Below are 54,776 nucleotides of genomic sequence, written 5' to 3'. Positions count from 1 at the left end.
CAACGTCAACACGCCCGGATACACCGCAGAGCGCGTGTCGTTCGAGGATGCCCTCGCTCGGTCCGTCGCGCACGGGGACGGGCACGCCGCATCCACTGTCGCCCGCTCGCTCGAGCCGACCAGGACAGACGGCAACAACGTCAACCTCGACACAGAGACCCTGTCCAACGTGGACACCGTGCTGCGCTTCCAGTTCGCCTCGCAGGCGGCCGGCGGCCAGTTCTCGTCCATCCGAGCGGCACTGAGGACCAGCTGATGACATTCGACGCGATCGGCATCGCGGGCACGGGACTGACCCTGCACCGCAAGTGGCTCGACGCCATCTCCGACAACCTCGCCAACATCAACACGGCGAAACCGACCGACGGGGCCGCCTTCCAGGCGCGCTACGTGGTCGCCCAGGAGGGCGAAGGCACCACCGGTGTCTACGTCGCGGGCGCCGCATACGGCAGCGCCGAGGGGCGGATGGTCTACGAACCGGACAACCCCGTCGCCGACGAGAACGGCTACGTGCGATATCCGGACATCGACCTGTCGTCGCAGATGGGCGCCCTCATCATGGCGCAGCGCGGCTACCAGGCCAACGCGGCCGTCGTCGACCGCGCCAAAGAGTCGTACCAGGCAGCCCTCGAGATCGGACGCAACTGATGCCCATTCCCGCCATCGGCGCCGTCAGCGCCATCGACACCACCGGCGCCACCAGTGCGCTGTCCGCAGCATCCGGGGCCACCGGCACCGGGGGAGCGGCGTTCGGGAACTCGCTCACCGGCGCCATCGACAACCTGCAGCAGCTGCAGGGCACCAGCGACAACCTCGCCATCAAGGCCGTCACCGGCGACCTCACCGACATCCACGACGCGACCATCGCGTCGTCGCGCGCCCAGGTCACCCTCGAACTCGTCGCCGGCGTCCGCAACAAGGCCGTGGATGCGTTCAACGAGATCATGCGGATGCAGGCCTGATGCCCCAGCAGGTCACGAGCTTCTTCCGGCGGATCGGCGACACGATCCGCGGGTTCTCGATCGCGCAGCGCGTCATCGCCATCATCGGCGTGGCCGTGGTCGCGCTCGGCGTCACCGGGCTTGCGATGTGGGCGTCCCAGCCCGCGTACACCCCGCTGTTCTCCGGGCTGCAGGCGACGGATGCGTCCAGCATCGTCGACCAGCTCCGCACCGACGGCGTCCCGTACCAGCTCACCGACGGCGGAGGCACGATCCTCGTGCCGCAGCAGAAGGTGTACGACGAGCGACTCAAGGCCGCGTCCGCCGGGCTGCCGACGGCGACGACGGGCGGATACTCGCTGCTCGACAAGATGGGCGTCACCTCGTCCGAGTTCCAGCAGTCCGTCACGTACAAGCGTGCGATGGAAGGCGAGCTGGGCTCGACGATCAGCGCCATGAAGGGCGTCAAGACCGCATCCGTGCGCCTGGCGATCCCGGAGGACACCGTGTTCGTGTCCGAGAAGAAGGACCCGACGGCCTCGGTCTTCGTGGAGACCCAGAACGGCGTGACCCTGTCCGCCGACCAGGTGCAGGCGATCGTTCACCTCACCAGCGCGGCCATCACCGGGATGAAGCCGACCGATGTCGCCGTCATCGACGCATCCGGGACCGTGCTCAGTGCCGTCGGCACCGGCGCGGTCGGGGGAGCGGACAAGCAGGCCAGCGACTACGAGACCCGCGTGAAGACGGCCGTGCAGGCGATGCTGGACAAGGTCGTCGGCCCGGGCAACGCCACGGTCGCCGTCGCCGCGGACGTGAGTACGGAGTCCGCGCAGCGCACGGAGGAGACGTACACGACTCCGACGAACGCGCCCTCGCTCAGCGAGACCACGCAGTCCGAGACGTACACCGGCTCCGGGGGAGGAGCGGCGGGCGTGCTCGGCCCGGACAACATCGCCGTGCCCAACGGGGCCAACGGCAACGGCACGTTCAACTCGCAGTCGAGCACCAAGGACAACGCGGTCGACAAGGTCACCGAGCAGCGCACCATCCCGGCAGGAGCCGTGAACAAGCAGACCGTCTCCGTCGCCCTCAACAAGGATGCGGTCGGCGGCGACGTGAGCACGAACGAGATCCGCAACCTCGTCAACGCCGCAGCGGGGATCGACGTGGCCCGCGGCGACTCCGTGAGCGTGGAGATGGTCAACTTCAGCAAGGCGAGCGCCACCGAGGCCGCCAAGGCGATCCAGGAGGCGAAGGACGCAGCCGCAGCGGACCAGCTCACCGGCATCATCCGCTCGTCGATCATCGGCGCCGCCATCGTCGCAGCGATCATCATCGCGTTCGCGCTCTTCCGCCGCAGCCGCAAACGCGCGGAGGAGAACGCATCCGTCGAGGGCACCGACACCGTCGAACTGGACGCTGCCGCGTTCCCGATCGCCCTCGAACAGGCGCCGCCCACCGTGCCCATGCAGCTCGATCCGGTGCCGGACCCGACCGCTCCCGAGCTGGAGGCCGAGCGCCGCCGCGCCGAGATCGAAGCGCTCGCCGAACGCGACCCGCAGAAGACGGCCGAGTTCCTGCGCAGCCTGATGGATGAACGGCAGGGCGTATGAACGAGCTCAAGGCGCCGCTGAGTGGGGCGCAGAAGGCCGCCATCGTGCTGATGAACATGGATCAGCAGCGTGCGGCGCAGGTGATGAAGCAGTTCTCCGAGGAGGAGGCAGACGAGATCACCGCGGAGATCCTGCGCCTGCGCAGGGTCGACCCCGCCATCGCCGAGAAGGCGATCAGCGAGTTCCACGACCTCACCGTGCGCGGCGGGATGAGCACCCGCGGCGGCAGGGACATCGCGGTCGGGCTCCTCGAAGCGTCGTTCGGCGCCGAGAAGGCCACCGGCGTGCTCAACCGCGTCGCGTCGAGCATGGCCGGCAAGCAGTTCGAGTTCCTGGATGCCGTCGAGCCCGGCCAGGTGCAGATGCTGCTCACCGGCGAACTCCCGCAGACCAGCGCGCTGGTGCTGGCCCACCTGCGCCCCGACCACGCATCCCGCATCCTCGCCGGACTCGACGAGACTGCCCGCGCGGACGTCGCGCACGCCATCGCCACGATGGGCAGCGCCAGCCCGGATGCGGTCCGTGTCGTCGCAGACACGCTCAAGCAGCGCGCGGGGGCCGTCGTCGGCTCGCGCGACTCGTCCGACGTGGTCGGGGGAGTGCAGCCGCTCGTCGACATCATCAACCGTGCGGACGCGAGCACGGAGAAGGCGCTGCTCGAAGCCCTCGAACGCCGCAACCCCGAGCTGGCGGAAGAGGTCCGCTCCCGGATGCTCACCTTCGCCGACATCGTCAAGCTGGAGGACCGCGACGTGCAGCAGGTGCTGCGCGGCATCGATGCAGCCATGCTGGCCGTGGCGATGAAGGGCGCGACCGAGCAGGTCATCGAGACCATCACGACCAACCTGTCCGAGCGCAACAGGGAGATCCTCGCGGACGAGATCCGCGTGCTCGGCCCTGTGCGCCTCTCGCAGGTGGAGGACGCCCGCGCCGAGATCGTGCGGGCGATCCGCGACCTGGAGGCCACGGGCGCGATCACCGTGCAGCGAAACGACGAGGACGCGTATGTCGAATGACGCCGTGTTCGCCCCCGTCGCGATCCCTGTGATCGCGGAGACCGCCGAAGCCGTCGCACAGGCCGGCGTCGCTCGCTCGCGCGGGTATGCCGCCGGGTACGCGGACGGCCTGCGGGCGGCGGCGGAAGAACAGCGGGCGTGGCGCGCGGCGGCCGACGCCGAGCGTGCGGCGGACGATGCGGCGGCGGCGGAACGGCTCGCGGTGCTCGCCACCGCTCTGCGGAATGCGGCGATCGAGCTGCGCGAGGCGACGGTGCCGGTGCTCACTGAGGCAGAGGAATCCCTGGTCAACGCTGCTTTCCACCTGGCTGAGGCCGTGGTGGGGGATGCGTTGACCGACCGCACGGCCGCCGCGCGCGCCGCCGTGGCGCGCGTTCTCGGCGGAGACGTCGCTGGGGCGGTCGCCGTCGTGCGGCTGAACCCGGACGACCTCGCCGCCATCGGCGCAGGGGCCGCCGGAGACGCCGTGCGGCTCGTGGCCGATCCGACGCTCGCGCCGGGGGATGCGGTGGGCGAGCTGCCCGACGGCTGGCTGGATGCGCGCATCCACTCGGCGCTCGACCGTGCACGGGAGGCGCTGGGATGAGTGCAGCCCTGGACACCGCGACCCTTCCGCGCATCGCAGACGCCGTGCGCGCCGCGCGCGTCGAGAAGGTGGGCCGCGTCGTCGGCATCGTCGGCCTCGGCGCAGAGGTGGAAGGCGTTCCCGCCGCTATCGGCGACGTCGTCGTGGTGGGGGAGCGGCCCGGCGTTCACGCGGAGGTCGTCGCGACCTCGGCCGAACGCATCCGGGTGATGCCGTTCGGCAGGCTGACCGGCATCGGGGCTGGTGCTCCCGTCCGTGCGCTCGGCGCTCCGCTGCTCGTGCCGACCGGGCGCGGGATGCTCGGCCGCGTCATCGACTCCCTCGGCCGCCCTGTGGACGGCAAGGGCCCGATCGAGCCGGACGGGTTCGTCCCCATCGACAACCGTGCGCCGGAGGCCATGCGCAGGGCGCGCATCCAGAGCCCGCTCGGCCTAGGGGTGCGCGTGCTGGACACGCTCGTCACGGTCGGGCGCGGGCAGCGGCTCGGCCTGTTCGCCGGCTCCGGTGTGGGGAAGTCGTCGCTGCTGTCGATGATCGCGCGCGGCACGGAGGCGGAGATCTCGGTGATAGCGCTGGTGGGGGAGCGCGGCCGCGAGGTGCGCGAGTTCCTCGAAGACGACCTCGGGCCGGAGGGGCTCGCCCGCTCGATCGTCGTGGTCGCGACCTCCGACGAGCCCGCCGTCATGCGCCTCCGCGCGGCGTTCACCGCGACCCGCATCGCCGAGTCGTTCCGCGACGCAGGCGCACACGTGGTGCTGATGATGGACTCGCTGACCCGTGTCGCGATGGCGCAGCGCGAGATCGGCCTCTCGGTGGGCGAACCGCCCGCCACCCGCGGATACCCGCCGTCGACGTTCTCCCTGCTGGCCCAGCTCCTCGAACGCGCGGGCACCGGCGAGGTCGGCTCGATCACCGGGCTGTACACCGTGCTCGTCGACGGAGACGACCACAACGAACCCATCGCGGACGCCGCCCGCTCGATCCTCGACGGACACGTCGTGATGGACCGCCGCCTCGCCGTCGTCGGCCACTTCCCCTCCGTCGACGTGCTCGGCTCCATCTCTCGCCTCGCCTCCCGCGTCACGACGCCGGAGCAGCGCGCAGCCGCCGTCGCCCTGCGCAGCATCCTCGCCGCCAAGGTCGCGGCCCAGGACCTCCTCGACGTCGGCGCGTACAAGACGGGCACCAACCCCCGAGTGGATGCGGCCGTCGCGCACGAAGACGCCATCAACGCCTTCCTGCGCCAGAACCTCGGCGAGAGCGCCGACCCCGCCGAAGCCTGGCAGCGCCTCGGCATCCTGGTGAACCAGCTCGGAGGTGTCTGATGGCACGGGCGTTCCAACTGGCCGGACTGCTGCGGCTGCGGCAGATCGAGAAAGACCACGCGGCGAGCGACCTCGCAGCGGCCAACGCGTTCCGACGGGATGCGGGGGAGCGGCAGGCCCGAGCCATCGCCGCCCTTCACGCCGTGCCCGTCGAAGCGACGGATGCAAGCACGCTGTTCGCGATGGCGGCCGCCCGCGCATCCAGTCGAAGCATGCTCGCCGACCTCGCAGCGCTCGCCGACCAGGCCGACGCAGAGGTCGCGGAGGCGCAGACGGCGTTCGGCGAGGCGAAAGCACGCGCGGTCGGTCTGGAAAAGCTCGAAGCACGGCACAACGCGAGCGTGCTCGCCGGAGAACTCAGCGCAGAACAGGCAGCCATCGACGAGATCGCCACCGGCGCCTGGGTGCGCGAACGGGAAGGGAACGAGGCATGACAGTCACCGACGCACTCGCGAGGATCGCCCAGATCCAGGCGACCCTGGTGCAGATCGACCAGCCGACGGCGACCTCGACGGGCAAGGCGTCCGCAGCCTCCGCAGCATCGGCGACCGACTTCGCCAACGCGCTCGCCGGAGCGGTGGGCGAGACGTCCGCCGTGGGCGGGACGGCCGGCGGCGGGTCCGTGACAGGCGCCGACGTAGTGGCCGACGCCAAGAAATACCTCGGCGTCCCGTACGTCTTCGGCGGGACGACGTCGAGCGGCCTCGACTGCTCCGGCCTGGTGCAGCGCGTGTTCAAAGACCTCGGCATCGACGTCCCCCGCCTGGTCTCCGGCCAGTCGACGCTCGGCACGGAGGTGCCGTCGCTCGCCCAGGCCAAGCCGGGCGACCTGATCGTGACCAACGGCGGCGACCACATCGTCATCTACGCGGGAGACGGCAAAGTCATCCACGCACCGAGCGAAGGCCGCAACGTGAGCCTGGTCGACAACTGGATGGACGACTCCGACATCGTGACCATCCGCCGCGTGGTGCCCGAGGCGAGCACGGCGCTGGCGAGCGCGCCCGCGATGTTCAGCGCGAGCGGGATGGGCGGGGTCGCTGGTCTTTCTGGGCTTTCTGGTCTTTCCGGGTTGGCTGGTCTTTCCGGGTTGTCTGGACTTTCCGGGCTCTCCGCCCTTTCCGGCGTCTCGGGGCTGGCCGGCCAGTCCTCCTCCGTTCCGTCTGCCGCGGCGCAGGCGGCCCAGCTGCAGGCGCTCATCTCGTCGATGCTCGGCGGAGGCGCAGAATGAGCCCGACCATCGCTCCGGTGGCCGCGACGCCGTCCGCCCCGGCCGCCGCGCGCAAGCCCGGCACGGGTGGAGACGCGTTCCAGCAGTTCCTCGCCGGTGCTGCTCCCACGAACACCAACCCACGGGATGCGCGGGATGCACGGGATGCACGCCCGGCATCGCGCGACGAGCCGTCGTCGTCCGACGCGCGGCCCCGTAGGGCGGTGAAGCCCGCCGCCACGACCACCGGCCCTGACCAGGCCACGTCCGGCACGCAGGCCGACCCGGCGAATCCCGCAGCACGCGCGGATGCGGTGGTCTCTACGTCCGCCGGCCAGGCGAACAGCGCTTCCGCCTCCACCGCAGCTGCTGCAGGGGGCGCCGTTTCTCCGCAGCCCACTTCGACCGCGCCGGCGACCGCCGCAGGCGACGCCGTGGCCGATGCGCTCGCCGCCGCGGCCGACGCGGCCGTGCCGACTGCGACGGCCGCGACGCCCGCGACGGCCGGGACGCCGCAGGGAGCGCTTGCAGCCACCGCGGCGGCGTTGGGGAACACCGGGGCCACGGGCACGAACGCCACAGATCCCCGCGTTCCGGCATCGCCGGTCACCGGCGCTCCCGCTGACGCTGCCTCTCAGGCGTCGTCGGCCGTGGGTGCCGCCGCTGGCGCGACGTCCGCCGCGGCAGTACCGGGGTCTGGCGCTGCCACCGGCACGAGCACGGTTCCGACGACGGCGGGGACGACTCCAGCGTCGGCGTCGGCCGTCGCTGATTCGGGCGCAGCCTCGTCCGGTGCCGCTTCTGCCACCGTCACGGCTTCCACCGACGCTGTGGGGCCCGCCTCGGCCGTCCCCGGCGCTCCCGCCGCTCCCGCGGCGGCGACCGCCGACGCCGCCACCTCCGCGACGGGCAACTCCGCCGCCTCCGCAACCACGCCCTCCGCGACCACGCCGGTCACCGCGACCACCGCTACTTTCACCGCGGCCACCGCGACCCCCTCACCCCGCACCGCAGACGACGCACCGTCCGCGCCCGTGGCACCGACCGCATCCACCACCATCACCGCTCCCGCAGCAGTGGCACAGCCCGCTTCCACCACCGCCGCGGCCCCGACCTCCGCGTCGGCACCAGCCGCCGCCGCCCAACCCGCCCTCCCGCAGCAGCTCGCGCGTCCGATCTTCACCCTCGCGTCCGCGGGCAGGGGTGACCACGTGATGACCGTGCACGTCACGCCGGACACGCTCGGGCCCGTCACGGTTCGCGCCCACGTCGGTGCGGAGGGTGTGCGCGTCGAGTTGTTCGCCCCGACCGACGGCGGCCGTGACGCACTGCGCGCCATCCTGCCCGACCTGCGGCGCGACCTCAGCGGCGCGGGACTCTCCGGCAGCCTCGACCTGTCCAGCCAGAACCAGCCGCAGACCGACGACCAGCGCGGCGGAACGGCGGACCGGCAGGGGAACGCACCCACCGCATCCCGGGCGGAGCAAGCCGGCACCGCCGCAGACAGGACCCCCGAACAGCAGCGGACTGCACGCTACGGCGGCGCAGGTCACACCATCGACCTCGTCGTCTGACACCCACCGACCGACCGACCCAATCAGCCTCACAACAGAAGGGAGCCACCGTGGCCGTCGACCCCGTCACCGGAGCGAACGACACCGCCGCCACAGGCGGCATCTACTCCACGCTGCCCACCAGGCAGCCCAAGCAGTCTCTCGACAGTGAGGCGTTCATGCAGCTGCTGGTCACCCAGTTGCGCAACCAGGACCCGAGCTCGCCGATGGACACCAACCAGATGATCTCCCAGACCACGCAGCTCGCGACGATGGAGAAGCTCACCAACCTGGACACCACCAGCCAGGAGGGCTTCGCCCTGCAGATGCGCACAGCGGCGGCCGCCCTCGTCGGGCACACCGTCAGCTACCTCGACAAGGACGGCGCCACCAAGACCGGCGTCGCCTCGTCCGTCTCGTACGCGGGGTCCGTCCCTGTCGTCACGGTCGGCGACCAGAAGATCAACCTCGACGCGATCTCCGGTGTGGTCACCCCCACCCCTGACCCCGCGCCGACCGCCTGACATCACCGAACCTCACAGAAAGGCAGCATCGTGCTCCGTTCCCTCTACTCCGGAATCTCCGGCCTCCGTTCGCACCAGACCATGCTGGATGTGACCGGCAACAACATCGCAAACGTCAACACCACGGGCTTCAAGGCGTCCGCCGTGCAGTTCGAGGACACCCTCTCGCAGCTGGTGCGCGGCGCCGGCGGCGGCCAGGGCGCGGCCGGCGGCACCAACCCTGCCCAGATCGGCCTCGGCGTGCTCGTCGCCGGCATCTCCACCAACTTCACCCAGGGCGCAGCGCAGGCGACCGGCCGCGCCACCGACATGATGATCAACGGCGACGGCTTCTTCGTCACCAAGGTCGGCGGTGAGACCCTGTACACCCGCGCCGGCTCGTTCGACCCGGATGCGCAGGGTCGCCTGGTCGGCCCGGGCGGCGCGATCCTGCAGGGCTGGAACGCGGTCAACGGCGTCATCCAGCAGGGCGGGGCGCTCGGCGACGTGACCATCCCCCTGAAGGCCGTCGCCCCCGCTTCCGCCACCACGACGGGCACCGTCACCGGCAACCTGCCGTCCGGCGCAGCGCTCGGCGACCAGCTCGTGCGCGACGTGAAGGTCTACGACTCCACCGGCGTCGCCCGCACCCTGTCGCTCACCTTCACCAAGACCGGCGCAGGCTGGAACGTGGCGGGCACCGACGGCACGGCCACCGGCACCAGCACGCTCGCCTTCAACAACGGCGTGCTCACCGGCCCGGGCAGCATCACGGTCGGCGGCGTCGCGGTCGACCTCAGTGCCGTCACCGGATACGCCGACCTCACCACGGTGGCGTTCAAGGAGCAGAACGGCCGCCAGGCCGGCACGCTCGAATCGTTCAGCCTCTCCCAGGACGGCACCCTCATCGGCCTGTTCTCCAACGGCGACAAGCAGGCGGTCGGCCGCATCGCCCTCGCCACCTTCGTCAACCCGGGCGGCCTCGAGAAGGCGGGCGGCTCCGGCTACCGCGCCTCCGTCAACTCCGGCAACCCGCAGCTCGGCGGCCCCGGCGACGCGGGCCTCGGCTCCATCCAGGGCGGCTCCCTCGAGATGTCCAACGTCGACCTGTCGCAGGAGTTCACCAACCTGATCGTCGCCCAGCGCGGCTTCCAGGCGAACGCCCGCATCATCACCACCTCGGACGAGGTGCTCCAGGAGCTGACCAACCTGAAGCGGTAGTGCGTCGGGACGCGCGGCGTCTCACGGCAGAGGGGCCTCCGGCGCACGCCGGGGGCCCTTCTGGCTTGTCCGGGCAGTCGGCGTCACCATTCCGGCACGTCGACGCCCAGCCACCTCCCCAGGTCAGCGATCTCTGAGTGGACCGCGGCGTGCTCGTCCTCGTCGAATGGCTCGAACTCGTGAACGGCTGTGACTTTCAGTTCGTCGTGCTCGGGGTCGATTTCCGCGTCGAGCATTCCCACGAACCGGTCGCCCAACAGGATCGGGTGGGCGAAGTATCCGTACCTTCGCTGCGGCTTCGGCTTGAACTGTTCGAGCACGTAGTCGAACTCGAAAATCTCGCGCAGCCGGGGTCGATCGAAGAGCATGCCGTCGTATGGGCTGAGGAACGCGGCGCGGCCGCCTTCGTCATCCTCGAGCGCTGCGAGTGCCTCGGGGTCGACGCGCCATTTCTGGCGCATCCCGTCGATCGTGGCGGGCTCGCCTGCTTCCCCCACCGGGGTCCAGGGCGATCGCTGCTTGGCGATGCCGGCCGCCTGGAGCCTGCGCTCGTTCAGTAGCCGCTCGGCCTCGTCGTCGTCGAACTCCGGCAGATCGGACGGGTAGACGCGTTCGGCCAGATCCCAGCGTCGATGGCGTCCCTTCCGTTCAGCGACAGCGACCTCGCCCTGCTGCTGAAGGAAGTCGAGCATGTGCGCGACCTGGTTCGATCCCGACCAGCCATCGGGCGGGCGGGCGACATCGGCGGTGTCCGGGATCTCGCTGGCCAGCAGCGGACCTTCGGCCCGCAATCGCGCGAGAACGTCGGTGCGGAAACGGTCGTTGGCCTCCAGCCACTGGCGGCTGCTCTCCCTCCGCGGCCAGCGCCGCATGGCCGGCAGCATCAGCGGAAGCAGACTCACCGGACGGAAGGCTCCGTCGAACTCGAACAGCAGCCGATCCGATTCGACGGCCTTCGCAAGCTGGCCTCCGTCGTACGCGGAGCCGATCCGCGACCAGAGGATGGTGTGCTCCGCCGGCGCGATGGTGGCCGTCGGGTCGATCTTGATGGCACCGAGCTGCTCGGCGATCCCGACCACATCATCCGGGCGATCCGCGTCCAGCAGCTGCGCCTGGACGGCGATGCGGCGGGCCTGGTCGCGGGTGAGCCGGTGCGTCATGGAGTCCCCGCTCTCTCCTCACTGCAGGCAGAACTCGTTGCCCTCGGGGTCGCGCATCATGATCGCGAACTCCTCGAACGGGCCCCACGAACCGATGAGCGGCTTCTCGACCGTTGCCCCGAGGGAGACGAGGCGGTCGCGTTCGGCTTCCAGCTCGTCGCGGGATGCCCGACGGTCGTCGAACGGCGTGATGTCGATGTGCATCCTGTTGCGTTGCCTGCGCTCGTGGCGGTAGCGGGTGAAGTAGAAGCGCTGGTGGCTGCGGTCCCCGTCCCAGGCGACGGCGCGGGAGGCGATCGCGTCGTCGTCCAGCCCGTTGGCCTTCAGCATGGCGAGCTCGTCGTCCGACCATCCTGTCGGCTCCGGATAGCCCATCGCCGCGCTCCAGAAGCGGGCGAGGGCCGCAGGGTCCTCCGCGTGGATGGTGACGTTGGCGATGCGCGCGGTCATGAGTAGAGGGTATGGCCTCCGCAGCCCGGCGAGAAGGCGTCGGAGGCGTTGAGGGCCGCCCGCCGACCGTATGCTCGTCCCGTGCCCATCATCCGCGAGCTCGGCCCGACCATCCTGGGCGTGCTGCTGCTCGCCGCGCTGGCCACCGCCGTGCTCACGGTGTACCGGGTGCCCCGCCGGTGGGCTCCGCTGCTGGCGATCCTCCGCGGTGCGGTGCAGCTGGCGGTCATCAGCGTGATCCTTGCCGGGGTCATCACCAGCCCGGTGTGGGTGGCGCTCGCCCTGCTCGTCATGTTCTCCGTGGCCGCCGCGACCGCGACGAGACGGGTCGGCTGGTCGGTCGACCACGCGACCATGATGGGCGTCGCTATGGCGACCGGCATCGTCGTGACGCTCGCCGTCGTGTTCCTCACCGGGGCCATCGAGTTCTCCGCCCGGTACGCGCTCGCGATCGGCGGCATCGTGATCGGGAACGCCATGAGCATCGCGACACTCACCGGACGCCGCTTCACCGAGGCGACCATCGACCACTGGGATGAGGTCGAAGGCTGGCTCGCGCTCGGCGCCACCCCCAGACGGTCGACCCTCGACCTGGCGCGCGGCGCCGTCTACTCCGCGCTCATCCCGTCGGTCGACCAGACCAAGACGACGGGCCTCGTCACGTTGCCCGGCGCGTTCGTCGGCGCGATCTTCGGCGGGGTGTCACCGCTCGAAGCCGGACGGTTCCAGGTGGTGGTCCTCGCGGCGATCATGGCGGCGGGGTCGATCACGGCGGTCATCGTCTCCGCGTGGCTGGCGCCGGTGCGGACGCGGCCCGTCGTGCTGGACTGAGCGCGGAAGCTACCCGGACGCCGTGGTCGTCGAACCGAGCACCTGCGGGATGAGCTTCCGGATGGCGTCCTCCTGGTTCGACAGGACCACCACATCCACTCGGCGGTTGAGGGCAAGATCGGCGTCGGTCGTTCCGGTGGCGCTGGCCAACGGCCGGGCCGAGCCGTAGCTGAGGGCGACGATGCGTTCCTGGGGGAAGCCGTCCGTCTCCACCAGGTGACGCAGCACGCTCGTCGCGCGCCCGGCGGACAGCTCCCAGTTGGTCGGGTACGGGGCGCCCGGCTGCCGCAGGTCGGCGTGGCCTTCCACGGACACCTGGTACGGCGTCGGCGTGAGCACGGGGCCGATGTCGTTGAGCACCTGCGTCGCCTGCACGCTCAGCTCCGCGCGGTTGGAGGCGAAGAACGTCTCGTTCCCCACCAGCCCGATCGTGAGCCCGCGTGCGTCGATGCGCAGCTGGACGGCATCCTGCAGCCCGTCCTTGGTCAGCGCGGCCAGGATGCGGTCCTTCAGGTCCCTGAGGTTCTGCGCCTCCTGCTGGGCGAGGGCCAGGTCGGTGTTCTTGCCCTTGTCGTCCACCTGGGACGGCGGGACGATCACCCCGGTGGCCGTGTCGATCTTCTGCGACTTCACCTGCCCGAACCCGGTCGCCAGCGAGTCTTTCAGCTCGGCGAACTTCTTCTGGTCCACCGTCGACATCGCGAACAGCACGATGAACATGCACATGAGCACGGTGACCATGTCCATGTAGGAGGCCATCCAGCGCTCCTCGTTCTCGTGCTCCTCCTCTGGCTCGTGCTTGCGACGGCGGCGTGCGGACATCGCTACGCAGCTTCCTTGAGCTTCTCGGCCTTGGGCTCTTTGGCGTCCTTCTTGCTGCTGCCGGCATCCGGGACCATCGCGCGCAGGCGCTCGCCGAGGAGGCGCGGCTGGCTGCCGGACTGCACGGCGAGCACGCCCTCCATCAGCAGGGTCATGCGCTCCACATCCAGTTCGGACAGCCTGCGGAGGCGGGCGCCGAGCGGCAGCCAGAGGAAGTTGGCGGACAGCAGGCCCCACAGGGTCGCCACGAACGCGCTCGCGATCATCGGCCCGAGCTCCCCGGGCTCCGCCAGGTTCTCGAGCACGTGGGTGAGCGAGACGACGGTTCCGATGATGCCGATCGTCGGCGCGTAGCCGCCCATGCCGCTGAAGAACTTGGCCGCGACCCTGTCCTTCTTCGACTTGGTGGCGATCTCGTCCTCCAGCAGCACGCGGAGCTCGTCCCCGTCCGTCCCGTCCGCGATGTTCTGCAGGGCGCGCTTGAGGAACGGGTCGTCGATGGTGTCCGCCTCCTGCTCCATTGCGAGCAGGCCGTTGGCGCGGGCCTTCTCCGCGAGGTCGACGACCTGGTCGATGACCTGCTGCGGCGGCTCGATCTTGCCCCGCAGTGCACGCGGGATGGACTTCATGGCCACCATGAAGTCTTTGAGCGTCCCACTGGCGATGCCGACGGCGAACGTGGCGCCGAAGACGAGCACCATCGGAGCGGGAAGCACGAGGGCGCTGAGGTGCGCGCCCTCCATCGTCACCATGGCGACGACGGCGCCGAACGCCAGGACGATGCCGATTATGGTTGCGGGATCCATTACTTCTTCCTTGCGCGGAGGGGAACGGTCCGAGCTTCGGGATGCTCGCGGTGCGCATCCGGGGCCTCGTCGTCACGGCCGGTGTCCGCGGGGGGAACCAGGCCGAGCTGCGGGGCGCCGGAGGGGCGCGTGTTCGCGGTGGGCAGATCGTGGGCGAGCGCGATGACCCGTGCCCGGTATGCGGCGATCTTCTCGATGACCTCGGACATGCTCTCCGTCACGATGAACTTCGCGCCGTCGACCATCACGAGCGTGGTGTCCGGGCTCGCGTGGATGCGCTCGATGAGGTCGGGGTTGACCGCGAACTGGCTGTCGTTCAGTCGGGTGACGACGATCATGAGGGCGAATCCTGGTCTCGGCTCCGGGTGAGCCGTCACAGGGGCACTATCGGCCGGAGGGGGCCAGGCGTAAGGGCGCGTGGCTGATGGATGCGGGCAACCGCTCCGGCCGCCGAGGTCAGTCGGCTCGGCGCATCCCTGCCCGGTGCTGGTCGACCAGGAGCTCGGCCGCCGCGCGGGCCTGCTCGGCGGCGCCGATGGTGATCGCGACATCCGCGCCGCGACGCCGGGTGATCACGATGCCTTCGCTCTTGCGCGTGACGTACGCGATGCCCCTCGTCGAGATCCGGAAGCCCCAGCCGCCCCAGCGGAGTGGGCTGATCTGCTCGGCCGACACCGCGTCGATGTCGTCCAGCTTCACCCGGATGAGCGGGATGCGGAAGACCGTGGAGACGAGCCGGATGCCCCGGGCGTCGACGACGAGCCGCACGCTCGCGAGCAGAAGGAGCGTGCATCCCAGCAGGAGCAGGAAGGTCGCGGCGGCGATCAGCGCCGGTGTCGCGATGGCGGCGACCAGGCACAGGATCCCGCCAGCGATCAGTGCGGCGGCCGGCGCGCCGAACCACGCGCTGCCGGTGGTGCCGGACCAGACCAGCCGATCGCCCGAGCGCAGCGGAGGGGTCGGGCGCTCGCGCCGGTCGTCGTCGCTGTCGCCATCGCTGTCCGTCTGCCCCTCTGCGGGAGGAACGAAAAGGAACGCCAGCGCCCCGAGCCCCACGACGGGGATGAGCAGAAGGAGCCGGGCGCCGAGCACGGCCTCCTCGGGCGTCGCGGCCGCAGCTGTGGCCTCCGCCGATGCCGTCCAGGCGAGGGCGGACAGCCCGGACAGCGCGACGACGATGCCCACCCACATCCGGGCCTGGGGTGTGGTCCGCGCGGCGACGACGAGGGCGATCGCACCGGCCGTGAGACCGGTGACGATCGCTGCGAACATCCAGAACGTGGGCCAGGTGTCCGCGAAACCGTCGGGGGCGCCCGTTCCGGACCAGTGCGACGCCATCCGCGAGCCGAGCTTCGGGCCGACGGTCACGGCCGTGATGATCAGCCAGGCCGGCGGCACCAGAGCGAGGGCGACCGCGATGCTGCGGCGGACAGCTCCGCGCCGCCTCATGCGATCCCCTTGATGATGACGGAGAGCTCTGTCGAGCTGATCCCGGCCTTCGCGGCTTCGGCGACGAGGGACGCGGCCGCTTCGAAGACGGTGCGCACGGAGGCGGTGTCCCCGGCCACGACGACAGCGCCTCGCCCGCGCCGCAGGTCGATCACCCCGGCCTCGCGCAGCGTGTCGTACGCGCGCAGCACCGTGTGCATGTTCACTCCGAGCGACCCCGCCAGCTCCCGCGCGGACGGCAGGCGTTCTCCGACGCGGATCTCGCCGCCGGCCACGCCGAGCCGCACCTGCGCGACGATCTGCTCCGCGAACGACGCGGCGGACTCGGCCTCCAGACGGATCAACATGTTCGCATTCTATACAAACAAGTGGCAAAGGGAGAAAAGTCCCTAACGCATCCCCCCTCCCCGCCGATAGTCGGCACCGTGACCACCCTGCACGCTCCTGAGACTGCGCCTGAGGCGCCGGTGTACGACTTCCGGCGTCCGACGACGCTGGCGCGCGAGCACTCGCGGGTGCTCGAGCTCGCGTTCGAGACGTTCGCGCGGCAGTGGGCGACGCAGTTGACCGCCAAGGTGCGGGTGCTCAGCCAGGTGGAGTGCGAGTCCGTCGCCATGCAGACGTACGACGAGTACGCCGCATCGCTGCCCGCGACCACCGCGATGGTGCTCTGTGAGCTCGACGGCATCGCGCCGAAGGGCGTCATCCAGTTCCCGACCGTCGCCGCCCTGTCCTGGGTGAACGCGATGCTGGGCGGAACGGGCAACCCGGTGGATGCCGAGCGCACCTTCACGCAGATCGAGCACGCGCTCGTGCGGCGGCTGATGGACGACGCGCTCGAAGACCTGCGGTATTCGCTGGGCGCCCTGCTGGTCACGCCGATCGGCGTCGACGCCATCCAGTACAACTCGCAGTTCGCGCAGGCGGCGGCCACCGCGGAGCTGATGATCGTCGCCACCTTCGAGCTGCGGGTGGGGGAGAACGTCGCACCGGCGACGCTGGCCCTTCCCGCCATCGTCCTGCTCCCTCAGCTGGGGGAGACCAACCCGACCAGCAGTGCCGACGACGCACGCGAGCTCCTGGATGCGCAGCTCGCCCACGTGCCCGTCGACGTCTCCCTGCGGCTCACCCCCGCACGGGTCAAGCCGAGCGTCGTGCTCGGGCTCGCCGTCGGCGACCTGCTCCCGATCCCGCATCCGCAACACCGACCGTTCGATCTCGCCGTCGGGGGCCACCCCGTCGCCGGTGCAGCGCTGGGCTCCAGCGGCTCGCGCCTGGCGTGCGTGATCGTGAACACAGAGGACTGACAGACCATGAGCATGACCACCACCGGTACGGCGTCCGCCCTGAGCGCATCCGATGCGCTCGCCGCGGCGAACGCCCTCGTCGGCGTCCTGCCGACGGGCACGCCGCTGACCCCGCGCCTGCACACGCTCGGCGCGTTCGCCGGGGCGACCGGCAGCGCCGTGGTCGCCAGCTTCGTCGGCGCTGTGTCCGCCGATCTGGCCGTCGTGCTGCTGGATGCGCCGAGCATCGTCGACGACGCGGCGGACGGTTCGCCCGTCGTCGCCATCCAGGATGTGCTGCAGCCCGCCATCGAGGCGGCCAGCGACACGCTCGGCGCCGGGGTGCTCGACGACGCGCGGGTCGAGGATGCGACCCAGCTGTTCGAGGACGCGGGAACCGTCGTGTTCGAGCTGGCCGGTGCATCCGGGATCGTCGGCTGGTTCGCCATCCGGGGACGTGCGAGCGCGAACGAGCGCGACCTCGGCTCGGGGTCGATCGCGGGGAAGCTGGGCCGCATCAGCAACGTCGAGATGGCGTTGACGGTGGAGATCGGCCGCACCAGGATGCCCGTGCGCGACGTGCTCGCGATGGAGCCCGGCGCGGTCATCGAACTGGACCGCTCCGCCGGGTCGCCCGCGGACGTGCTGCTCAACGGCCGTCTGATCGCGCACGGCGAGATCGTGGTCGTCGACCAGGACTACGCGGTGCGCATCACCAAGATCCTCGACGCTTCGGAAGACCTGGACTGACTTTTCGTGGACACCCTGTTCGTCGCCTTGCGCGTTCTCGTCGTTCTCGGCGTGATCGTCGCTCTGCTCTGGTACGTGCAACGGCGCGTCACCAAGGGCAAGCGCGGCGTGCGCCGCGGCAACGCCGTGACCGTGGTCGGCCGCCAGGGCGTCGGCTCGAAGGCGTCGGTCGTCGTGGTGGATGTGGACGGCACCCGGTTCGTGCTCGGCGTCACGGAGCGGAACGTCAACGTGCTCGCCTCCGGTGACCGCCCGGTCGACCTGGAGGCAGAGGTCACCCCGATCGCCCGCGTGCGGCAGACGTTCGCCAAACCGATCAACCAGCAGAGCCCGCTCAACCCGCAGAGCCCGCTCGACCAGCAGACCCCCATCGAAGACCACCCCATGACCACCCAGGACGACGCGCAGGATGCGCTCCCGTCCGCAGCAGCAGGACGGCAGGTGGGCGCCGTGAAGCCCGCGAAGAACACCAGGCAGGATGCCGATTACCTGACGGCGCAGGGACGCGCCTCCGTATTCGACGAGGCCCTCAAGGGCTCGATCCTGTCACCGGCAACGTGGAGGCAGGCGAGCTCGGCGGTGCGGCCCAAGAAGTGATCGCCGCGGCCGGGCGGCTGATCCGCTCCCCACGGTTCGTGATCGCGGTCGTGCTCGCCGTCATCTCGGCGATCGCGATGGTGCTGCTCACGGCGAACGTCGCGCACGCAGCCCCGCTGCCGATGGTGCCTGAGCCGGTCCCCACCCCGACCGGTCCGGCCGGTCCCGGCGGAGGCACCGGCGGCGTCACCATCGACATCAACGGACCGAACGGGACGCCGTCCGCGGCCATCCTGACCCTGCTGGGCATCACCCTGCTGTCCGTCGCACCCGCGCTGCTGCTGATGATGTCGTCGTTCACCAAGATCTTCGTCGTCCTGGCTCTCACCAGGAACGCCCTCGCGCTGCCGTCGATCCCGCCGAACCAGGTGCTCGCCGGCCTCGCCCTGTTCCTCAGCCTGTTCATCATGAGCCCGGTGCTGATCGACATCAACAACTCGGCCGTTCAGCCGTACCTGAACGGCCACATCGACTTCACCGCGGCGGTGCATCTGGCCGAGGGGCCGTTGCGGGGCTTCATGCTGGCGCACGTCCGCGAGGAGGACATCGCGCTGATGACGCGTGCGGCCGGGCGCCCGAACCCGGCGAGCCCGTCCGCCGTCCCGATGCTCACGCTCATCCCGGCGTTCATGATCTCGGAGCTGCGGGCCGCGTTCATCATCGGCTTCGTGATCTTCGTGCCGTTCCTGGTGATCGACATGGTCGTCTCCGCCGCGCTGATGTCGATGGGCATGATGATGCTCCCGCCGGTGATGATCTCGCTGCCGTTCAAGATCCTGCTGTTCGTGCTGGTGGACGGCTGGGGCCTCGTCATCACGAGCCTCATCACGAGCTATCGGGGTGGCGGATGAACGCGAACGCGGTCCTCGACATCGCCATGCAGGGCCTGATGATCACCGCCAAGCTGGCCGCGCCGATCGTGGTCACGGCGCTCGTGGTCGGCTTCGCCATCTCCCTGGTGCAGTCGATCACCCAGATCCAGGAGGTGACGCTCTCGTTCGTGCCGAAGGCTGCTGCTGTCGGGGTAGCGCTCATCGTCTGCGGGCACTGGATGATCTCCGAGCTGATCACCTTCACGAACGTGCTGTTCGAGAAGATCCCGTCTCTCCTGGGCGGCGGCTGATGTACATCCCCATCGACCTGTCCACCATCGAGGCCATCGCGCTGGCGTCGCTGCGCATGGTCGCGTTCCTGGTGATCGCGCCGCCGTTCTCCTACAACGGCATCCCCGCCCAGATCAAAGGGATGCTCGCCATCGGCCTCGCCGTGGCCGTCGCCCCACGGGTCGCCGCCGGGTACCACTCCGCCGACATCGGGATGTTCCTCGTCGACCTGCTGCGGGAGCTCGCGGTCGGCGCGACGCTCGGCTTCCTGGTCTACCTCGTGTTCGCCGCCGTGCAGTCGGCCGGCAGCCTGGTGGACCTGTTCGGCGGCTTCCAGCTGGCGCAGGCGTTCGACCCGCAGTCGATGATCAACGGCGCCCAGTTCACCCGGCTGTTCCAGATGACGGCGCTGGCGCTGCTGTTCGCATCCGGTGCGTACCAGTTGATCATCGGCGGGCTGATCCGCTCGTACGACGCCATCCCGCTGGCGGCGGGCATCGACCTCTCCGACCCGGCCAAGCAGATGGTCACCGGGGTGACCCAGATGTTCGTGGCCGCCGTGCAGATCGCCGGACCGCTGATCGTGGTGCTGTTCCTCGCCGACGTCGGCCTCGGCCTGCTCACGCGCGTGGCACCGGCGCTCAACGCCTTCTCGCTCGGTTTCCCGCTGAAGATCATGCTCACCGTCGTGCTCTCCGCGGTGCTGTTCGTTGCGTTGCCGGGGGTCGTCGAGGGCCTGACCGGTACTGCTGTCAAGACGATGCTGGGGGTGGGCCGATGAGCGACGCGCAGGAACGCACAGAACAGGCGACCGACAAGCGGATGAAGGAGGCCCGCGAGAAGGGCCGCCTCGGCAAGTCGATGGACCTCACCGCGTGGGTGGGCGTCGGGGCGGCGGCCGTGATGCTGCCGTTCACCATCGGGCTCGGCAGCAGCGCAGGGGTCGACCAGCTGTTCACCGTGCGCTCCATCATCGAGAACCCGGACCCCGCGGCAGCGCTGAAGGCCCTCGGGGACGGGCTCGGCAGCATCCTGGGCACCATCGGCCCGCTGCTGGCTGTCGCCGCCATCGCGATCATCGGCGCGGCGGCCGCCCAGGGCGGCGTGCACCTCAAGAAGCTCGAGGGCAAGTACGAGCAGTTCAACATCGTCAAGGGCGTCGCCAGGGTGTTCGGGATGCGAGCGCTCTGGGAGGGCGCGAAGACCCTGCTCAAGTCCGCGGTCGTCGCCGTCGGCCTCTACCTCGTGGTGCAGGGGCTCATGCCCGTGCTGCTGACCGCGGGCAGCCTGTCCCTGAACTCCCTGCTCGCCGCCGCGACCAGCGGCGCGACCGGCCTGCTGCAGGCCGCGGTCGGCGCCGGTCTGGTGCTCGCAGGGCTCGACGTGCTCGTCGTGATGCGCCGCAACCGCAAGCAGACCCGCATGACCAAGCGCGAGGTGCGCGACGAGCAGAAGAACAGCGACGGCGACCCGCTGATCCGGTCGCAGCGCCGCTCCCGCCAGCTCGCGATGAGCCGCAACAGGATGATCGCCGCCATCGCGATGTCGGATGTGGTGCTCGTCAACCCGACGCACATCGCCATCGCCATCAAGTACGAGCCGGGCAAGTCGGCCCCGCGCGTGGTCGCGAAGGGCTCCGGAACCATCGCGCAGCGCATCCGCGAGAAGGCGGAGGAGGAGCGGGTGCCGATCGTGAAGGACATCCCGCTCGCCCGCGCGCTGCACGCAGGATGCCAACTGGGCGACGAGATCCCCGTCGACCTCTACAACCAGGTGGCGAGGGTGCTCGCGTTCGTCATGTCGCTGAAGGCCCGCGGCTCCGCATACGGAACCCACACCATGACCCCGATCCTGGGAGGCATCTGATGAGATCGACCACCACCAAAGTCGCCGTGCCCATCGGGGTCGTCGGCATCATCATGCTGCTCGTGGTCCCTGTGCCCGCCTGGCTGCTGGACACGCTCATCATCGTCAACATCATGCTGGCGCTGGTCATCCTGCTCACCACGATGTTCGTCAAGAAGCCGCTCGACTTCTCGGTCTTCCCGTCGCTGCTGCTGGTGGCGACCCTGTTCCGGCTGGGCCTCAACGTCGCATCCACCCGCTTGGTGCTCGGCGACGGATACGCCGGCCAGGTCATCCAGGCGTTCGGGCATGTGGCGGTGGGCGGCTCCATCATCATCGGCGCCGTGGTGTTCCTCATCCTGATCGTCATCCAGTTCATCGTGGTCACGAAGGGTGCCGAGCGCGTCGCGGAGGTAGGCGCGCGCTTCACCCTCGACGCCATGCCCGGCAAGCAGATGGCGATCGACGCCGACCTCAACGCCGGTCTCATCACCGAGGAGCAGGCCCGCACCCGCCGTGCAGAGGTGTCGGCGGAGGCGGACTTCTACGGGGCGATGGACGGCGCATCCAAGTTCGTCAAGGGCGATGCCATCGCGGGCATCCTGATCATCGTCATCAACGTGGTCGGCGGTATCGCCATCGGCATGATCCAGCGCGGCATGGAGATCGGCGACGCGGTCAACTCGTACACGCTGCTGACCATCGGTGACGGCCTGGTCACGCAGATCCCCGCGCTGCTGATGGCGGTCTCCACCGGCATGATCGTCACGCGCTCCAACGCGGAGGCCGACATCGGCACGACGGCGAGCGGACAGCTCAGCCAGTCGCGCAACGCCCTGACCATCGCCGGATGCGCGGCCATCGTGATGGCGCTCATCCCCGGGATGCCGCCCATCCCGTTCGTGCTGGTCGGCGCGTTCCTGATCCTCGCGGCGCAGCGGCTCAAGAACTCGCAGGCCGCCGCGAAGAAGGCGCAGGCGGCGCAGGCCGCCGTCGCGAACGCCGGCAAGGGGGAGACCACGGACGACCTGCTGGAGCAGATGCGCGTGCACGCCCTGGAGATCACCCTCGCGCCCGACCTGGTCGACATCGTCAGCGGGGCATCGGACGACCTGCTCGCCCGGGTGCGCGCCCTGCGCCGCAAGATCGCGCTCGAACTGGGCATCATCGTGCCGCCCGTGCGCACCAGGGACAGCGCGGACCTGCCGCCCTCCACCTACGTGATCAAGATCGCCGGCGTGGAGGCCGGGCGCGGTCAGGCGCCGAGCGGGCGGGTGCTCGCACTCGGCGACGCACTGGATGCGCTGCCGGGCACCCCGACGGTCGAGCCGGTCTTCGGGCTGGGCGCGAAGTGGATCCCGAGCGAGATGCGGCACAGCGCCGAACTCGGCGGTGCGACCGTGATCGACCGCGTCTCCGTGCTCATCACGCACCTGTCGTCGATCATCACCGCGAACGCGGCCAGGCTGCTCACCCGCGAGGACGTGCGCCAGCTCACCGAGGGCGTGAAGCAGGTGAGCCCGTCTGCTGTGGACGAGCTGATCCCGAACCTGCTGACCCTCGCCGAGGTGCAGCGGGTGCTTCAGGGGCTGCTGATCGAGCAGGTCGCGATCAACGACCTGCCGCGCATCCTGGAAGCCCTCGCGCTGCGGGCGAAGACTTCGAACGACCCGGAGGGGCTGGTGGAGGCCGCGCGGTCCGCCCTCGGCCCTGCGGTCGTCGCACCGCACCTGGACGGGTCGACGTTGCGGGTCATCATGATCGACCCCGGCCTCGAACAGGCCATGCTCGAAGGTCTGCGGCCCTCGGAGTTCGGCACACAGATCGTGCTCGACCCGGTGCGACTCGAAGCGGTGCTCAGCTCGCTGCGGCAGACGGCCGCGCAGCTCGACGACCAAGGCGTCTCCGCGATCCTGGTCTGCGCCCCCGCTCTGCGACCGGCGATCCGGCGGCTGGTGGCCGGGCAGCTGAGCGGCCTTGCGGTGCTGTCGTACCAGGAGGTCACGTCCGTGCCTGCGCAGATCGAGACGGTGGGGGTGGTGCGCGTTGTGGAGCCGATCGCGGCCTGAGTGGGTGGACGCTGCGGAGTACGGCGGCGACGCCGAGGAGGAGGTGCTGCCCGCGGTGTCCACCTCGTCGGCGGCGTTCGCGGCGATCCTTGACGATCTCGTGCGCGTGGTGGGGGAGACGGAGTCCGGCGCGCTGGCGCCGGAGACGCAGGAGTCGCCGGAGAAGCCCGAGCCGCCGGAGCTGGATGAGCGGCTGCAGGCCGCGCTCGTAGCCCGGCAGGAGGCCGCGGAGGCCGTTCCGGTCTCACCGCCCGCACCCGCACCCGCACCCGCACCGCCCGACTCGCCCTCGCACGCGTCCGCACCGCCTGCCCGCCTGCGCGGACGCGGCGACCTCACGCTCGTCGTCGGACTTGGCGCGGACGCTGTCTCCGCATCCCGTGTCTTCTCCGCCTCGGTCGAGGACGCAGAGGTGCGGCCGGGCGGCTGCTCCCGCGCCGCCGCCCCGCGCGTCGACGACCGCCGCGGTGCACTGCGTGCCAGGGCGGACGGGGTGCGCAGGGAGCGCTCGGTGATCGCCGCATACGGCCTGGAGCACGGCGCGGACGACCTGCCCGCGCTCGCCGAATCGCTCGCCGGGATCGCGCCCGATCAGGTCTGGGTGGCCGTCGACGCGTCCCGCAAAGCCGAGGACACCGCCGCCTGGGTGGCCGCAGTGGATGCGGTGCTCGCGGTCGACGGGATCGCCGCATCCGGTGCCGCCTTCACCAGCACGCCGGAGTCGGTGGATGCGCTGGGCTTTCCCGTCCTGTGGCTGGACGACGCGCCCCGCTAGGCTGAAGCAATGCTGGTATTGACGCGCAAGGTCGGGGAGCGGGTGCTCATCGGCGACGACATCGTCGTGACGATCCTGGATGCGCGCGGCGACGGCATCCGGATCGGCATCGACGCACCGCGCGGGGTCCGCATCCAGCGCGACGAGGTCATCCGCGCGATCACCGAGGCCAACCAGCAGGCGACAGAATCCGCGGCGACCACGGTCGACCCGGAGGCCGTCATCAAGAAGTCGCTCGGCCTCGACTGACCGGCTGTCGTTTCGGCGTGGGCGCTAGCTCAGCCACTCGAAGTAGAACGTCCCGACGCCGACCGCGATGAGCACGCCGGCGATGATCCAGAACCGGACCACGATGGTCACCTCTGCCCATCCCATCAGCTCGAAGCTGTGGTGGATCGGGGTCATCGGGAACAGGCGCCTGCCGTGCGTCGCCTTGAAGTACGCCCGCTGGACGATGACCGATCCCGCCTCGATGACGAACAGGCCGCCGATGAGGATGAGGAGGAGCTCGGTGTGGGACTCGATCGCCAGGGCGCACAGCGCACCGCCGAGGCCGAGGGATCCCGTGTCGCCCATGATGATCTTCGCCGGGTTGGTGTTCCACCACAGGAAGCCGATGAGTGCGCCGCAGATGGCTGCGGCCACCACGGCGAGGGAGAGCGGATCGCTCGTCGGGTAGCACCTGGCCAGGTTCTCCGGCCGGATGTTCGCGTTGGAGCAGGACTGGTTGAACTGCCAGAACCCGATGAGCACGTACGAGCCGATGGCGAGTATGGATGCGCCGGTCGCGAGGCCGTCGAGCCCGTCGGCGAGGTTCACGCCGTTCGTGGTCGCCGAGGCGAGGACGTTCACCCAGATCAGGTAGAGCACGATCCCGACCACCGGCACCGCCGTCGCGATGCGCGCGAGGTCGAGTGCGGGGATGTCACGCACGGCGGAGATCGCGGTGGACGCCGGGGTGTGTCCTGAGGCATCCGGGAACTGCAGGGCGAGCAGGCCGAAGACGGTCGCGACGACCGCCTGGCCGCCGATCTTGGCCCAGCCGCCGAGCCCCAGGCTGCGCTGGTTGTGCACCTTGAGGAAGTCGTCGACGAACCCGACCGCCGCCATCCCGACGAACATGAGAAGCACCAGGAGCGACGACGGCGAGATGCCGTCTCCACCGTTGACGAGTGCGGCGACGAAGAACCCGAACAGCGTCGCCAGCAGGATGACGATGCCGCCCATCGTCGGCGTGCCCCGTTTGGAGTGGTGCGATTGCGGGCCGTCGTCCCGGATGAACTGGCCGAGTTCGAGCCGCGTGAACAGCCGGACGAAGAGCGGTGTCAGAAAGAGCGAGAAGGCGAGCGCGAGCGCGCCGGCCAGAAGAAGAGTCCCCACGGCTGCAAGTCTGGCAGTCGACCCGGCAGAATACTGGCATGACAGTCCTCAGGACCGAGCGCGGCCTCGACAGGCTCGTCAACTTCTCCGACGCGGCGGTCGCCATCGCGATCACCCTGCTGATCCTGCCGCTGGTGGATGTGGCGGCGGACATCGAGCACCAGTCGGTCGGCGCGTTCATCGGCGACCACCAGGGCGAACTGCTCGGCTTCGGCATCTCGTTCGTGGTGATCGGCCGGTTCTGGATCATCCACCACCAGGTCTTCGAACGGGTCCGCGACTACTCGATCACGATGATCTGGCTCAATTTCCTCTGGCTGGGCTCGATCGTCTTCATCCCGTTCGCCACCAACCTCGTCTCCGCCATCGGGGGCGACCGCGGCGACGTGGATGCGGTCTACATCGGCAACATGGTGGTCGCGAGTCTCGCCATGTGGTTCATCGAACTGCACCTGGTGCGGCATCCGGACCTGCTGCGAGAGGGCGCGCTCGAGAGCATCGACCTGCTGCGCAGCCTGTCCCCGACCATCCTGCTGGCTGTCGCCCTGATGCTCGCGGTGCTCTTCCCCACGGTCGGCCTGTTCTGGCTGCTCGTCCTGTTCCTCGGCAGGCCGCTGCACCTGCTCCTGCAGCTGCTGTTCCGGCGACGGGGTTCACAGGGAACGGCCTGAGGGCTACCGTCGGGGCGACACAGTCAGGAGAACCGATGCGTCCCAAGTTTTTGCTCATCCTCGTGATCGCGGGCATCGCCTACGTCCTCGGCGCGCGCGCCGGACGTGAGCGCTACGACCAGATCACCTCGGCGGCCACGTCGTTCTGGAACGACCCCAACGTGAAGAAGGCGCGCTCGGAGGCCAAGAAGAACGCCGAGAAGGCGCGCAAGCTGGCCGCCAAGAAGCTCCGCTAGGCGCTCAGCCGACGACCGCGGCGCGCTGGCGGGTGGGACCGGCGGCGAACGCCTCGATCGATTCGGTCCACGGACGCTCGGCTCGCCAGGAGAGTTCGGTCGCTATGCGCTCGGACGATGCGGTGATGTGACGCACATCCCCGAGCCGGTACTCGCCGGTGACGATCGGCGCCGGGCCTCCCGTCGCCTCCGAGAGAGCGCGGGCGAAGTCTCCGATCGTGCGTACAACGCCGCTGCCGACGTTGTAGGCGCGGGCGGTGCCGTCCGGCCGGTCTCCCAGCCGCTCGACCGCACCCAGATTGGCATCGGCGACATCGCGCACGTCCACGAAGTCTCTGCGCTGGCCGCCATCCTCGAACACGCGCGGCGGACGTCCGGCCGCGAGACTCGTGCGGAAGATCGAGGCGACCCCCGCATACGGCGTGCCGATGGGCATCCGGGTGCCGAAGACGTTGTGGTAGCGCAAGGCCACGACGCGACCATCCGTCGACCGGGCCCACGAGCGGGCGAGGTGTTCCTGCGCCAGCTTGCTGGCGGCGTACACGTTGCGCGGATCGGCGGGGTCGTCCTCCGCGATGAGCAGGGGCTCCAGAGGCCGGCCGTCCGCGTCCAGGGGGTCGAAACGGCCCGCATCGAGATCGGCGACCGACCGTTCCGGGGGCTGTCGCACGACTCCGCCGTCGCGGTAGAGGCCCTCGCCGTAGACGACCATCGACGAGGCGAGCACGAGGCGGCGCAGCCCGGCGCCCGCCATCGCCGCGAGCAGCCGCGCCGTGACGCCGACGTTCGACGCGACGTAGTCCGGCGCGTCGGAGAAGTCGACGCCCAGCCCGACCTTCGCGGCCTGATGGCAGACGGCATCCACGGAGCGCAGTAACCCGACGGAGGTGTCGCCCGCGTCTCCGACGACCAGGTCGACGTCGCCGCGCAACCCGTCGAACCACTCCGGAACGGCGGCATCGGCGTGCACATCCGGCCGCAGGGAGTCGATGACCGTCACCCGCCAGCCGCGGTCGACGGCGCGTTCGACGATGTGCGAGCCGATGAAGCCGAGCCCGCCGGTGACGAGCAGGTGCGTCATCGGGCGTCCTCCAGCGCATCCCGTCGCACAGGCGCGGAGAGCACCCGCTCGACCGCCGCCTCCGGGATCAGCCGCCGGGCGCGGTACCCGTCCGGCACGGCCGCCACGGTCGCCGCGATGGCGGCCCGGATGCGCGGCCCGGCGTTCGCCATCCGCTCGAGCACCAGGGCGGCGTCCGCCGACTCCGCCGTGTCGCCGTCTGCGGTGCCCGCATCCGTGTCGGTGATGAACGAGATGGTCGCCAGGCCGATGTTCAGTTCCGCGGCGAGCACGGCCTCCGGATACTGGGTCATGTTGACGATGTCGGCCCCGGCCGCACGGAACCAGGCGGATTCCGCCCTGGTCGAGAATCGCGGCCCCTGGATGACCACGCTCGTCCCGTCCGGGATCACCCGCTCGCCGAGCGAGCGCAGGGCTCCGACCGCGATCTCGTGCATGGCGGGGTCGAACGGGTCGGCGGCGGGCAGATGCTGCACGTCCGTCCCGTCGAAGAACGTGTCCGGCCTGCCGTGGGTGCGATCGATGAGCTGGTCGGGAACGAGGAAGGCGCCGGGCGTCGCGCGGGCGGAGATGCCGCCGACGGCGGACGATGTCACGATGACGCGCACGCCGAGCGAGGCGAGCGCCCAGACGTTCGCACGGTACGGCACCCGGTGCGGCGGCAGCGAGTGGCGCTCGCCGTGGCGGGCGATGAACGCCACCCGGCGACCGCCGAGCTCACCGATGGTCACCGGACCCGCCGGTGGGCCGTACGGCGTATCGACGGCGATGCTCTCGGCGTCTCCGCGGTCGAACAGCCGGTACAGGCCGGAGCCGCCGATCACTCCGATCGCTGCTGTTGTCATGGTGTCTCCTTCGTCAGGGATGCGGGCTCCAGCGTCGTCGCCGGGGGTCTGGTGGGTCGCCGCCGCCACCGCACGACCGTGGCGCCGCCCGCGAAGACGGCGGCGGCGAGGATGACGAGCGTCGCCCCCACACCGCCGGGCACGAGCGTCCGCACGCTGAGCGCCAACGGCACCACGAGCCATTCCCAGCGGCGGCTGAGGGCGATGAACGGCACGAGGACCAGCGCATACCAGGGGTAGGCCGGGCTTGCGATGAGCAGGACGGCGCCGATGGAGACGACCTGCGCGACCCACGGCTGCGCCGGGTCGGCGAACCACCACGAGGCGATCAGTACGGCCAGGATGAGCGCGGCGGCCACGACCGTCGCGGCGGCGCTGGGCAGCACGCCGGACAGCAGCGCGAAGCGGGAGCCGCTGTCGTAGCCCTCCTCGCTCAGGTACCCGGGGAGGTAGCCGAGAACCGACCAGCCCGTGATCGCGACGTATGGCACGTAGGTGAGCGCGAACGTGAGCACGGCCGAGGCGCCGACTCCGACCGGGCGTCGCCTGGCGAGGGGTGGGGCGGCGATGACCGGCACGAACTTGGTCGCCATCGCCAGCCCGATCCCCATGCCGACCAGCAGGGCGCGCCGCCGGCTCAGACCGTCGCGCGCGCCGACGGAGACCGGCACCGCCGCGAACGTGGCGGCCACGATGAGGAAGACACCGAGCGCATCCACGTGGGAGTTGGTCACCGCCTCGGCCGCGACGAACGGCGACCAGCCCCAGACGGCGGCCCAGCGGACGTCGAGGCCGCGTTTGCGCATCCCGAGTACGAGCAGCACGGTGGTGGCGGAACTCAGCAGCAGACCGGCGACCTGCAGCGGAAGATACTCGGCGTCGTCGGGGACCACCGAACGCACCGCGGCGAAGAAGCCCTCGGCGACCGGCGGGTAGATGGTCGGCACGTGGGGGCGGTTCAGAGCGGTGCAGAGCGTCCCACCGCTTGGGATGCTCGTGGTCTGCTCGATCCGCGAGCCGGTGCAGTGCTCCGCGCCGTCGGCGCCGTCGGCCGGGGCGGGGAACAGCCACGGCACCCGGTATTGATCCAGTGCGTCGGACGCCGGCACGTGCGCGTACGGGGAGACGCCGTGGTTCTGCACGATGCCGTCCCAGGCGTAGCGCGCGGAGTCCGTGCTGAGGTTGGGCGGACCGGCCAGGGCGGCGACGCCGAGCGCTGCCGAGCCGGCGAGCACCAGGATGAGCGCTGCGCGACCGCGGACCAGCAGCAGGAGGAGGAAGGCCGCCACCGCGAGCGCCCAGGCCACACCGGTCGTGACGCCGAGCGTCGCTCCGCCGCCCGGCGCGAAACCGTCGACGGTCGCCGTCGACACAGCGGTGACCGTCACCAGCGCCGCGAGCAGCACGGAGACGGCCAGCACGGGCAGGACGGTGACCTTCACACCGAAAGTCTCACCGCTCCGCGCTGCCGCGGACCGCCGCTCGGGCACCTCGTTCGGGGATCGTAAGATTTGCCGCCGTCGCGAGCAGCCGGTCCGGATCACAATCGAGAGCATGTCGGTCACCGAGCGGCTCTCCGGCGTCATCGCCCAGCGGATGACGCACGCCCAGGCGGTGCTCGCCGCGCCCGCTCGCACGGCACGAGCCACCGTGGTGATCGGCCGGCTGCTCGCCATCGCCTTCCTGATCTGCTTCGTCACCGGCGTCTACAGCCACCTGCTGCAAGAGCCGCTGCCCGGGATGCGGTTCCCCACCTGGCCGGACTTCTACGCCTTCACGCAGGGGCTGCACATCACCGTGGGCGTCGCGATCTTCCCACTGCTGCTCGGCAAGCTGTGGACGGTCTACCCGCGGCTGTTCGTCTGGCCGCCCATCCGGTCGCTGCGCGAGGCCGTCGAGCGGGGCTCGATCGCGCTCCTCGTGTCGAGCGCGTTGGTGGAGCCGGTGATCGGGCTGATCAACACGTACCAGTGGTATCCCTTCCCGCTCCCCTTCCGTCAGACGCACTACGCGCTGGCGTGGGTGCTCGTCGGCTCGATCGCCGTGCACATCGCCGTCAAGCTCCCGACGATCGCGCGGTACTGGCGCCGCAGGAGCCGAGCAGAGGATCGGAGCGTCACCGATGACGGCTGACGACGGCATCACCCGCCGCGCGGTGCTCGGCACCATCGCAGCGTCCGCCGTGACCGCGGTGGCGCTCACGGCCGGACAGTCGTTCGGCTGGCTCGCTCCGCTCAACCTCTTCGCCCCGCGCGTCCAGCGCCTCGGTCCGCAGGCGCTCCCCGTGAACGTGACGGCGAAGGCCGCAGGGGTGGTCATGGCGGCGGGAGCGGACGACTGGCGGCTGACCGTCGCGAACGGCGCCAGCATCCGGCACCTCACGCTCGCCGACCTGCACGGGATTCCCGCCGCTACTGCCACGCTGCCGATCGCATGCGTGGAGGGGTGGAGCACCACGGCCGACTGGGGCGGCGTGCGGATGCGCGACCTCCTGCGCCTGGTCGGCGCGCCGGCGGACGCGAGCATCCGGATCGCCAGCCTGCAGCAGCGCGGCCCGTACCGGGTGACGACGATGGGACCCGAGTTCGCCCAGGACCCCACGACTCTGGTCGCCTCCGCCTCAACGGCGAGCCGCTCGACCTCGACCACGGCTATCCGGCCAGGGTGATCGCGCCGGGCCGGCCGGGCGTGCTGCAGACCAAGTGGCTGAGTTCCATCGAGGTGCTGCCGTGACGGGGGCGCGACGCCTCGTGGCGGCGGTCGGCATCGCGCTGATCGGATGCGGGGTCGTCTTCTTCGCCATCGACCTGACCGTCGGCGAGATCGCCGGAGTGGTCGTTTGGCTCGCCGGCGCGGTGATCGTCCACGACGCTGTGCTGGTGCCCGTGGTGACGGTCGTGGATGCTGTCTTGCGCCGTGCCGGACGGCGGCTGCCGTCCGCCGTCGTGACGGTCGTCCAGCTCGGGCTCGCGGTCGGCGCCCTGCTGACGGCGATGGTCGTTCCTGAGTTGATCGCGCAGGCGCGCGGGCCGAGGAACCCGACGGTCGTGCCCGGCGACTACGGCCAGAGGCTCGCCGTGCTCTGGGTGGCGATCGTCGTGCTGGTCGCGCTCGCCTCTGCGGTCATCGGCTGGCGAGCACGAAGGTCCGCCCGCCGGTCTCGACGGTCCTGACGTTCATCCCGAGCTCGGCAGCGAACGCGCCGGCAGCGTCAGCACCGACCTCCGCCCACGGGAACCAGGCGCTCCGCCCGCCGGAGGGATGCACGAGCTGAGCGTCGAAACTGGCGAACCTGGACGGTTCGGCGTGCGTCTCCACGAGCATCCGGCCGCCGGGGCCGAGCATGGCGGACGCGCGCGCGAGCAGGAGCCGCGGGTCGCCGCCGATCCCGATGTTGCCGTCGAGCAGCACAGCGGCGCCCCACGCGCCCTCGGCCGGAAGCCGGTCGAAGACCGACCGACGCAGCACGGGCAGCCCGAGCGCCCTGGCGTGCGAGACGGCCGCCGAGGAGATGTCGATGCCGAGGGCGAGCCGCCCGGCCTCGATGGCCGCGCGCACGATCCTGCCGGGGCCGCAGCCGATGTCGAGCACCGGTCCGGAGGTCAGGCCGAGCAGCTGCCGCTCGTGCTCCGTCGCGTCGGAGAGGAAGAGCGAGACGTCGAGCGGCGTCGCCGCCCTGCCGTCGACGACGACGTCCAGCCGACCGCCTCCACCGCGGAGCGCGAGGTCGTACGGCTCCGCTCCACCGCGGCCGAACGCGGCCGTCCTGTCCCTGGTGAGCGACCCGACGGTGCTCACGACGCGAGCTCTCGGGTGCCGAGCGACCGGAGCAGCTCTGCCAGCGCGGGCGAGCGCCGGGCAGCGGCGGGCACGTCCGCCGCCGTGTCGATGTCGGTCAGCGGCGGGAGCAGCCGCACGCGCATCCCGGCCCCGGTCAGGCGTTCCAGCTGCCTGGCGCCGGTACGGTCGGTGGACATCGGAACCCCGCGCACGAGAGCGCCGGCCGGTTCGCGCATCCCGAGCGCCCAGAAGCCGCCGTCGGTGGCCGGGCCGAACCAGGCGTCCGCGCCGCCGTTCCGCTCGCTCCACCCGGAGAACACCGGGTCGAACCAGCGGACGTCGACGTGCGGCGTGTCCATCCCGAGCAGCAGGAGCGGCTCGTCGACCGCGTCGAACAGCCAGGCGATCCGCTCGTCGAGGGAGCCGCCGACCTGGGGCAGGAGCTCCCAGTCGGCCGCGCCCTCCGGGGCGGCGACGCCGTCGAAGTAGAGGATGCGCCTGGTCGAGGGGAGCGCCTCCACCGCCCGCAGCGTGTCCGCGAGCGCCGCGGCGGCGATCCAGGCGGCCTCCTCGGCGCTGAACTCCGGCTGCAATCGCGTCTTCACGCGGCCGGGGATGCACTCCTTGGCGATCACGGCCAGCGCGGTCATCGCGCGCTCGCCGCGAGCCTGCGGCGCATGTCGACGACGGCCGTGAACGCACCGCCGACCGTGCCGGTCACCTTGGACCTCCCGATGCGGGGCAGATAGTCGACGTCCACCTGCCGCACCCGCCAGCCGGCCCGGTCGGCGCGCAGCACCAGCTCCACCGGGTAGCCGCTGCGGCGATCCTCCACGCCGAGGGCGAGCAGCGGGGCACGGCGCGCGGCCCGCACGGGACCGAGATCCCGGATGCTCGCAGCGGTCTTGGCGCTGAGCATCCGGGCGAGCACCCCGTTGGCCGCGCGGGAGACGAGAGGCCAGGCTCGCGGCGAGGCCGGTCGTCTCCGCCCGATGGTCAAGTCCGCCGCCCCGGTGGCGACGGGGGCGACGAGCGCGGGGAACTGCGCGGGGCTGATCGTGCCGTCCGCATCGCTCACGATCACGATGTCGGCGGTCGAGGCCAGCAGTCCGGCATGAACGGCGGCACCGTAGCCGCGGCGCGGTTCGCTGACGACCTGCGCACCGGCGGCCAGGGCGACCGCCGCGCTGCCGTCGGTGGATCCGTTGTCCACGACGATGGCGCCGTACCCGGGAGGGAGCGCTGCGAGCAGCGCGGGGAGAGCCTCCGCCTCGTCGAGGCAGGGGAACACGACGTCGATTCGATCCATCACGGACCCGACGCTACGCAGCGCCCCCGGCCGCCGGGCAGCCAGAATCTTACGAAACGCGGACGGTCGGATCCCGTCGTCGCGAGTGCTTGTCGACCGACCTATCCTGAGTCAATGACGTCACCGCTCCCTGCGCGACCGGTCCGCGACATCCGCGACCGTCGCGTGATGGTCGTCGAGGACGATCCGACCGTGCGCGAGGTGGCCAGCGGCTACCTCCGCTCCGTCGGGCTCATCGTCGACGAGGCGGTCGACGGCTTCGCGGCGCTCGCGCTGGCCGAACGCACGCCACCGGACCTCGTCGTCCTCGACCGGATGCTGCCCGGCATCGACGGCATCGAGGTGGCCCGTCGGCTGCGGAGGCTGAACGCCGCGCCCATCATCATGCTGACCGCTCTCGGCTCGACCGACGATCGCATCGAAGGTCTCGAAGCGGGCGCGGACGACTACCTCGCCAAGCCGTTCTCGCCGCGCGAGCTGGTGCTGCGGGTGCAGTCGATCCTCCGTCGCAGCGTCACGGAGCTGACCAGGGAGGCGCCGTTCGACCTGGGCGAGTTCTCCATCGACCCGTCCAACCGCACGGTGTCGAGAGGCGGGCGCCCGCTGACGCTCGCCGCCCGCGAGTTCGACCTGCTCGCGTTCTTCCTCAAGCATCCCGACCAGGTCTTCAGTCGCGAGCAGCTCCTCAAAGAGGTGTGGCAATGGGACTTCGGCGATCTCTCCACGGTGACGGTGCACGTGCGGCGGGTGCGGGAGAAGATCGAGGACGACCCGACCAAACCGAAGTTCCTGACCACGGTCTGGGCCGTCGGCTACCGGATGAACGCGTGAAGGAGGGGTGCAGGTGATCGCTCCAGCAGACCTCGCCGCCATCGTCGGGACGACGCTGGTGGTGGCCGCCGTCATCTCCGGCGTCGCGGTGCTCGTGCTCAGGGCGCTGCGGCGCGCATCCATTCTGCTGAGGCTGGGGATCGTGGTCGCTGCGGCGATCGCATCCATCGTCGGCGGCACCATCGCCATTGCGCAGGCGATGTACATATCCGGTCACGACTTCGTGGTGCTCGCCTGGGTGATCGGGGTGGCAGCCGTGGTCAGCCTCGGCGTCGCCGCTGTGCTCGGGATGGGGTTGGTGCGCACGAGCCGCACGCTGCGGAACGCGACGCGCGCCGTCGGAGACGGGCACGTGGTCGCTGCGACCCCGCAGGACAGCGGGGAGTTCAGCGCGCTCGGACAGGAACTCGCCGACATCTCGCGGCGCCTGGCCGAATCCCGGGAGGAAGTGAGGATGCTCGACGAGTCCCGCCGCGAGCTGGTCGCCTGGATCTCGCACGACCTCCGGACTCCGCTCGCCGCCCTCCGGGCGATGGCCGAGGCGCTCGAAGACGGCATCGCGGAGGACCCGCAGCGCTACTACCGCCAGCTGCGCAGCCAATGCGACACCCTCAGCCACCTGGTGGACGACCTGTTCGAGCTGTCCAAGATCCAGTCGTCATCGCTGCAACTCGAACTCGGACCGCTCTCGCTCTACGACCTCGTCAGCGACGCCGTCGCCGACCTCTCCCCGCTCGCCGCACTGCACTCCGTGACGCTCAACGAGTCGCAGGACGGCGACCTGACGGTCCTCGGCGACGCGCGCGAGCTCTCCCGCGTGGTCCACAACCTGCTTGCGAACGCGATCGAGCACTCGCCGGCCGGCACGAGCATCCACGTCGCCGTCCGTGAGGCGTCGGCGTCGACCGTCGTGCTGAGCGTCATCGACGAGGGCGGGGGAATCCCGGAGGAGCACCTGGGCAAGGTCTTCGACGCCGGGTGGCGCGGCACGACGGCGCGAACGCCGCGCGACGGCGTCGGCTCGGGCGGAGCAGGCCTCGGCCTCGCGATCGTGCACGGCATCGTCGCCGCGCACGACGGAGACGTCTCTGTCGAGAACACCGCACGGGGCTGCCGCTTCGACGTCTCGCTTCCGCGGTTCAGCCGCGTCGGTTCGGCCGGAGCGGCGACGGTCCCGTCGTGACGCCTGGGATCGCTGAGCGCTGACGCTTACCGGTCGCGCTCGGTGTAGTCGCCCTGCTCCTCCTCCGCGGGGACCTCGGCGGCCTCGTCGGTGTCGGTGTAGCTGCCCTTGACCGCAGGGTCGGGGCCGACGCCCTCTTCCTCGGTGTACTGGCCGTGCACGGTGCGCTCCATCGGGGCCTCGCCGTCCACCTCGGTGTAGCTGCCTTCGAGGTCGTCGCGGTCCACCGGCTCGCGGTCTGGCTCGTTCGTGCTCATCCTGGCTCCTTCCGCCGACAGGCTGAGCAGACCTCGCTCACCGTCGGCACGCTGTCGTGAGGTGAGCCTACGCCCGCGGCCGGGGCGCGGCTAGGGATGCGCGGCGCACGTTCGTGCAGCATCCACGAGGCTCGGCGATCAACGACCGCCGCTCAGCACGTGACGCTCGCGGCTCGCCGCCGCGCCGGTCAGGAGCTGCGGGATGAGCAGCGCGATCAGGGCGATGATCGGCACCGCCCAGCCGCCCGTGACGGAGTGGAGGGCGCCCAGCGCGAGCGGCCCGAATCCGGCCAGCAGGTACCCGATCCCCTGCGCCATCGTCGAGACGTGTGCGGTGTGCCTGGCGTCGGGCGAACGCAGGACGATGTAGGTCAGCGACAGCGCGATGGCGGCGCCCTGCCCGAGGCCGAGGGCCGTCATCCAGACCCACGGCAACGCATCGGAGGGCGCGAGGAGCAGCCCGGCGAAGGCGACGGCGCAGAGCACCGCGGAACCCGCGACCGGAAGCCAGGCCGGCCGCAGCCTGCCGATCGCCGCCGGCACGGTCAGCGCGGCGAGGATGCCAGGGATGCTCGAGTACGCCAGCAGGAGGCCCGCGTCGTGCTGGGTGGTTCCCGCGTCGTGCAGGATGGACGGGATCCAGGTCAGGGCCGCGTAGTAGCTCAGGCTCTGCAGCCCCATGAACCCGGTGACCGCCCAGGCGACGGGATCGCGGAACAGGCGCGCGAACCGCGGTTCGTCGCGAGGCTCGGTGATGGCGTCGGCCATCGGCGCGTGGGCCACCGGCGCGTCCGCGACCGGCGGCCGACCCGGCCTCCTGAGCGCGCGCGGAATCCAGACGACGAGCGCCAGGACGGCGGGGACGACCCAGAATCCGAGCGCCTCCCTCCACGACCCGCCGAACGCGGACATCAGCGGCACCGTGAGACCGGCGGCGACGGCGGCGCCGATGAACAGGGAGGTCGAGTAGAGCCCCATCATGAGCCCGACCCGGTGCCCGAAATCCTGTTTGACGGCGGCGGGCATGCACACGTTCGCGACGGCGATGGCGGCGCCCACGAGCACCGTGCCGCCGAAGAGGGCGATCGGCGACGGGATCAACCGGACGCCGATGCCGATCGCGACCGCGGCCATCGTGATCCCGAGAAGCCGGTGCAGCCCGACGCGGCGGGTGAGAGCCGGGGTGAGGAACGCGAACGCCCCGAAGGCGAAGACCGGGATCGTCGTGAGCAGGCTCGCGGTCGCAGGCGACACGCCCAGACCGCTCTGGATGGAGGAGAGCACGGGCCCGACCGATGCGACGCCGATGCGCAGATTGAACGCGATGAGCAACAGCCCGGCAGCCACATAGGCGCTGAAGAACGCCGCTCCGCGAGCGGGGCGCCGGGAGATGGCGGGGGTCGAAGCGGTGTCCGGTGGCTCACTGATCGTTGTCATTCCGGCAGTTCAGCAGCTGTCACCCGGCACGCGAAACACCTAAACTTCCAGATTGTGTCGGTTTCTCGCCAAGCAGTGGCTCTGGATGATCTCCGCCTCGAGACCGCGGGCGGCGATCTCACGACGGAGGGCGCGTACCTCGTCGCCCACGCAGACACCTCGCCGCGCCATTCGCACCCTCTCGGGCACCTGGTTCACGCGGCCTCCGGCGTGCTGTCGCTCGTGACGGACGACGGCACGTGGATCGCCCCGTCCAATCGGTTCGCCTGGGTGCCGGCGGGCATCGAGCATTCGCACCGCGCTTACGGGCGGACGGACATGCGGGTCGTCTATCTCGATGACGCGGCCGCGGAATCCCTGCCTCACCGGCCCGCCGTGCTCGTGGCCTCCGCCCTGGCGCGGGAGGCCGCGCTGGCGATCACCTCGGGCCTGCCGCGATCGGAGTCCGCGCTCGCCCGGCTCAGGAGCGTGATCGTCGACGAGGCGGCGACGACCCCCGAGCAGCCCCTTCACCTCCCGGAACCGCGGGATCCGCGATTGCGCGCCGTCGCGCGCGAGGTCGAACGGGATCTCGCGTCTCCGCATTCGCTGGTGAGCATCGCGGAGCACACCGGAGTGGGCGCGCGCACGCTCAGTAGGCTCTTCCGCGAAGAGACGGGCATGGGATACCGGCAGTGGCGCCTCCAGCTCCGGGTGCATCGCGCCCTCGTGCTCCTCGCCGGCGGCGCAACGGTCACCGACGCGGCGGCGGCCTGCGGGTGGGCGAGCACGAGCCAGTTCATCGCGCAGTTCTCGCCGCTGGTCGGGATGACCCCCGGCCAGTACCGCAGTTCGCTCCGACCCGCCACGCCATCCACGGGAGGTAGATTGTCTGCGTGATGGATCCGGATGGGCAGACGGTGGCGGTCATCGGACCCGGCGCGATCGGCACGACCGTCGCCGCGGCGCTCCACGAACGCGGACAGCAGCTCACGATCGTCGGCCGCTCTCCGCGCGCGGAGGTGAGGCTCCGCACCGACCGTGGCACCGTGGTCGTGCCCGGACCGGTCCTCACCGATCCCGCCCGTGTGCCTGGCCCCGTGGATGTCGTGTTCCTGGCCGTCAAGGCCACCCAGATCGCCGCTGCTGCACCCTGGCTCGACGTCCTGTGCGGTCCGCGGACGATCGTGTGCGTGCTGCAGAACGGCGTCGAGCAGGTGGAGACGGTCGGGCCCCTGGCTCCGGAGAGCGTCGTGCTGCCTGCCATCGTCTGGTTCCCCGCTCAACGCCACCCCGACGGCTCGGTCGAGCTCCGCGGAGAGGCCAGGCTCACCCTTCCGGACAGCGCGGGAGCGGACACCGTGCAGCGCCTGTTCGACGGCACGATGTGCGCGGTCGAGGTCTCCGGCGACTTCACGACGCTCGCCTGGAGGAAGCTGCTGCAGAACGCCGTCGCCGGTCTGATGGCCCTGACGGGACGCCGCGCCGGGATGTTCGCCCGCGACGACATCGCCGCGCTGTCGATCGCCTACCTCCGGGAGTGTCTCGCGGTCGCTCTGGCCGAGGGAGCGAGGCTCGACGACGACGAACCGCAACGCCTCCTCGACAAGTTCCGCGCGTTCCCCGCCGACCTCGGCACGTCGATCCTCGCTGACCGCGAGGCGCATCAGCCGCTCGAATGGGACGTCAGGAACGGCATCGTCCAGCGGCGCGGTCGTGCCCTCGGAATCGACACCCCGATCAGCGACGTGCTCGTCCCGATTCTGGCCGCGACGAGCGACGGCCCCGGCTGACACGCGATCCTGGCGTGCCGGTTTCGGCATAGGATGTCCGTCGCTCGGCGAGCGCGGAAATGGGGTGCACTGGTGGCAGATGAGCGTGTGACCATCGTCGACGTGGCGAACAAGGCCGGCGTGGCGATCAGCTCCGTCTCGAGCGCGCTCAACGGACGTCCCGGGGTGTCGGACGTCACCCGCGACCGCATCGTCCGGATCGCCGCCGAGCTCGGATTCGTGCCGTCGCTCCGCGGCAAGAGCCTGTCCGGCCGCCGCGCGTACACCGTCGGCCTCGTGCTGCACCGGGATCCGGATGTGCTGGAGCTCGACCCGTTCTTCGGCGGCTTCATCGGCGGGATCGAAGACGCCATCGACCCCCGCGGATACGCGCTGGTGCTGCAGATCACCGCGGAGTCCGGCCAGGTGCTGCAGCGCTACGAGAAGTTCGCGGCCGACCGCCGGGTCGACGGCGTCCTGGTCAACGACCTGGAAATCGACGACCCGCGCATCGCGCTCATCGAAAAGCTCGGCCTGCCGGCGGTCGCGATCAATCCGGGAGCCGACTTCCCCATCCCGGCGGTCAGGCAGGATCCGGATGCGGGCATCCGGGCCACCGTGGAGCACCTCGTGGAGCATGGTCATCGCCGCGTCGCGTACGTCGGCGGCCGGCAGGACATGATCCACTCCGCGCAGCGCGAGCGCGCGTGGCTGACCGCGATGCGCGAGTTCGGGCTGACGCCCGGCCCCGTCGTCCCCGGCGACTTCACCTACCTCGCCGGCGCGTCCGCCGCGTCCGCGCTCCTCGAACTCGCTGAGCCGCCGACGGCCGTGGTGTGCGCCAACGACCTGTCCGCCATCGGGCTCATCGCCCAGGCGCAGCACCTGGGCGTCGACGTGCCGGGGGAGCTGTCGGTCGCCGGATTCGACGACATCCGCCTCGGCACATACGTGCGGCCGTCGCTGACGACCGTGCACACCAGCCCGCGGGAGCTCGGCAGGGAGTCCGGCAGGATGCTCATCGACCTGATCGCCGACGGCGCGGTCGACGACGTGCGCATCTCGGATGCGGCCTTCATCGCCAGGGACTCCACCGGGCCGGCTCCCGCCGGACGCTGAGCCCCACGGTAGAGCTCCATCCGCGTGACCCCCGAATGGGGGTTGTCCTCGCGCACTCAAGCATGACAGCATGAGCTACCGAAACGTTTCGGTAAACGCACGCTGTGCGATCCGAAACGTTTTGGACACACCCGAAGCACTGCACCTGCACCTGCACCGACCCGAACTCGATGAGGAGACATCACATGGCGACGAAGAGGTTGCGCAGCACGACACTCGGCCGGCGGATCATCGCCGGCGTCGTTGCGGCGGCCACGATCGGCGGGCTGGCGGCCTGCTCCAGCGGCACCGGCGACACGAACGGCGGTGAGCCGAGCGGCAAGCTCCAGCTCCTCGTCTCGAGCAGCGACGCCACCGACGCCGGATTCCGCGCGGTCAACGACGCATTCGAGAAGAAGTACCCGAAGGTGGACGTGGTCTTCTCCACTGTCTCCAACGACAACTATCCGGCCACCAAGTCGTCCCGCCTCACCGCGGGCAACCTCGACCTGTTCGTGGTGAAGGGCCTCATGGAGACGCCCTCGTACGCCAAGGACGCCGCGACGGACGACGCGCGACTGGCCAAGGCCGGCGCCCTCGTCGACCTCACCGACGAGGCGTTCCTGAAGAAGTACACGCCGAGCCTGCTCGACGCGCAGGCCATCGGCGGCAAGCAGTACGCGGTGCCGACCGGCGTCAGCTACTACACGGGCGTCTTCTACAACAAGAAGATCTTCGCGGACAACGGGCTGAAGGTCCCCACCACCTGGAGCGAGTTCACGGCCGTCGTCGACGCGCTCAAGGCCAAGGGCGTCACCCCGTTCGGGATGGGCGGCAAGGACAGCTGGCCGGCCGGTCTTCCGATGCTCGCCTCGGTCGCGTCGCTCTACCCGACGGTCGCCGACAAGCAGCAGCTGGCGAAGGAACTCTGGACGAACAAGGCCAAGCTCACCGACCCGACAGAGGTCAAGGTGCTGCAGCAGACCGAATTCGTGCTGCAGAACTCGCAGCAAGGTGCGGCGGGAGCCGACTACGCCTCCATCCCTGCCGGGTTCGCGGCCGGCGACTTCGCGATGACGGTCGACGGAACCTGGGATCAGCCGACGCTCGACGCGGCGGTCGCGAAGTCGTTCGACTACGGCTACTTCCCCTTCCCCGGATCGGACAAGGCATCGGACAACGCGCTGCTGAACGGGAAGACCGAGCTCCAGCTCGCCGTCCCGACCTCCGCAAAGAACAAGACGGCGGCGCTCGCCTGGCTGAAGTTCTTCTCCGACAAGACCAACTACGAGCTGTTCCTCAGCAAGTCGGGCTTCTCATCGGCTCAGCCGGACGCATCCACCAGTGCGTTCCTCCAGTCGATCGGCGAGTACACGAAGTCGTACGAGCCGGCGTGGGACCAGGTCTGGTTCGCCAACAACAAGGCCGGTCAGGATGCGGTCTTCCCGTTCAACTACCCCGCCCTGAGCCCTCTCGGTTCCGCGACGCCTGAGCAAGCCGCCGAGGCTGCTCAGAAGGCGTGGTCGGCGGCCGGATGACGCTGCCGGGAGGGTGGCCGGCAGCAGTGCCGGCCACCCGCCCCGGGCGTCGAGAGACACCATGACTGAATCATTCCCCTTCCCCCGCCGCACGCCGGTCCGGGTCACCTTCGGGCTCGGGATGCTGCTGCTCGGCATCTTCGGCTTCGTGCCGGCGATCGGCGTGCTCGTCGCATCCTTCACCGACCTCCGTGGTCTGCCCGGCCTCCCGATCAACTTCGTCGGCCTGCAGAACTACGTCGACTTCTTCTCGCCGGCCAAATGGGCGGACAGCGCGAACGCGCTGCGGAACACCATCATCTTCGCCGTCGCGAGCACCGTGGTGCAGATCGTCGTCGCCCTGGCGATCGCCGTGCTGCTGAACCGCCGGCTCAGGGGCCGCAACTTCTACCGTGCCGTGGTGTTCATGCCCACCATCCTGGGCGTGACCGTGACCGGCCTCGTCTGGTCCCTGATCTTCAACGTGAGCGGCGGGCCCGCCGCGTCGCTGCTCGACCTCTTCGGCGGCAAGTCGGCGTTCTTCGGCGACCCGCGCCTCGCGCTGACGCTCGTGATCGTCGTGCAGGTGTGGATGGTGCTCGGCGTCTCCGTCATCATCTTCCTCTCCGGGCTCCAGGCGGTTCCGGAGGAGCTGAACGAAGCGGCCGAGATCGACGGCGCGAACGGCTGGCAGCGTTTCCGGAGCGTCACGGTGCCCCTGCTCGCTCCGTCGATCACGGCGAACGTGCTCCTCGGCATCGTCAACGCCCTGCAGAGCTACCAGCTGATCTACGTGCTCAGCGGTCCGAACAACCGCTCCACCCAGGTGCTCTCGCTCCTGGTCTACGTGCAGGGCTTCGGCGGAGCATCCGGTACGACGCTGTCGCAGTCGCAGGGCTATGCGGCAGCGGTCTCTATGGTCCAGTTCGTGCTGGTGGCCGTCGTCTCGATCATCGCCCTGACGATTCTGCGCCGACGAGAGGCGAAACTGTGATGACCACGTCCACCGAATCGCTGCCGGCGACGAGGGAACGCTCCAGCGAGACGACAGTGCGCCGTCGGCGGCGCATCCCGGTCGGCGCGTACATCTGCGCGCTCATCCTGATGATCGTGTTCCTGTTCCCGCTGCTCTACCTGCTCAACACCGCGCTGAAATCGCAGGCGGAGTTCGTGGCGAACCCCGTCGGCCTGGTCTCCGACCCGCAGTGGAGCAACTTCGCCACCGCGTGGGAGAAGGGCGACTTCGGCGCGTACATCCTGAACAGCGTGATCTACACCGCAGCGGGATCGGCCATCGGCACCCTGCTCACGCTGGTGCTGGCGTTCCCGGTCGCCCGCGGCTACGTGCGCGGCGCCAAGTACTGGTCCATCGTGTTCGTGCTCGTGCTGTTCCTGCCGAACGCCCTGATCACCCAGTTCCAGCTGCTCCTGCGGCTCGGGCTGTACGACACGCAACTCGGCTACATCCTGCTGGTCGGCGTCGGCGTCGGAGTCGGCCCGCTGCTGCTGAGCGGGTTCGTGAAGTCGATCCCGCGCGAGCTCGACGAGGCCGCCGCGATGGATGGGGTGGGCTACTGGCGCTACCTCTTCACGTTCATCCTGCCGCTGGCCCGCCCGGCCCTGGTGACCGTGTTCATCCTGCAGGCGGTGTGGATCTGGAACGAGATCATCCTCGCGACCGTCCTGCTCGCCGACCCCACCAAGTTCCCGGTGACCGTCGGGCTCTACGCGTTCAAGGGCACGTACGGCAACCAGTGGCCGCTCCTCGCGGCGGCCACGTTCATCGTCGCCGCGCCGTTGATCGTCGGCTACATCTTCATTCAGCGCTACCTGGTCAACGGCGTCGTCGGCGCCGTCAAGGGCTGACCCCGTTCCCCGCACCATCTACCCCGCAAGAGAGGTCCTGTTGTCCACCACCGTCCCCGCCGTCAGCACCGCTGTCACCGTCCCGTATGTCCTCGAGCGCGCCGGCGTCGTCATGGAGCCGGACCCGGCAGATCCGCGCCAGGTCGACGGCGTGCTCAACCCGGCGACGGTGCAGGACCCGGATGGGACCGTGCACCTCTTCCCCCGCCTGGTGGCCGAGCACAACGTGTCCAGCATCGGCCGGGCCAGGGTCGTGGTGACCGACGGCGTGCCGACCGCGGTCGACGGGCTGGAGGTCGCGCTGGAGGCGGACCGCGGCTGGGAGCACGGCACGGGTCACGGCGGCGTCGAGGACCCGCGCATCACCCCGCTGAAGGATCTCGGCATCCACGTGATGTCGTACGTGGCGTTCGGCCCGCTCGGCCCGAAACCGGCGCTCGCCGTGTCGACCGACGGTGTGACCTGGCGCAGGCTCGGCCCGATCCAGTTCGCCTACGACGACGCGCTCGACACCGACCTCAACCTGTTCCCGAACAAAGACGTCGTCTTCTTCCCCGAGATCGTCTCCGACCCGGATGGCCGCCCCAGCTTCGCGATGCTGCACCGGCCGATGTGGGACTTCGGCTTCGTGCGCCCCGAGGAGCAGCCACCGCTGCCTGCCGGCGTGACGGACGCGCGCGCCAGCATCTGGATCTCGTACATCCCGGTCGACGAGGCCGTTCGCGACCTGACCGCGCTGACCAGGCCGGCCGGTCACCGGTTCGTCGCCGGCCCGGAGTACGACTGGGAGGCGCTGAAGATCGGCGCAGGCCCCGCTCCGCTCCGCGTGCCGGAGGGCTGGTTGCTGCTGCACCACGGCGTCACCGGCGACCTGCCGGGCGGCTCGTTCGTGCCGCAGGCGTTCACCGTGCGCTACGTCGTCGGCGCCATGCTGCTCGACGCCGACGACCCGTCGCGGGTCCTCGCCAGGACCAGCGAGCCCCTGATGACCCCCGAGACAGCGGACGAGACCGCTGGCACGGTGGCGAACGTGCTCTTCCCCACCGCGATCGAGAAGATCGGCGGGGAGCACTTCGTCTTCTACGGTGCGGCCGACACCCGGATCTCGGTCGCACGCCTGGTCCGCACCCCCTGACCCCCAACCCCCACCTCAGCGAACAAGGAGTCCTACGCAATGATGCGTCATCCTGAAGACCCGAACGCTCCACGTCTCTCGCTCGTCCGCCGCTCGCGCCTGTCGGCGCTGGTCGCATCCCTCGTCGTCGCCCTGCTGAGCATCGCCGGCCTGGCCGCGCCCGCACAGGCGGCGGACCTGGAGACGGACGTCTCCACGATCGTCAACCGCTTGCAGGACTACTATCTGAGCCAGGGCGACGAGGTGCAGATCGCCAACGGCATCTATCTCGCGCAGACCTCGAACGCGCTCGACTACGTCGCATCGCAGAACGCGGACGGCTCCTGGTCGGACGTGAACTACCAGGACACGACGAGCTCGGCGAACGGCAAGACCTGGGATGCGTACAAGGCGCTCTACCGGATGGTCGCGATCGCTCAGGCGTACCGCGACCCATCGGCGAAGGGCCACGGAGACGCGAAGCTGATCGACGCGGAGCAGCGGGCGCTCGCGTACTGGGACGCGGTGAATCCGGGGAACACCAACTGGTGGGAGACCGAGATCGGCGAGTCCATCGCCATGGGCCGCATCTCCATCTTCGTCGGGGACGCGCTGAGCCCTGATGCGGCGGCGCTGGCGATCAAGCACAACCAGGGCAAGCTCGATCCGGCGGGCGCGAACGGCGCCTGGCGCACCTCCGACTACCTCTACAAGGCCCTCGCCACCCGGGATGCCGCCGCGATCACCGCGGGCTTCGCCACGATGGTGCAGACGGTGGCGGTGGACGACTCCGGCACCGTGCAGGAGGCCGTGCAGCCGGATGCGACGTTCTGGGCGCACGGCGCGCAGCTCTACAGCGAGGGCTACGGCATGGCGCTGTTCACGATGGTGGCGATGTGGGCGGACTCCGCCCGTGGCACGAGCCTGGCCTTCACCCGCGACCAGCTGGACACGATCGCGTTCTACATCGTCGACGGCACCCGCTGGCTGATCCGCGGCGAGATCGAGATGCTGTACCTCCTCTACCGTCCGGCCACGACCGTCGACGGCGTGACGAGCTACGCGGCCGTCTTCCTGGATCCACTGGACAGGATGGCGCGCACCGACCCGCTCTACGCGACCGCCTACCGCCAGATGGCGGACAACATCCGGGGCAAGACCGCCGGGAACGGCGCGATCGGCGACACATACTTCTGGCGGTCGGAGTTCTCGTCGCACCAGCGGGCGGACTACGGCATCGTGACCGGTCTGAACTCCAACCGCACCGTGGGCAGCGAGTACCGGTCCACCATCCGCAAGGACGTCGGCAACGAGGTCGTCTGGAACCGCACAGGCACCACGGCCATCCAGGTGACCAACAACGAGTACACCGACCTCGGTCCGGCATTCGACTGGTTCCACTACCCCGGCACCACCGTGCCGTACGTGAAGGAGACCACCCTCGGCAAGGACGGCCGCTCCGCCAACGGCGGGGCATTCACCGGCGGCGTCTCGGACGGCATGTACGGCGCGACGGTGGAGAGCCTGGACAGGGTCGGCACCCAGGCGCAGAAGAGCTACTACTACTTCGACGACGAGATGGTGGCGCTCGGCGCCGGCATCCAGTCGACGTCGGCCGCGCCCATCCACACCACGGTCAACCAGGTCGCCGCGAAGGGCAACGCGTCGGTGGACGGGCAGAAGGTCGAGTCCGGCACGGACGGCAGAGTTGTCGGCGACCCGTCGTGGGCCTACAACGACAAGGTCGGCTACGTGTTCCCGTCCGACCAGGCGGTGACCGTCTCCGACAAGACGCAGACCGGCAGCTACTACGGTGACCAGCCGGAGAGCCACGACGCGTTCTCGCTGTACTTCGACCACGGGGTGAAGCCGAGCAACGCCGGATACGAGTACATCGTGCTCCCCGCCAAGTCGGCCGCGCAGACCCAGGCGTACGCGGCGAACCCCGCCGTGAAGATCCTCCGCAACGATTCGTCGGTGCAGGCGGTCCAGCACGCCGGCCTCAAGCGGACGATGGCGACCTTCTACCGGGCCGGTTCGCTCGACCTCGGCGACGGCCGCACCCTCTCGGTGAGCCAGCCGAGCATCGTGATGCTCGACGAGTCCTCCGGGACCCCGGTGGTGAGCCTGTCGAACCCCAGCCAGCCCGGGATCCTCGTGGATGTGACCCTGAGCGGCGGAGCGTCGGCGTCCCACGGTTCCTTCGTGCTCGGCACAGGGGCGAACCTGGGCAAGACCGTCACGGAGCCGCTCGCCGCCGACGACTCGGCCGGCTCGCCGTACACCGCGAGCGGGTCGGTGGCCGGTCACGGCCCGTCGCTGACAGGCGATGGGGACGCCGCGACGACGTGGCAGTCGTCCGGCGCAGCGCCGTGGCTCCGCCAGCGGCTGACCGCCGGCTCGTACGCCATGGGCGCCGACGTCGACTGGGGAAGCGACTACGCCACCCGGTTCCTCGTCCAGACCTCGCTGGACGGCACGACCTGGACCGATCAGAAGCTCGTCCAGAACGGGACGGGCGGACACCAGCACGTCGACTTCCCGGCCACCGCGGCGAACTTCGTCCGCATCCTGCCCCTGGACGGGCCGGGCGGCGGGTCGTACTCGGTCGGGGAGTTCTCCGCCCTCTCCCGCGTCAACCTCGCCCTCGGCGCCCCCACCACGGCGTCCGACGGAACGAGTCCGGCGAGCGCGACGGACGGGAACGCGACCACCAGGTGGATCGCCGACAGGACGGGCTCACCGGATGCGTCCTGGCTGCAGGTCGACCTCGGCAGCGTGCAGAAGATCGGTGCAGCACGGTTGTTCTGGGAGGCGTCGTACGCCAGCCAGTACAAGATCCAGGTCTCGGACGACGGCCGCACCTGGCGCGACGCATACGCCACCCCGGCAGCGGGGAGCGACGGCGGCACGGACCTCGTGGCGCTGAACGCGACCGGTCGCTACGTCCGGATGCAGACGGTGAAGCGGGCGCTGACCACCTACGGGGTCTCGCTGTGGGAGTTCGAGGTGTTCGGGGACGGCGCCATCGCCGCGGCACCGACCGCCGGCGGGCGGGTGAACCTGGCCGCGGGCACGCCGACCACGGCGGACAGCGTCTACAACAACCTGGCGAACGTCCAGCCCACCGCCGCCACCGACGGCTCGAAGACCACCAAGTGGTCGTCGGCGCGGCCGACCGGCACTGCTCCGTACACCAACCGCAACTGGCTGCAGGTGGACCTCGGCGCTGTGCGGCCGGTGTCTCAAGCGGTGGTGGAGTGGGAGTCGGGCAACTCGACCGACTACCAGCTCGAGGGCTCGGTGAACGGCACCGACTGGACCCAGCTCGCCCACGTGCAGAACTCCGGCACCGCGGATCACCGTCGTGACACGACGGACTTCCCGACGGCGGAGGCGCGCTACGTCCGCGTGATCGGCTCGCCGGCGACCAAGTACGGGCTCAACATCTGGGAGTTCGAGGTCTACGGCGGCTACAGCCTGACCTGCCAGGCTCCTGTGACGGCGGACCGCGAGAGCACGGCCACGATGACGGCGAAGATCAGCCCGCTCGACGCGGGGGACTCCTTCACGGCGTACTCGCTCGACCCGTCGGTCGCGGCGGTCTCGGCCGCGCCGCAGCCCGCTGCGGACGGGACCATCGCTGTCGCCCTCACGACAGGAGTGCCAGGAAGCACCTCCATCGTGCTGGTGCACGGCGCTGGCGACGAGTTCGTCCGGTGCCCCGTCACGGTGGCGGTCGACCGGAGTGCGCTGCAGGCATTGGTCGACCGCGCCGCCGGCCTCGACAGCACGCAGTACGCCGCCGCGACCTGGGCGCCCGTTCTGCCCGCCCTGGAAGCCGCGAAGGCGACGCTCAAGGCCGCCGATGCCACCCAGGCCGCGATCGACGGCCGCGCCGCAGCGCTGAAGGCCGCGATCGACGGGCTCCGCGCCACGGCGAGCATCAGTGCGCCGGCCGTCACCGCGAAATGGGGAACCGCCGCGACCGTCACCGTCACGGTGTCGTCCCCGCTCCCGGTCAGCGGTCAGGTGACGCTGACGGAGGGGTCGAAGGATCGAGGTGTCGCGCCGCTGCGTGACGGCGTCGCCACGTTCACCCTCCCCTCTGGGCTCGCGGCAGGCGACCATACGCTGACGGCGACGTACTCCGGCAGCGACACGGTGGAGGGCGCCAGCACGACCGTCGTCGTCACGGTCACCCTCCCGGCCGCCTGGAGCAAGACCACGACGTACAAGACCGGGGACATCGTCAGCTATCGCGGGTCGGTGTATACGGCGGGATGGTCGACCAAGGGCGAGCAGCCCGGCGCGAGCAACGCCGGCGCCTGGCAGGAGCTCGCGCTGACCGAGGACGGCGCGACGGCGTGGACGGCATCCCGGGTCTTCAACGGCGGGGAAACGGTCGTCTATCAGGGCAAGACGTACCTGGCCTCCTGGTACAGCCGCTCGGATGTCCCGGGTGGGGCGACCGGCCCGTGGCAGGAGATCGCCACCGCGCCGGACGGCACGGCGCTGTGGACTCCGTCGCGCATCTTCAACGCCGGGGAGAAGGCGAGCTACAAGGGCGTCGTCTACGTCGCCAAGTGGTACTCCCGCAACCAGGCTCCTGGCTCCGCGAACGGCCCATGGGCCGTCGCCGGATAGCAGGCGCCGGCCTTCAGGCGGGAACCGGTTCGGGTCCGGTTCCCGCCCAGCGGGTCGTCCAGGAGGCGGGCAGGAGCCGCGTCACCATCTCGGACGTCGCTGCGCGAGCACGGGTCTCCAAGAGCGCCGTGTCGTTCGTCTTCAACGGACGCCGCGGCCTCAGCGAGGCGACGACGGAGCGCATCCTCCGGGCGGCGGACGACCTCGGCTGGAAGCCGAACGCGCGAGCGCGGGCGCTCTCCTTGGACCGCCCGAGGAGCGTCGGCCTGGTGGTCGGACGGCACGGGGTCAGCCCTGGCGCCTGCTCCGACCTCGCCGGGTTCATCGACGGGGTCGGCACGGCGCTCGCTGCGACGGACACCGCCCTCGTGGTCCGAGTGGTCTCATCGGCCGCGGAGGAGACGGGTGCGTACGACCGGTTCGTGCGCGAGTCGCAGGTCGACGGCATCCTGATCGTCGATCTGCGCACCTCCGACGACCGTCCGGCCGCTCTGACGGCCCTCGGTCTCCCGTTCCTCGTCGCGGAGCACGTGGTGGCGCACGCGGACGAGTGGGAGGGCACAGCCCAGGCCGTGCGCCACCTGGCCGCGGCCGGACACGAGCGCATCGCCATCGTCGCCGAGACCGGCACGCAGCGGTCGGCGCGACGGCAGAAGGCGTTCGCCGACGAATCGCGTGCGCTCGGGCTGTCCGCGCGCGTGATCGGCCTCACCGACCCGTCGCCGGCCTCTGCGCGGGCGGCCACCGACCGGCTGCTCGGGTTCAAGGCACCGCCCACCGGGATCCTCTACGACACCGGACTCCTGGCTTCGGCCGGGATGGGCGTGATCGGGCGCCGGGGGATGCGAGTGCCGGAGAGCCTCTCCGTCATCAGCCTCGACGACAGCTCGTTCGCGCTCGTGACGGAGCCCGCCATCACCAGCGTGCGACGCGACGCATACGCCTGGGGTCGGGCATGCGGCCTCCGTCTGGTCGCCCTGCTGGGCGGGGATCCCGTCGCCGAGGTCGAGCTCCCGCCCGCAGAACTCGTCGTGCGCGCCAGCACGGCGCCACCATCCACCACCATCCACGAAAGGTCCCGCTGATGCCCCGCCTCGTCGCCTTCGATCTCGACGACACCCTCGCCCCGTCCAAGTCGCCCGCCGCTCCCCGGATGATCGAGCTGCTCACCAGCCTGCTCGACGTCTCCGAGGTGTGCGTGATCTCGGGAGGGAGGTTCGAGCAGTTCCGCGACCAGCTGCTCTCCCAGCTGCCAGGGTCGGCACGGCTCGACCGGCTCCACCTCATGCCCACCTGCGGCACGCGCTACTACCGCTGGGACGGCGCGGGATGGAGACTGCAGTACGCCGAGAACCTGACCGATACGGAGCGGACGCAAACGCTAGCGACGGTCCAGGAAGAGGCGTCGCGCCTCGGGCTCTGGGAGAAGGACACCTGGGGTCCCGTGCTGGAGGATCGCGGGTCGCAGATCACGTTCTCCGGGCTCGGTCAGCTGGCGCCCATCGACAAGAAGGCCGCCTGGGACCGCGACGGGACGCGGAGGAACCTGCTCCGCGCCGCCGTCCAGTCCCGGCTTCCCGGCCTGGAGGTGCGCGCAGGAGGCTCGACGAGCATCGACATCACCCGCCACGGCGTGGACAAGGCGTACGGGATGACCAAGCTCTCGTCGCTGACCGGGATCCCCTTCTCCGACATGCTCTTCATCGGAGACCGGCTGGACCCGGACGGCAACGACTATCCCGTGATCGCGCTCGGAATCCCCACCAGGTCGGTGTCCGATCCGTCGGAGACGGCGGCCATCGTCGAAGGACTGCTCGTCACTTCGTGAGGACCGCCGCCACCTCCGGGATGCGCTCGATGTAGCCGGCGACGAGCGAGCGGGCGACGGTCACGCTGTCGACCAGGGGATGCAGGGCGAACGCCGCCACCGCCTCTTCCTTCGAGCCGGTGAGCGCCGCGGCGATGGTGTGCCGTTCCACCGACTTCACCAGCGACATCAGGCCCACCTGGTGCAGGTCGGGCTGGTCGGTGGTCAGCGGATGCACGCCGTTCGCGTCCACCAGGGTGGGCACCTCGACGACGGCGTCGTCCGGCAGCCCGTGGATGGTGCCGTTGTTGCGCACGTTGAGGATCATCGTCTGGCGCTCGTTGCGGCTGATCGCGGCCATCACGCCGAGGGCGACGCCCGCGTATCCCTGGTGCGACGGGTCCTGCTCGCGCTCCTTGACGTGGGTCGGCGCATCCTGGGTGCCGCCCTTCGCCTCGGCCATGTACGAGGCGCTGCGACGCTCGACGGTGGTGCGCCACAGCTCGGCGACGCCCTGGCCGGCGTCGGACGCCTTGGTGTAGAAGGCGCTCTGCGAGTCGGCGAGGAAGTCGCCGCGGGTCTTGCCGGACTCCCGGATCGTCTGCACGGCGTCGCGGTTGAAGTAGTAGTAGTACAGGTACTCGTTGGGCACGGAGCCGAGGTTGCGGATCCAGTCCGCCCCGAACACGTGGCCCTCCTCGAGCGCGCCGAGCAGGGCGTCGTCGGCCAGCAGCTCGGGGAGCACGTCGCGGCCGTCGTAGAGGAGGCGGCGCATCCAGCCCAGGTGGTTGAGGCCGACGTAGTCCATCTGCACGCGCGTGTGGTCGAGGCCGAGCAGGCCCGCGACACGACGGCCGAGGCCGGACGGGGTGTCGCAGATGCCGAGCACGCGGTCGCCGAGCACCGACTGCATGGCCTCGGTGATGATGCCGGCCGGGTTGGTGAAGTTCATCACGTACGCGTTGGGGGCGAGGTCCTTGATCGCCTTCGCCGCCTCGACCATCACGGGCACGGTGCGGATGGCGTACGCGAGTCCGCCAGGGCCGGTGGTCTCCTGGCCGAGGACGTTGAGGTCGAGGGCGACGTGCTCGTCGCAGCGGCGTCCCTCCAGGCCGCCGACGCGGAGGGCGGCGAAGATGAAGTCGCTGCCCTCGACGGCGCGGTGCAAGTCGGTGGTCGGCACGAGGCGCGGCGCGTCGGGGAACCCGGCGGCCAGCTCGGTGAGGATGGCGACCATCGTGTGCAGGCGGTCCTCGTCAACGTCGTAGAGGGCCACCTCTTCGACGCGCGGTGAACCGGTGTCCCGCAGGAGGGCCTGGTAGACGTACGGCGTGCGGAATCCGCCGCCTCCGAGGATGCAGAGCTTCATACGACAGTGACCTCTCCGCCGGCGTTCCGGCACAGTGCGAGCGTTTCTTCCGGAGCGCCGGTCGTGGTGACCAGCGCATCCACTTCGGTGAGGGAGCAGAGCCGCAGGGCTCCTGTCCCGGGGAACTTGGCTTCGGAGGCGAGCAGCACCACCCGGTCGGAGGCGGCGATCATCGACTGCTTGATCGGCGCCTCGACGGCCATGTTGTCCACGACGTGTCCGTTCGCCCGCACGCCCGTGCAGGAGAGGAACACGATGTCGGCGCTCACCTGGCTGAGGGCGAGCTCGGCGAGCGAGCCGACCAGGGTGCGGTAGTTGCGGCGGACGACGCCGCCGAGCAGCACCAGGCGCACGGCGTCGTCGTCGCGCAGCTCGTCGAAGACGGCGAGGCTGGAGGTGATGACGGTGATGTCCCTGCCGCGCAGGAGGCGAGCGACCAGCGGGGTGGTCGTGCCGATGTCCAGGATGATGACGCTGCCGTCGGTGACCATCGCGGCCGCCGCCTCCGCCATGCGGCGCTTGAGGTCGGCGTCCGTCGTCTCGTCGAAGGTGCCCTCCTCCGCGCTGCGGCCGTGGTCCTCCACGGTGGCGCCGGGCGTGAGGACCGCCCCGCCGTAGGTGCGGGTCAGCTCGCCGTTGCGGTCGAGCAGCTCCAGGTCTCTGCGGATGGTCGACTCGCTGACGGCCAGTGCTTCGGCCAGCTCGCGCACGGAGGCGGAGCCGTCCGTCCGCAGCGCAGACAGGATGCGGTTCTGCCGTTCGCGAAGAATCATGGTGACACTCTACTCACAGATGAGCAGAGTCGCGCAAACACGAGCAGAGAAAATACTCAGATACGCAAACTTAACAAAAGTGCGTCACGCAGGTAATGTAATCGAAACACTCGCTGCTCAAGCTTGCTGAATATCAGCGGTTCCGTCGCATAGTCACGCAAAGTCGAGCATCGAGTGTCGAACCCCGCGGATCCGCAACGAAGAGGAGAGCCCGTGATCGAACGACCGCTGCACCAGGGAGCCGAGCTCCTGTTCGCCGGCGAGATCTTCTGCGACATCGTCTTCTCCGGCGTCGACGTCCCCGCCGTGGGAGCGGAGGTCTACGCGGACGCCTTCACCATCACGGCGGGAGGCGTTGCGAACCGGGCGGTCGCTGCTGCGCGGGCCGGCGCATCCACTCTGCTGCTGTCGCGCCTCGGCGACGACCCGCTCGGCGAGCACATCCACCGGATGCTCGACGACGAGCCCGGACTCGACACACGCCTGCTCGAACGCATCGCCGACCATCAGAGCCCTGTCACCGTGTCGCTCACCACCCCGGAGGACCGCTCCTTCATCACCTACCAGGTGGAGCTCGGGCACCAGGACGTCCCTGACGACCTCGGCCCCATCGGCGCGACCCACGTCGGCGTGGCCCACGAACTGCCCGCCTGGGTCGGCCGGATGCGCGCAGCGGGCACCACGGTGGTCGGCGGCGTCGGCTGGGACGCCTCGGGAGACTGGTCGGGCGACGTGCTTCGCCGCCTCTCCGAGGTGGACGTGTTCGTGCCCAACGACGCGGAGGCGATGCAGTACACGCGCACCGACGACGCGGTGGCGGCGGCCAAAGCACTGGCGGAGCACGTGCCGCTCGCCGTCGTCACCAGGGGACCGCGCGGCGTCGTCGCCGTCGACTCCGCGGCGGGGGAGATCGTCGAGGTGGAGGCCGTGCCCGTCGCGGCCGTCGACCCGACAGGGGCGGGCGACGTCTTCGTCGCCACGTTCATGGCAGCGCTCGGCCACGACTGGGACCTGCGCACCCGCCTCCGCTTCGCGTCGCTCAGCGCGACCATCTCCGTCACCGGTCTCGGCGGCGCGGCCAGCGCGCCGCGGCCGCAGGACCTCATCGACTTCGTCGACCGTCGCAACCCGGCGGGCGATTGGTCGTTCCTCGACCGCATGCGCGTGCCCACCGGCTCGCACTGACCCATCGATCCCTCGCACCCTCGCACCCCAACCGAACGGACACTGCAATGAAGAGACACACCAGCAAGGTGGCGCTGCTCGCCGGCGCCCTCACCGCGATCGCTCTCGGACTCACCGCGTGCGCGCCGGGCGGCTCGGCGCCATCCGGAACGCAGAGCCTCGGACCGGTCTCCAAAGACTTCGGCAGCAGCAAGGTCACGCTGACCGTGTGGGATCAGAACACCGACGGCGGCATCGACGACGCGCAGAAGCAGCTGAACGCCGCCTTCACCAAGAAGTACCCCAACGTGACCATCAAGCGGGTCTCCCGGTCGTTCTCCGACCTGAAGACCACGCTCAAGCTCGCGCTCTCCGGCGACAACCCGCCGGACGTGGTCCAGGCCAACCAGGGCTACCCGGACATGGGCGCGTTCGTGAAGGCCGGGCTGCTCCGGCCCGTCGACGACTACGCCGACCTCTACAAGTGGAACGACTACTACCCGTCGAGCCTGCTCAAGCTCAACTCGTTCTCGTCCGACGGCAAGAAGTGGCAGGGCGACGACCTCTACGGCGTCTCGCAGACCGGCGAGCTCGTCGGCCTCTACTACAACAAGGCCGTGCTGCAGAAGGCGGGCATCAGCGAGGCGCCGACCTCGCTCGACGAGCTCACCGCGGACATGGCCAAGGTGAAGGCCGCCGGTTCGCTGCCGCTGGCGTACGGCGACGTGGAGAAGAGCCCCGGCATC

61 protein-coding genes (2 of these 61 cut by a window edge) are annotated in these 54,776 nt (G+C 70.3%); 43 read left to right on the top strand and 18 right to left on the bottom strand.

Features of this window, described 5'->3' with window-relative positions; all coding sequences use genetic code 11:
• The 12 genes in view from B7438_RS00530 to B7438_RS00475 are tightly spaced (at most 50 nt apart) and all read left to right on the top strand, a layout consistent with a single transcriptional unit that may run on beyond the window.
• Positions 1 to 256, top strand: partial view of a flagellar basal body protein gene (locus B7438_RS00530; protein ID WP_085367391.1) — the 3' portion only. 86 nt of this gene lie to the left of the window's left edge; the window shows 256 of its 342 coding nt (coding positions 87–342); its start codon lies beyond the left edge, outside the window; the stop codon is at positions 254 to 256.
• Positions 256 to 648 carry a flagellar basal body rod protein FlgC gene (locus B7438_RS00525; protein WP_055897381.1) on the top strand — a complete coding sequence of 131 codons (393 nt, stop codon included), beginning with the start codon at positions 256 to 258 and terminating at the stop codon, positions 646 to 648. The genes B7438_RS00530 and B7438_RS00525 overlap by 1 nt, the downstream gene beginning before the upstream one ends.
• Positions 648 to 962 carry a flagellar hook-basal body complex protein FliE gene (fliE, locus tag B7438_RS00520; protein WP_085367390.1) on the top strand — a complete coding sequence of 105 codons (315 nt, stop codon included), beginning with the start codon at positions 648 to 650 and terminating at the stop codon, positions 960 to 962. Before B7438_RS00525 ends, fliE begins: the two co-directional genes overlap by 1 nt.
• Entirely contained in the window at positions 962 to 2,557 is a 1,596-nt protein-coding gene (fliF, locus tag B7438_RS00515) for a flagellar basal-body MS-ring/collar protein FliF (RefSeq protein WP_085367389.1), read from the top strand. Before fliE ends, fliF begins: the two co-directional genes overlap by 1 nt.
• Complete coding sequence (fliG, locus tag B7438_RS00510; protein WP_085367388.1) at positions 2,554 to 3,573, top strand: flagellar motor switch protein FliG; 1,020 nt, start codon at positions 2,554 to 2,556, stop codon at positions 3,571 to 3,573. Before fliF ends, fliG begins: the two co-directional genes overlap by 4 nt.
• Positions 3,563 to 4,159, top strand: coding sequence for a FliH/SctL family protein (locus B7438_RS00505; protein ID WP_085367387.1), 597 nt, complete (start codon positions 3,563 to 3,565; stop codon positions 4,157 to 4,159). The genes fliG and B7438_RS00505 overlap by 11 nt, the downstream gene beginning before the upstream one ends.
• Positions 4,156 to 5,484 (top strand): FliI/YscN family ATPase, encoded by a 1,329-nt coding sequence (locus B7438_RS00500; RefSeq protein WP_085367386.1) that lies wholly within the window; start codon positions 4,156 to 4,158, stop codon positions 5,482 to 5,484. The genes B7438_RS00505 and B7438_RS00500 overlap by 4 nt, the downstream gene beginning before the upstream one ends.
• Entirely contained in the window at positions 5,484 to 5,918 is a 435-nt protein-coding gene (locus tag B7438_RS00495) for a hypothetical protein (protein WP_085367385.1), read from the top strand. Before B7438_RS00500 ends, B7438_RS00495 begins: the two co-directional genes overlap by 1 nt.
• Positions 5,915 to 6,715, top strand: coding sequence for a C40 family peptidase (locus B7438_RS00490; RefSeq protein WP_256921813.1), 801 nt, complete (start codon positions 5,915 to 5,917; stop codon positions 6,713 to 6,715). The genes B7438_RS00495 and B7438_RS00490 overlap by 4 nt, the downstream gene beginning before the upstream one ends.
• Positions 6,712 to 8,268, top strand: a complete 1,557-nt coding sequence (locus B7438_RS20440) for a flagellar hook-length control protein FliK (protein ID WP_085367384.1) — start codon at positions 6,712 to 6,714, stop codon at positions 8,266 to 8,268. Before B7438_RS00490 ends, B7438_RS20440 begins: the two co-directional genes overlap by 4 nt.
• Before the next feature lie 50 nt (positions 8,269 to 8,318).
• A complete protein-coding gene (locus tag B7438_RS00480; RefSeq protein WP_085367383.1) occupies positions 8,319 to 8,771 on the top strand; it encodes a flagellar hook assembly protein FlgD in 453 nt (150 codons plus the stop codon).
• 30 nt (positions 8,772 to 8,801) lie between these two features.
• Entirely contained in the window at positions 8,802 to 9,971 is a 1,170-nt protein-coding gene (locus B7438_RS00475; RefSeq protein ID WP_085367382.1) for a flagellar hook protein FlgE, read from the top strand.
• A gap of 83 nt (positions 9,972 to 10,054) precedes the next feature.
• Here the strand turns inward: B7438_RS00475 and B7438_RS00470 are convergent, their stop codons facing one another.
• Together B7438_RS00470 and B7438_RS00465 are read right to left on the bottom strand one after the other, a co-directional pair.
• Positions 10,055 to 11,131 carry a DNA glycosylase AlkZ-like family protein gene (locus B7438_RS00470; protein WP_085367381.1) on the bottom strand — a complete coding sequence of 359 codons (1,077 nt, stop codon included), beginning with the start codon at positions 11,129 to 11,131 and terminating at the stop codon, positions 10,055 to 10,057.
• Positions 11,132 to 11,149: 18 nt separating this feature from the next.
• A complete protein-coding gene (locus B7438_RS00465) occupies positions 11,150 to 11,581 on the bottom strand; it encodes a VOC family protein (protein ID WP_085367380.1) in 432 nt (143 codons plus the stop codon).
• A gap of 81 nt (positions 11,582 to 11,662) precedes the next feature.
• On the opposite strand from B7438_RS00465, the gene B7438_RS00460 reads away from it, so the two are divergent.
• Positions 11,663 to 12,412 carry an ABC transporter permease gene (locus B7438_RS00460; protein ID WP_085367379.1) on the top strand — a complete coding sequence of 250 codons (750 nt, stop codon included), beginning with the start codon at positions 11,663 to 11,665 and terminating at the stop codon, positions 12,410 to 12,412.
• A 9-nt stretch (positions 12,413 to 12,421) separates the two neighbouring features.
• On the opposite strand, the gene B7438_RS00455 is transcribed toward B7438_RS00460, so the two are convergent.
• The 5 genes from B7438_RS00455 to B7438_RS00435 all read right to left on the bottom strand — a co-directional run bounded on the left by B7438_RS00455 (position 12,422) and on the right by B7438_RS00435 (position 15,836).
• Positions 12,422 to 13,234, bottom strand: a complete 813-nt coding sequence (locus B7438_RS00455) for a flagellar motor protein MotB (RefSeq protein WP_085367378.1) — start codon at positions 13,232 to 13,234, stop codon at positions 12,422 to 12,424.
• A gap of 2 nt (positions 13,235 to 13,236) precedes the next feature.
• Positions 13,237 to 14,040, bottom strand: a complete 804-nt coding sequence (locus tag B7438_RS00450) for a motility protein A (RefSeq protein ID WP_085367377.1) — start codon at positions 14,038 to 14,040, stop codon at positions 13,237 to 13,239.
• Positions 14,040 to 14,378: a flagellar FlbD family protein gene (locus B7438_RS00445; RefSeq protein ID WP_085367376.1), complete on the bottom strand. Its 339-nt coding sequence runs from the start codon at positions 14,376 to 14,378 to the stop codon at positions 14,040 to 14,042. The genes B7438_RS00450 and B7438_RS00445 overlap by 1 nt, the downstream gene beginning before the upstream one ends.
• Positions 14,379 to 14,496: 118 nt before the next feature.
• Positions 14,497 to 15,489 (bottom strand): DUF1648 domain-containing protein, encoded by a 993-nt coding sequence (locus tag B7438_RS00440; RefSeq protein WP_085367375.1) that lies wholly within the window; start codon positions 15,487 to 15,489, stop codon positions 14,497 to 14,499.
• Positions 15,486 to 15,836 carry a GntR family transcriptional regulator gene (locus B7438_RS00435; protein ID WP_085367374.1) on the bottom strand — a complete coding sequence of 117 codons (351 nt, stop codon included), beginning with the start codon at positions 15,834 to 15,836 and terminating at the stop codon, positions 15,486 to 15,488. The genes B7438_RS00440 and B7438_RS00435 overlap by 4 nt, the downstream gene beginning before the upstream one ends.
• A gap of 78 nt (positions 15,837 to 15,914) precedes the next feature.
• Here B7438_RS00435 and B7438_RS00430 point away from each other — a divergent pair, with 78 nt between their 5' ends.
• The 10 genes from B7438_RS00430 (at position 15,915) to csrA (ending at position 24,163) form a co-directional block, all read left to right on the top strand.
• A complete protein-coding gene (locus B7438_RS00430) occupies positions 15,915 to 16,796 on the top strand; it encodes a flagellar motor switch protein FliM (protein WP_085367373.1) in 882 nt (293 codons plus the stop codon).
• 12 nt (positions 16,797 to 16,808) lie between these two features.
• A complete protein-coding gene (fliN, locus tag B7438_RS00425) occupies positions 16,809 to 17,525 on the top strand; it encodes a flagellar motor switch protein FliN (RefSeq protein ID WP_085367647.1) in 717 nt (238 codons plus the stop codon).
• 6 nt (positions 17,526 to 17,531) lie between these two features.
• A complete protein-coding gene (locus tag B7438_RS00420) occupies positions 17,532 to 18,122 on the top strand; it encodes a flagellar biosynthetic protein FliO (RefSeq protein WP_085367372.1) in 591 nt (196 codons plus the stop codon).
• A 77-nt stretch (positions 18,123 to 18,199) separates the two neighbouring features.
• The gene (fliP, locus tag B7438_RS00415; RefSeq protein WP_143465522.1) at positions 18,200 to 18,973 is read left to right on the top strand and encodes a flagellar type III secretion system pore protein FliP; all 774 of its coding nucleotides are present in this window, start codon (positions 18,200 to 18,202) and stop codon (positions 18,971 to 18,973) included.
• Positions 18,970 to 19,245: a flagellar biosynthetic protein FliQ gene (locus B7438_RS00410; protein ID WP_085367371.1), complete on the top strand. Its 276-nt coding sequence runs from the start codon at positions 18,970 to 18,972 to the stop codon at positions 19,243 to 19,245. Before fliP ends, B7438_RS00410 begins: the two co-directional genes overlap by 4 nt.
• Positions 19,245 to 20,006 carry a flagellar biosynthetic protein FliR gene (locus tag B7438_RS00405; protein ID WP_085367370.1) on the top strand — a complete coding sequence of 254 codons (762 nt, stop codon included), beginning with the start codon at positions 19,245 to 19,247 and terminating at the stop codon, positions 20,004 to 20,006. The genes B7438_RS00410 and B7438_RS00405 overlap by 1 nt, the downstream gene beginning before the upstream one ends.
• The gene (locus B7438_RS00400; RefSeq protein ID WP_085367369.1) at positions 20,003 to 21,091 is read left to right on the top strand and encodes a flagellar biosynthesis protein FlhB; all 1,089 of its coding nucleotides are present in this window, start codon (positions 20,003 to 20,005) and stop codon (positions 21,089 to 21,091) included. Before B7438_RS00405 ends, B7438_RS00400 begins: the two co-directional genes overlap by 4 nt.
• On the top strand, positions 21,091 to 23,139 hold the full coding sequence (locus B7438_RS00395; protein ID WP_085367368.1) for a flagellar biosynthesis protein FlhA: 2,049 nt from the start codon (positions 21,091 to 21,093) through the stop codon (positions 23,137 to 23,139). The genes B7438_RS00400 and B7438_RS00395 overlap by 1 nt, the downstream gene beginning before the upstream one ends.
• Before the next feature lie 4 nt (positions 23,140 to 23,143).
• Complete coding sequence (locus B7438_RS00390; RefSeq protein ID WP_256921812.1) at positions 23,144 to 23,914, top strand: hypothetical protein; 771 nt, start codon at positions 23,144 to 23,146, stop codon at positions 23,912 to 23,914.
• Between the two features lie 9 nt (positions 23,915 to 23,923).
• The gene (gene csrA, locus B7438_RS00385) at positions 23,924 to 24,163 is read left to right on the top strand and encodes a carbon storage regulator CsrA (protein WP_085367366.1); all 240 of its coding nucleotides are present in this window, start codon (positions 23,924 to 23,926) and stop codon (positions 24,161 to 24,163) included.
• Between the two features lie 24 nt (positions 24,164 to 24,187).
• Here the strand turns inward: csrA and mraY are convergent, their stop codons facing one another.
• Positions 24,188 to 25,294: a phospho-N-acetylmuramoyl-pentapeptide-transferase gene (gene mraY / locus B7438_RS00380; RefSeq protein WP_085367365.1), complete on the bottom strand. Its 1,107-nt coding sequence runs from the start codon at positions 25,292 to 25,294 to the stop codon at positions 24,188 to 24,190.
• Positions 25,295 to 25,332: 38 nt separating this feature from the next.
• Between mraY and B7438_RS00375 the strand changes: the two genes are divergently transcribed.
• Positions 25,333 to 25,965 (top strand): TMEM175 family protein, encoded by a 633-nt coding sequence (locus B7438_RS00375; protein WP_085367364.1) that lies wholly within the window; start codon positions 25,333 to 25,335, stop codon positions 25,963 to 25,965.
• A gap of 35 nt (positions 25,966 to 26,000) precedes the next feature.
• Complete coding sequence (locus B7438_RS00370; RefSeq protein ID WP_085367363.1) at positions 26,001 to 26,201, top strand: hypothetical protein; 201 nt, start codon at positions 26,001 to 26,003, stop codon at positions 26,199 to 26,201.
• Between the two features lie 4 nt (positions 26,202 to 26,205).
• Here the strand turns inward: B7438_RS00370 and B7438_RS00365 are convergent, their stop codons facing one another.
• Genes B7438_RS00365 through B7438_RS00355 form a run of 3 tightly spaced genes read right to left on the bottom strand, consistent with a single transcriptional unit; the run spans position 26,206 to position 29,569 of the window.
• The gene (locus B7438_RS00365; protein WP_085367362.1) at positions 26,206 to 27,282 is read right to left on the bottom strand and encodes an NAD(P)-dependent oxidoreductase; all 1,077 of its coding nucleotides are present in this window, start codon (positions 27,280 to 27,282) and stop codon (positions 26,206 to 26,208) included.
• Complete coding sequence (locus B7438_RS00360) at positions 27,279 to 28,127, bottom strand: MTAP family purine nucleoside phosphorylase (RefSeq protein ID WP_085367361.1); 849 nt, start codon at positions 28,125 to 28,127, stop codon at positions 27,279 to 27,281. The genes B7438_RS00365 and B7438_RS00360 overlap by 4 nt, the downstream gene beginning before the upstream one ends.
• Complete coding sequence (locus B7438_RS00355) at positions 28,124 to 29,569, bottom strand: glycosyltransferase 87 family protein (RefSeq protein WP_256921811.1); 1,446 nt, start codon at positions 29,567 to 29,569, stop codon at positions 28,124 to 28,126. The genes B7438_RS00360 and B7438_RS00355 overlap by 4 nt, the downstream gene beginning before the upstream one ends.
• 112 nt (positions 29,570 to 29,681) lie before the next feature.
• On the opposite strand from B7438_RS00355, the gene B7438_RS20745 reads away from it, so the two are divergent.
• The 4 genes from B7438_RS20745 to B7438_RS00345 are packed head-to-tail and all read left to right on the top strand — an operon-like array spanning position 29,682 to position 31,300.
• Positions 29,682 to 30,260 (top strand): hypothetical protein, encoded by a 579-nt coding sequence (locus B7438_RS20745; RefSeq protein ID WP_256921810.1) that lies wholly within the window; start codon positions 29,682 to 29,684, stop codon positions 30,258 to 30,260.
• Positions 30,250 to 30,795, top strand: coding sequence for a molybdopterin-dependent oxidoreductase (locus B7438_RS20740; RefSeq protein WP_256921809.1), 546 nt, complete (start codon positions 30,250 to 30,252; stop codon positions 30,793 to 30,795). The genes B7438_RS20745 and B7438_RS20740 overlap by 11 nt, the downstream gene beginning before the upstream one ends.
• Entirely contained in the window at positions 30,792 to 30,860 is a 69-nt protein-coding gene (locus B7438_RS21000; RefSeq protein ID WP_373270179.1) for a hypothetical protein, read from the top strand. Before B7438_RS20740 ends, B7438_RS21000 begins: the two co-directional genes overlap by 4 nt.
• Positions 30,857 to 31,300 carry a hypothetical protein gene (locus B7438_RS00345; RefSeq protein ID WP_085367360.1) on the top strand — a complete coding sequence of 148 codons (444 nt, stop codon included), beginning with the start codon at positions 30,857 to 30,859 and terminating at the stop codon, positions 31,298 to 31,300. Before B7438_RS21000 ends, B7438_RS00345 begins: the two co-directional genes overlap by 4 nt.
• On the opposite strand, the gene B7438_RS00340 is transcribed toward B7438_RS00345, so the two are convergent.
• The 3 genes from B7438_RS00340 to B7438_RS00330 are packed head-to-tail and all read right to left on the bottom strand — an operon-like array spanning position 31,251 to position 33,216.
• A complete protein-coding gene (locus B7438_RS00340) occupies positions 31,251 to 31,925 on the bottom strand; it encodes a class I SAM-dependent methyltransferase (RefSeq protein ID WP_085367359.1) in 675 nt (224 codons plus the stop codon). The genes B7438_RS00345 and B7438_RS00340 overlap by 50 nt on opposite strands.
• Positions 31,922 to 32,557 carry a DUF2064 domain-containing protein gene (locus B7438_RS00335; RefSeq protein ID WP_085367358.1) on the bottom strand — a complete coding sequence of 212 codons (636 nt, stop codon included), beginning with the start codon at positions 32,555 to 32,557 and terminating at the stop codon, positions 31,922 to 31,924. The genes B7438_RS00340 and B7438_RS00335 overlap by 4 nt, the downstream gene beginning before the upstream one ends.
• Positions 32,554 to 33,216 carry a glycosyltransferase family 2 protein gene (locus B7438_RS00330; protein WP_179150693.1) on the bottom strand — a complete coding sequence of 221 codons (663 nt, stop codon included), beginning with the start codon at positions 33,214 to 33,216 and terminating at the stop codon, positions 32,554 to 32,556. The genes B7438_RS00335 and B7438_RS00330 overlap by 4 nt, the downstream gene beginning before the upstream one ends.
• A gap of 114 nt (positions 33,217 to 33,330) precedes the next feature.
• Between B7438_RS00330 and B7438_RS00325 the strand changes: the two genes are divergently transcribed.
• Together B7438_RS00325 and B7438_RS00320 are read left to right on the top strand one after the other, a co-directional pair.
• On the top strand, positions 33,331 to 34,047 hold the full coding sequence (locus tag B7438_RS00325; RefSeq protein WP_085367356.1) for a response regulator transcription factor: 717 nt from the start codon (positions 33,331 to 33,333) through the stop codon (positions 34,045 to 34,047).
• Between the two features lie 13 nt (positions 34,048 to 34,060).
• The gene (locus B7438_RS00320) at positions 34,061 to 35,230 is read left to right on the top strand and encodes a cell wall metabolism sensor histidine kinase WalK (protein WP_085367645.1); all 1,170 of its coding nucleotides are present in this window, start codon (positions 34,061 to 34,063) and stop codon (positions 35,228 to 35,230) included.
• Between the two features lie 26 nt (positions 35,231 to 35,256).
• On the opposite strand, the gene B7438_RS00315 is transcribed toward B7438_RS00320, so the two are convergent.
• Both B7438_RS00315 and B7438_RS00310 read right to left on the bottom strand, forming a co-directional pair.
• A complete protein-coding gene (locus B7438_RS00315; RefSeq protein ID WP_085367355.1) occupies positions 35,257 to 35,487 on the bottom strand; it encodes a hypothetical protein in 231 nt (76 codons plus the stop codon).
• Between the two features lie 138 nt (positions 35,488 to 35,625).
• Positions 35,626 to 36,924, bottom strand: a complete 1,299-nt coding sequence (locus B7438_RS00310; RefSeq protein WP_085367354.1) for an MFS transporter — start codon at positions 36,922 to 36,924, stop codon at positions 35,626 to 35,628.
• Between the two features lie 75 nt (positions 36,925 to 36,999).
• Here B7438_RS00310 and B7438_RS00305 point away from each other — a divergent pair, with 75 nt between their 5' ends.
• From B7438_RS00305 to B7438_RS00260, 10 genes are all read left to right on the top strand, one after another.
• Positions 37,000 to 37,803: a helix-turn-helix transcriptional regulator gene (locus tag B7438_RS00305; protein WP_256921808.1), complete on the top strand. Its 804-nt coding sequence runs from the start codon at positions 37,000 to 37,002 to the stop codon at positions 37,801 to 37,803.
• Positions 37,803 to 38,696, top strand: a complete 894-nt coding sequence (locus B7438_RS00300; RefSeq protein WP_085367352.1) for an oxidoreductase — start codon at positions 37,803 to 37,805, stop codon at positions 38,694 to 38,696. Before B7438_RS00305 ends, B7438_RS00300 begins: the two co-directional genes overlap by 1 nt.
• 72 nt (positions 38,697 to 38,768) lie before the next feature.
• Entirely contained in the window at positions 38,769 to 39,794 is a 1,026-nt protein-coding gene (locus B7438_RS00295; RefSeq protein WP_085367351.1) for a LacI family DNA-binding transcriptional regulator, read from the top strand.
• A 185-nt stretch (positions 39,795 to 39,979) separates the two neighbouring features.
• Complete coding sequence (locus tag B7438_RS00290) at positions 39,980 to 41,311, top strand: ABC transporter substrate-binding protein (protein WP_085367350.1); 1,332 nt, start codon at positions 39,980 to 39,982, stop codon at positions 41,309 to 41,311.
• 61 nt (positions 41,312 to 41,372) lie between these two features.
• Complete coding sequence (locus B7438_RS00285) at positions 41,373 to 42,284, top strand: carbohydrate ABC transporter permease (RefSeq protein ID WP_085367349.1); 912 nt, start codon at positions 41,373 to 41,375, stop codon at positions 42,282 to 42,284.
• Entirely contained in the window at positions 42,284 to 43,156 is an 873-nt protein-coding gene (locus tag B7438_RS00280) for a carbohydrate ABC transporter permease (RefSeq protein WP_085367348.1), read from the top strand. Before B7438_RS00285 ends, B7438_RS00280 begins: the two co-directional genes overlap by 1 nt.
• A 40-nt stretch (positions 43,157 to 43,196) precedes the next feature.
• Entirely contained in the window at positions 43,197 to 44,291 is a 1,095-nt protein-coding gene (locus B7438_RS00275; protein WP_085367347.1) for a glycosidase, read from the top strand.
• Between the two features lie 39 nt (positions 44,292 to 44,330).
• Entirely contained in the window at positions 44,331 to 48,917 is a 4,587-nt protein-coding gene (locus B7438_RS00270; RefSeq protein WP_085367346.1) for a polysaccharide lyase family 8 super-sandwich domain-containing protein, read from the top strand.
• The gene (locus tag B7438_RS00265) at positions 48,899 to 50,002 is read left to right on the top strand and encodes a LacI family DNA-binding transcriptional regulator (protein ID WP_085367345.1); all 1,104 of its coding nucleotides are present in this window, start codon (positions 48,899 to 48,901) and stop codon (positions 50,000 to 50,002) included. Before B7438_RS00270 ends, B7438_RS00265 begins: the two co-directional genes overlap by 19 nt.
• Positions 50,002 to 50,745: an HAD-IIB family hydrolase gene (locus tag B7438_RS00260; protein ID WP_085367344.1), complete on the top strand. Its 744-nt coding sequence runs from the start codon at positions 50,002 to 50,004 to the stop codon at positions 50,743 to 50,745. The genes B7438_RS00265 and B7438_RS00260 overlap by 1 nt, the downstream gene beginning before the upstream one ends.
• Here B7438_RS00260 and B7438_RS00255 read toward each other — a convergent pair.
• Complete coding sequence (locus tag B7438_RS00255) at positions 50,735 to 52,093, bottom strand: 6-phospho-beta-glucosidase (RefSeq protein WP_085367343.1); 1,359 nt, start codon at positions 52,091 to 52,093, stop codon at positions 50,735 to 50,737. The two genes, B7438_RS00260 and B7438_RS00255, sit on opposite strands and share 11 nt — an antisense overlap.
• Positions 52,090 to 52,866, bottom strand: coding sequence for a DeoR/GlpR family DNA-binding transcription regulator (locus B7438_RS00250; protein WP_085367342.1), 777 nt, complete (start codon positions 52,864 to 52,866; stop codon positions 52,090 to 52,092). The genes B7438_RS00255 and B7438_RS00250 overlap by 4 nt, the downstream gene beginning before the upstream one ends.
• Positions 52,867 to 53,079: 213 nt before the next feature.
• Between B7438_RS00250 and B7438_RS00245 the strand changes: the two genes are divergently transcribed.
• Together B7438_RS00245 and B7438_RS00240 are read left to right on the top strand one after the other, a co-directional pair.
• The gene (locus B7438_RS00245; protein WP_179150688.1) at positions 53,080 to 54,051 is read left to right on the top strand and encodes a carbohydrate kinase family protein; all 972 of its coding nucleotides are present in this window, start codon (positions 53,080 to 53,082) and stop codon (positions 54,049 to 54,051) included.
• 47 nt (positions 54,052 to 54,098) lie between these two features.
• Positions 54,099 to 54,776, top strand: partial view of an extracellular solute-binding protein gene (locus B7438_RS00240; protein WP_085367340.1) — the 5' portion only. The gene runs 687 nt beyond the window's last position; the window shows 678 of its 1,365 coding nt (coding positions 1–678); it begins with the start codon at positions 54,099 to 54,101; the stop codon falls past the right edge of the window.

This window comes from Leifsonia sp. NCR5 (genome assembly GCF_002105485.1).
Lineage (GTDB): Bacteria > Actinomycetota > Actinomycetes > Actinomycetales > Microbacteriaceae > Leifsonia.
The sequence above is the reverse complement of the archived record's forward strand: the minus strand, read 5'-3'. Positions and strand labels throughout refer to the sequence as shown.

Excerpts from the sequence above, each read along its gene's own strand:
- B7438_RS00525 (WP_055897381.1), top strand. The coding sequence starts at position 256 with ATGACATTCGACGCGATCGGCATCGCGGGCACGGGACTGACCCTGCAC.
- fliE (WP_085367390.1), top strand. The coding sequence starts at position 648 with ATGCCCATTCCCGCCATCGGCGCCGTCAGCGCCATCGACACCACCGGC.
- fliF (WP_085367389.1), top strand. The coding sequence starts at position 962 with ATGCCCCAGCAGGTCACGAGCTTCTTCCGGCGGATCGGCGACACGATC.
- fliG (WP_085367388.1), top strand. The coding sequence starts at position 2,554 with ATGAACGAGCTCAAGGCGCCGCTGAGTGGGGCGCAGAAGGCCGCCATC.
- B7438_RS00505 (WP_085367387.1), top strand. The coding sequence starts at position 3,563 with ATGTCGAATGACGCCGTGTTCGCCCCCGTCGCGATCCCTGTGATCGCG.
- B7438_RS00500 (WP_085367386.1), top strand. The coding sequence starts at position 4,156 with ATGAGTGCAGCCCTGGACACCGCGACCCTTCCGCGCATCGCAGACGCC.
- B7438_RS00495 (WP_085367385.1), top strand. The coding sequence starts at position 5,484 with ATGGCACGGGCGTTCCAACTGGCCGGACTGCTGCGGCTGCGGCAGATC.
- B7438_RS00490 (WP_256921813.1), top strand. The coding sequence starts at position 5,915 with ATGACAGTCACCGACGCACTCGCGAGGATCGCCCAGATCCAGGCGACC.
- B7438_RS20440 (WP_085367384.1), top strand. The coding sequence starts at position 6,712 with ATGAGCCCGACCATCGCTCCGGTGGCCGCGACGCCGTCCGCCCCGGCC.
- B7438_RS00470 (WP_085367381.1), bottom strand. The coding sequence starts at position 11,131 with ATGACGCACCGGCTCACCCGCGACCAGGCCCGCCGCATCGCCGTCCAG.
- B7438_RS00465 (WP_085367380.1), bottom strand. The coding sequence starts at position 11,581 with ATGACCGCGCGCATCGCCAACGTCACCATCCACGCGGAGGACCCTGCG.
- B7438_RS00455 (WP_085367378.1), bottom strand. The coding sequence starts at position 13,234 with ATGTCCGCACGCCGCCGTCGCAAGCACGAGCCAGAGGAGGAGCACGAG.
- B7438_RS00450 (WP_085367377.1), bottom strand. The coding sequence starts at position 14,040 with ATGGATCCCGCAACCATAATCGGCATCGTCCTGGCGTTCGGCGCCGTC.
- B7438_RS00445 (WP_085367376.1), bottom strand. The coding sequence starts at position 14,378 with ATGATCGTCGTCACCCGACTGAACGACAGCCAGTTCGCGGTCAACCCC.
- B7438_RS00440 (WP_085367375.1), bottom strand. The coding sequence starts at position 15,489 with ATGAGGCGGCGCGGAGCTGTCCGCCGCAGCATCGCGGTCGCCCTCGCT.
- B7438_RS00435 (WP_085367374.1), bottom strand. The coding sequence starts at position 15,836 with ATGTTGATCCGTCTGGAGGCCGAGTCCGCCGCGTCGTTCGCGGAGCAG.
- fliN (WP_085367647.1), top strand. The coding sequence starts at position 16,809 with ATGACCACCACCGGTACGGCGTCCGCCCTGAGCGCATCCGATGCGCTC.
- fliP (WP_143465522.1), top strand. The coding sequence starts at position 18,200 with ATGGTGCTGCTCACGGCGAACGTCGCGCACGCAGCCCCGCTGCCGATG.
- B7438_RS00410 (WP_085367371.1), top strand. The coding sequence starts at position 18,970 with ATGAACGCGAACGCGGTCCTCGACATCGCCATGCAGGGCCTGATGATC.
- B7438_RS00405 (WP_085367370.1), top strand. The coding sequence starts at position 19,245 with ATGTACATCCCCATCGACCTGTCCACCATCGAGGCCATCGCGCTGGCG.
- B7438_RS00400 (WP_085367369.1), top strand. The coding sequence starts at position 20,003 with ATGAGCGACGCGCAGGAACGCACAGAACAGGCGACCGACAAGCGGATG.
- B7438_RS00395 (WP_085367368.1), top strand. The coding sequence starts at position 21,091 with ATGAGATCGACCACCACCAAAGTCGCCGTGCCCATCGGGGTCGTCGGC.
- csrA (WP_085367366.1), top strand. The coding sequence starts at position 23,924 with ATGCTGGTATTGACGCGCAAGGTCGGGGAGCGGGTGCTCATCGGCGAC.
- B7438_RS00375 (WP_085367364.1), top strand. The coding sequence starts at position 25,333 with ATGACAGTCCTCAGGACCGAGCGCGGCCTCGACAGGCTCGTCAACTTC.
- B7438_RS00370 (WP_085367363.1), top strand. The coding sequence starts at position 26,001 with ATGCGTCCCAAGTTTTTGCTCATCCTCGTGATCGCGGGCATCGCCTAC.
- B7438_RS00365 (WP_085367362.1), bottom strand. The coding sequence starts at position 27,282 with ATGACGCACCTGCTCGTCACCGGCGGGCTCGGCTTCATCGGCTCGCAC.
- B7438_RS00360 (WP_085367361.1), bottom strand. The coding sequence starts at position 28,127 with ATGACAACAGCAGCGATCGGAGTGATCGGCGGCTCCGGCCTGTACCGG.
- B7438_RS20745 (WP_256921810.1), top strand. The coding sequence starts at position 29,682 with ATGTCGGTCACCGAGCGGCTCTCCGGCGTCATCGCCCAGCGGATGACG.
- B7438_RS20740 (WP_256921809.1), top strand. The coding sequence starts at position 30,250 with ATGACGGCTGACGACGGCATCACCCGCCGCGCGGTGCTCGGCACCATC.
- B7438_RS00335 (WP_085367358.1), bottom strand. The coding sequence starts at position 32,557 with ATGACCGCGCTGGCCGTGATCGCCAAGGAGTGCATCCCCGGCCGCGTG.
- B7438_RS00330 (WP_179150693.1), bottom strand. The coding sequence starts at position 33,216 with ATGGATCGAATCGACGTCGTGTTCCCCTGCCTCGACGAGGCGGAGGCT.
- B7438_RS00325 (WP_085367356.1), top strand. The coding sequence starts at position 33,331 with ATGACGTCACCGCTCCCTGCGCGACCGGTCCGCGACATCCGCGACCGT.
- B7438_RS00315 (WP_085367355.1), bottom strand. The coding sequence starts at position 35,487 with ATGAGCACGAACGAGCCAGACCGCGAGCCGGTGGACCGCGACGACCTC.
- B7438_RS00310 (WP_085367354.1), bottom strand. The coding sequence starts at position 36,924 with ATGACAACGATCAGTGAGCCACCGGACACCGCTTCGACCCCCGCCATC.
- B7438_RS00300 (WP_085367352.1), top strand. The coding sequence starts at position 37,803 with ATGGATCCGGATGGGCAGACGGTGGCGGTCATCGGACCCGGCGCGATC.
- B7438_RS00290 (WP_085367350.1), top strand. The coding sequence starts at position 39,980 with ATGGCGACGAAGAGGTTGCGCAGCACGACACTCGGCCGGCGGATCATC.
- B7438_RS00285 (WP_085367349.1), top strand. The coding sequence starts at position 41,373 with ATGACTGAATCATTCCCCTTCCCCCGCCGCACGCCGGTCCGGGTCACC.
- B7438_RS00280 (WP_085367348.1), top strand. The coding sequence starts at position 42,284 with ATGACCACGTCCACCGAATCGCTGCCGGCGACGAGGGAACGCTCCAGC.
- B7438_RS00270 (WP_085367346.1), top strand. The coding sequence starts at position 44,331 with ATGATGCGTCATCCTGAAGACCCGAACGCTCCACGTCTCTCGCTCGTC.
- B7438_RS00265 (WP_085367345.1), top strand. The coding sequence starts at position 48,899 with ATGGGCCGTCGCCGGATAGCAGGCGCCGGCCTTCAGGCGGGAACCGGT.
- B7438_RS00260 (WP_085367344.1), top strand. The coding sequence starts at position 50,002 with ATGCCCCGCCTCGTCGCCTTCGATCTCGACGACACCCTCGCCCCGTCC.
- B7438_RS00255 (WP_085367343.1), bottom strand. The coding sequence starts at position 52,093 with ATGAAGCTCTGCATCCTCGGAGGCGGCGGATTCCGCACGCCGTACGTC.
- B7438_RS00250 (WP_085367342.1), bottom strand. The coding sequence starts at position 52,866 with ATGATTCTTCGCGAACGGCAGAACCGCATCCTGTCTGCGCTGCGGACG.